The 57,527-nt window shown below is 61.2% G+C and carries 52 protein-coding genes (1 of these 52 running past the window's edge); 29 read left to right on the forward strand and 23 right to left on the reverse strand.

What is annotated here, in order from left to right; genetic code table 11:
• Positions 1 to 71: 71 nt before the first annotated feature.
• Together C1X29_RS06950 and rlmF are read left to right on the forward strand one after the other, a co-directional pair.
• Complete coding sequence (locus C1X29_RS06950; RefSeq protein WP_102717114.1) at positions 72 to 2,918, forward strand: valine--tRNA ligase; 2,847 nt, start codon at positions 72 to 74, stop codon at positions 2,916 to 2,918.
• A gap of 133 nt (positions 2,919 to 3,051) precedes the next feature.
• A complete protein-coding gene (gene rlmF / locus C1X29_RS06955) occupies positions 3,052 to 4,074 on the forward strand; it encodes a 23S rRNA (adenine(1618)-N(6))-methyltransferase RlmF (RefSeq protein WP_085747006.1) in 1,023 nt (340 codons plus the stop codon).
• A gap of 123 nt (positions 4,075 to 4,197) precedes the next feature.
• On the opposite strand, the gene C1X29_RS06960 is transcribed toward rlmF, so the two are convergent.
• Positions 4,198 to 4,479 (reverse strand): HU family DNA-binding protein, encoded by a 282-nt coding sequence (locus tag C1X29_RS06960; RefSeq protein ID WP_003221909.1) that lies wholly within the window; start codon positions 4,477 to 4,479, stop codon positions 4,198 to 4,200.
• Positions 4,480 to 4,875: 396 nt separating this feature from the next.
• Here C1X29_RS06960 and yejK point away from each other — a divergent pair, with 396 nt between their 5' ends.
• Together yejK and C1X29_RS06970 are read left to right on the forward strand one after the other, a co-directional pair.
• The gene (yejK, locus tag C1X29_RS06965) at positions 4,876 to 5,880 is read left to right on the forward strand and encodes a nucleoid-associated protein YejK (RefSeq protein WP_007957356.1); all 1,005 of its coding nucleotides are present in this window, start codon (positions 4,876 to 4,878) and stop codon (positions 5,878 to 5,880) included.
• Positions 5,880 to 6,230, forward strand: a complete 351-nt coding sequence (locus C1X29_RS06970) for a glutaredoxin family protein (protein WP_102717115.1) — start codon at positions 5,880 to 5,882, stop codon at positions 6,228 to 6,230. Before yejK ends, C1X29_RS06970 begins: the two co-directional genes overlap by 1 nt.
• 31 nt (positions 6,231 to 6,261) lie before the next feature.
• Here the strand turns inward: C1X29_RS06970 and C1X29_RS06975 are convergent, their stop codons facing one another.
• The 9 genes from C1X29_RS06975 to C1X29_RS07015 all read right to left on the reverse strand — a co-directional run bounded on the left by C1X29_RS06975 (position 6,262) and on the right by C1X29_RS07015 (position 14,646).
• Positions 6,262 to 7,197 carry a glutathione S-transferase family protein gene (locus C1X29_RS06975; protein ID WP_102717116.1) on the reverse strand — a complete coding sequence of 312 codons (936 nt, stop codon included), beginning with the start codon at positions 7,195 to 7,197 and terminating at the stop codon, positions 6,262 to 6,264.
• A gap of 279 nt (positions 7,198 to 7,476) precedes the next feature.
• Positions 7,477 to 7,779 carry a GIY-YIG nuclease family protein gene (locus C1X29_RS06980; RefSeq protein ID WP_102717117.1) on the reverse strand — a complete coding sequence of 101 codons (303 nt, stop codon included), beginning with the start codon at positions 7,777 to 7,779 and terminating at the stop codon, positions 7,477 to 7,479.
• 39 nt (positions 7,780 to 7,818) lie between these two features.
• Positions 7,819 to 8,292 carry a nuclear transport factor 2 family protein gene (locus tag C1X29_RS06985; RefSeq protein WP_102717118.1) on the reverse strand — a complete coding sequence of 158 codons (474 nt, stop codon included), beginning with the start codon at positions 8,290 to 8,292 and terminating at the stop codon, positions 7,819 to 7,821.
• A 100-nt stretch (positions 8,293 to 8,392) separates the two neighbouring features.
• Complete coding sequence (locus C1X29_RS06990) at positions 8,393 to 9,697, reverse strand: CynX/NimT family MFS transporter (RefSeq protein WP_102717119.1); 1,305 nt, start codon at positions 9,695 to 9,697, stop codon at positions 8,393 to 8,395.
• Entirely contained in the window at positions 9,687 to 10,346 is a 660-nt protein-coding gene (locus tag C1X29_RS06995; RefSeq protein ID WP_085747000.1) for a FadR/GntR family transcriptional regulator, read from the reverse strand. The genes C1X29_RS06990 and C1X29_RS06995 overlap by 11 nt, the downstream gene beginning before the upstream one ends.
• Positions 10,347 to 10,483: 137 nt before the next feature.
• Positions 10,484 to 11,248: an amino acid ABC transporter ATP-binding protein gene (locus C1X29_RS07000; RefSeq protein ID WP_007957337.1), complete on the reverse strand. Its 765-nt coding sequence runs from the start codon at positions 11,246 to 11,248 to the stop codon at positions 10,484 to 10,486.
• Positions 11,249 to 11,259: 11 nt separating this feature from the next.
• On the reverse strand, positions 11,260 to 12,357 hold the full coding sequence (locus C1X29_RS07005; RefSeq protein WP_007957335.1) for an amino acid ABC transporter permease: 1,098 nt from the start codon (positions 12,355 to 12,357) through the stop codon (positions 11,260 to 11,262).
• A gap of 10 nt (positions 12,358 to 12,367) precedes the next feature.
• Entirely contained in the window at positions 12,368 to 13,549 is a 1,182-nt protein-coding gene (locus tag C1X29_RS07010) for an amino acid ABC transporter permease (protein WP_011332572.1), read from the reverse strand.
• Between the two features lie 65 nt (positions 13,550 to 13,614).
• Positions 13,615 to 14,646 carry an amino acid ABC transporter substrate-binding protein gene (locus C1X29_RS07015; protein WP_007957332.1) on the reverse strand — a complete coding sequence of 344 codons (1,032 nt, stop codon included), beginning with the start codon at positions 14,644 to 14,646 and terminating at the stop codon, positions 13,615 to 13,617.
• 467 nt (positions 14,647 to 15,113) lie between these two features.
• On the opposite strand from C1X29_RS07015, the gene C1X29_RS07020 reads away from it, so the two are divergent.
• The 5 genes from C1X29_RS07020 (at position 15,114) to C1X29_RS07040 (ending at position 20,291) form a co-directional block, all read left to right on the forward strand.
• Positions 15,114 to 15,770, forward strand: coding sequence for an alpha/beta hydrolase (locus C1X29_RS07020; protein WP_085690612.1), 657 nt, complete (start codon positions 15,114 to 15,116; stop codon positions 15,768 to 15,770).
• Between the two features lie 96 nt (positions 15,771 to 15,866).
• Positions 15,867 to 17,345, forward strand: coding sequence for an ATP-dependent RNA helicase RhlB (rhlB, locus tag C1X29_RS07025; RefSeq protein ID WP_102717120.1), 1,479 nt, complete (start codon positions 15,867 to 15,869; stop codon positions 17,343 to 17,345).
• 124 nt (positions 17,346 to 17,469) lie between these two features.
• Positions 17,470 to 18,414 carry an ornithine cyclodeaminase family protein gene (locus C1X29_RS07030; RefSeq protein WP_085746995.1) on the forward strand — a complete coding sequence of 315 codons (945 nt, stop codon included), beginning with the start codon at positions 17,470 to 17,472 and terminating at the stop codon, positions 18,412 to 18,414.
• A gap of 14 nt (positions 18,415 to 18,428) precedes the next feature.
• Positions 18,429 to 19,556 (forward strand): FAD-binding oxidoreductase, encoded by a 1,128-nt coding sequence (locus tag C1X29_RS07035; protein WP_102717121.1) that lies wholly within the window; start codon positions 18,429 to 18,431, stop codon positions 19,554 to 19,556.
• Between the two features lie 93 nt (positions 19,557 to 19,649).
• Positions 19,650 to 20,291 carry a transcriptional regulator gene (locus C1X29_RS07040; protein ID WP_007957327.1) on the forward strand — a complete coding sequence of 214 codons (642 nt, stop codon included), beginning with the start codon at positions 19,650 to 19,652 and terminating at the stop codon, positions 20,289 to 20,291.
• A gap of 37 nt (positions 20,292 to 20,328) precedes the next feature.
• Here the strand turns inward: C1X29_RS07040 and C1X29_RS07045 are convergent, their stop codons facing one another.
• The 6 genes from C1X29_RS07045 to C1X29_RS07070 form a co-directional block, all read right to left on the reverse strand.
• Entirely contained in the window at positions 20,329 to 21,105 is a 777-nt protein-coding gene (locus C1X29_RS07045; protein WP_011332566.1) for an ABC transporter substrate-binding protein, read from the reverse strand.
• Positions 21,106 to 21,287: 182 nt separating this feature from the next.
• Complete coding sequence (gene moaE, locus C1X29_RS07050; RefSeq protein WP_102717122.1) at positions 21,288 to 21,740, reverse strand: molybdopterin synthase catalytic subunit MoaE; 453 nt, start codon at positions 21,738 to 21,740, stop codon at positions 21,288 to 21,290.
• Positions 21,741 to 21,743: 3 nt separating this feature from the next.
• On the reverse strand, positions 21,744 to 21,986 hold the full coding sequence (locus C1X29_RS07055) for a MoaD/ThiS family protein (RefSeq protein WP_085608143.1): 243 nt from the start codon (positions 21,984 to 21,986) through the stop codon (positions 21,744 to 21,746).
• Entirely contained in the window at positions 21,983 to 22,456 is a 474-nt protein-coding gene (moaC, locus tag C1X29_RS07060) for a cyclic pyranopterin monophosphate synthase MoaC (RefSeq protein ID WP_007957321.1), read from the reverse strand. The genes C1X29_RS07055 and moaC overlap by 4 nt, the downstream gene beginning before the upstream one ends.
• Positions 22,457 to 22,557: 101 nt before the next feature.
• Positions 22,558 to 23,952, reverse strand: coding sequence for a PhoH family protein (locus tag C1X29_RS07065; RefSeq protein WP_007957320.1), 1,395 nt, complete (start codon positions 23,950 to 23,952; stop codon positions 22,558 to 22,560).
• A 349-nt stretch (positions 23,953 to 24,301) separates the two neighbouring features.
• Entirely contained in the window at positions 24,302 to 25,426 is a 1,125-nt protein-coding gene (locus tag C1X29_RS07070) for a polysaccharide deacetylase family protein (protein ID WP_102717123.1), read from the reverse strand.
• Positions 25,427 to 25,564: 138 nt separating this feature from the next.
• Between C1X29_RS07070 and yaaA the strand changes: the two genes are divergently transcribed.
• The 15 genes from yaaA (at position 25,565) to C1X29_RS07145 (ending at position 44,902) form a co-directional block, all read left to right on the forward strand.
• Positions 25,565 to 26,344 carry a peroxide stress protein YaaA gene (yaaA, locus tag C1X29_RS07075; RefSeq protein WP_064382456.1) on the forward strand — a complete coding sequence of 260 codons (780 nt, stop codon included), beginning with the start codon at positions 25,565 to 25,567 and terminating at the stop codon, positions 26,342 to 26,344.
• A gap of 811 nt (positions 26,345 to 27,155) precedes the next feature.
• Complete coding sequence (locus C1X29_RS07080; RefSeq protein WP_011332560.1) at positions 27,156 to 28,472, forward strand: nucleotide sugar dehydrogenase; 1,317 nt, start codon at positions 27,156 to 27,158, stop codon at positions 28,470 to 28,472.
• An 83-nt stretch (positions 28,473 to 28,555) separates the two neighbouring features.
• Entirely contained in the window at positions 28,556 to 30,037 is a 1,482-nt protein-coding gene (gene alg8, locus C1X29_RS07085; RefSeq protein ID WP_163974069.1) for a mannuronan synthase, read from the forward strand.
• 35 nt (positions 30,038 to 30,072) lie between these two features.
• The gene (locus tag C1X29_RS07090) at positions 30,073 to 31,242 is read left to right on the forward strand and encodes an alginate biosynthesis protein Alg44 (RefSeq protein WP_102717124.1); all 1,170 of its coding nucleotides are present in this window, start codon (positions 30,073 to 30,075) and stop codon (positions 31,240 to 31,242) included.
• A gap of 9 nt (positions 31,243 to 31,251) precedes the next feature.
• Complete coding sequence (gene algK / locus C1X29_RS07095) at positions 31,252 to 32,658, forward strand: alginate biosynthesis TPR repeat lipoprotein AlgK (protein WP_102717125.1); 1,407 nt, start codon at positions 31,252 to 31,254, stop codon at positions 32,656 to 32,658.
• Positions 32,655 to 34,142 carry an alginate export family protein gene (locus C1X29_RS07100; RefSeq protein ID WP_102717126.1) on the forward strand — a complete coding sequence of 496 codons (1,488 nt, stop codon included), beginning with the start codon at positions 32,655 to 32,657 and terminating at the stop codon, positions 34,140 to 34,142. The genes algK and C1X29_RS07100 overlap by 4 nt, the downstream gene beginning before the upstream one ends.
• 26 nt (positions 34,143 to 34,168) lie before the next feature.
• On the forward strand, positions 34,169 to 35,740 hold the full coding sequence (gene algG / locus C1X29_RS07105; protein ID WP_102717171.1) for a mannuronan 5-epimerase AlgG: 1,572 nt from the start codon (positions 34,169 to 34,171) through the stop codon (positions 35,738 to 35,740).
• Between the two features lie 10 nt (positions 35,741 to 35,750).
• On the forward strand, positions 35,751 to 37,202 hold the full coding sequence (locus C1X29_RS07110) for an alginate O-acetyltransferase (RefSeq protein ID WP_102717127.1): 1,452 nt from the start codon (positions 35,751 to 35,753) through the stop codon (positions 37,200 to 37,202).
• An 8-nt stretch (positions 37,203 to 37,210) separates the two neighbouring features.
• On the forward strand, positions 37,211 to 38,335 hold the full coding sequence (locus C1X29_RS07115) for a mannuronate-specific alginate lyase (protein WP_102717128.1): 1,125 nt from the start codon (positions 37,211 to 37,213) through the stop codon (positions 38,333 to 38,335).
• 130 nt (positions 38,336 to 38,465) lie between these two features.
• The gene (locus C1X29_RS07120; RefSeq protein WP_102717129.1) at positions 38,466 to 40,031 is read left to right on the forward strand and encodes an MBOAT family protein; all 1,566 of its coding nucleotides are present in this window, start codon (positions 38,466 to 38,468) and stop codon (positions 40,029 to 40,031) included.
• A 10-nt stretch (positions 40,032 to 40,041) separates the two neighbouring features.
• Entirely contained in the window at positions 40,042 to 41,214 is a 1,173-nt protein-coding gene (locus tag C1X29_RS07125; protein WP_085746987.1) for an alginate O-acetyltransferase, read from the forward strand.
• Between the two features lie 15 nt (positions 41,215 to 41,229).
• Positions 41,230 to 41,886 carry an alginate O-acetyltransferase AlgF gene (locus C1X29_RS07130; protein ID WP_085608134.1) on the forward strand — a complete coding sequence of 219 codons (657 nt, stop codon included), beginning with the start codon at positions 41,230 to 41,232 and terminating at the stop codon, positions 41,884 to 41,886.
• Between the two features lie 102 nt (positions 41,887 to 41,988).
• Positions 41,989 to 43,440, forward strand: a complete 1,452-nt coding sequence (locus C1X29_RS07135; protein WP_011332549.1) for a mannose-1-phosphate guanylyltransferase/mannose-6-phosphate isomerase — start codon at positions 41,989 to 41,991, stop codon at positions 43,438 to 43,440.
• Positions 43,441 to 43,578: 138 nt separating this feature from the next.
• Positions 43,579 to 44,043 carry a hypothetical protein gene (locus C1X29_RS07140; RefSeq protein ID WP_007957299.1) on the forward strand — a complete coding sequence of 155 codons (465 nt, stop codon included), beginning with the start codon at positions 43,579 to 43,581 and terminating at the stop codon, positions 44,041 to 44,043.
• 34 nt (positions 44,044 to 44,077) lie between these two features.
• Positions 44,078 to 44,902: an SDR family oxidoreductase gene (locus tag C1X29_RS07145; RefSeq protein ID WP_102717130.1), complete on the forward strand. Its 825-nt coding sequence runs from the start codon at positions 44,078 to 44,080 to the stop codon at positions 44,900 to 44,902.
• Between the two features lie 132 nt (positions 44,903 to 45,034).
• Here the strand turns inward: C1X29_RS07145 and C1X29_RS07150 are convergent, their stop codons facing one another.
• Positions 45,035 to 45,916, reverse strand: a complete 882-nt coding sequence (locus tag C1X29_RS07150) for a LysR family transcriptional regulator (RefSeq protein WP_102717131.1) — start codon at positions 45,914 to 45,916, stop codon at positions 45,035 to 45,037.
• A 109-nt stretch (positions 45,917 to 46,025) separates the two neighbouring features.
• Here C1X29_RS07150 and C1X29_RS07155 point away from each other — a divergent pair, with 109 nt between their 5' ends.
• Together C1X29_RS07155 and C1X29_RS07160 are read left to right on the forward strand one after the other, a co-directional pair.
• Complete coding sequence (locus C1X29_RS07155) at positions 46,026 to 47,396, forward strand: MFS transporter (protein WP_102717132.1); 1,371 nt, start codon at positions 46,026 to 46,028, stop codon at positions 47,394 to 47,396.
• On the forward strand, positions 47,393 to 47,791 hold the full coding sequence (locus C1X29_RS07160; protein ID WP_085746983.1) for a DUF4440 domain-containing protein: 399 nt from the start codon (positions 47,393 to 47,395) through the stop codon (positions 47,789 to 47,791). The genes C1X29_RS07155 and C1X29_RS07160 overlap by 4 nt, the downstream gene beginning before the upstream one ends.
• Before the next feature lie 44 nt (positions 47,792 to 47,835).
• Here C1X29_RS07160 and C1X29_RS07165 read toward each other — a convergent pair whose 3' ends face one another.
• The 4 genes from C1X29_RS07165 to C1X29_RS07180 are packed head-to-tail and all read right to left on the reverse strand — an operon-like array spanning position 47,836 to position 52,621.
• Entirely contained in the window at positions 47,836 to 48,699 is an 864-nt protein-coding gene (locus tag C1X29_RS07165; RefSeq protein ID WP_102717133.1) for an HlyD family secretion protein, read from the reverse strand.
• Between the two features lie 17 nt (positions 48,700 to 48,716).
• Entirely contained in the window at positions 48,717 to 48,917 is a 201-nt protein-coding gene (locus tag C1X29_RS07170) for a DUF1656 domain-containing protein (RefSeq protein WP_003221811.1), read from the reverse strand.
• On the reverse strand, positions 48,907 to 51,099 hold the full coding sequence (locus tag C1X29_RS07175) for an FUSC family protein (protein WP_102686902.1): 2,193 nt from the start codon (positions 51,097 to 51,099) through the stop codon (positions 48,907 to 48,909). The genes C1X29_RS07170 and C1X29_RS07175 overlap by 11 nt, the downstream gene beginning before the upstream one ends.
• 10 nt (positions 51,100 to 51,109) lie before the next feature.
• A complete protein-coding gene (locus C1X29_RS07180) occupies positions 51,110 to 52,621 on the reverse strand; it encodes an efflux transporter outer membrane subunit (protein ID WP_102686901.1) in 1,512 nt (503 codons plus the stop codon).
• 182 nt (positions 52,622 to 52,803) lie between these two features.
• On the opposite strand from C1X29_RS07180, the gene C1X29_RS07185 reads away from it, so the two are divergent.
• A complete protein-coding gene (locus tag C1X29_RS07185; RefSeq protein WP_085608127.1) occupies positions 52,804 to 53,772 on the forward strand; it encodes a LysR family transcriptional regulator in 969 nt (322 codons plus the stop codon).
• A 605-nt stretch (positions 53,773 to 54,377) separates the two neighbouring features.
• A complete protein-coding gene (locus C1X29_RS07190; RefSeq protein ID WP_102686899.1) occupies positions 54,378 to 55,352 on the forward strand; it encodes a D-glycerate dehydrogenase in 975 nt (324 codons plus the stop codon).
• Between the two features lie 52 nt (positions 55,353 to 55,404).
• Here C1X29_RS07190 and C1X29_RS07195 read toward each other — a convergent pair whose 3' ends face one another.
• The gene (locus tag C1X29_RS07195) at positions 55,405 to 56,307 is read right to left on the reverse strand and encodes a DMT family transporter (RefSeq protein ID WP_102717134.1); all 903 of its coding nucleotides are present in this window, start codon (positions 56,305 to 56,307) and stop codon (positions 55,405 to 55,407) included.
• 139 nt (positions 56,308 to 56,446) lie between these two features.
• On the opposite strand from C1X29_RS07195, the gene C1X29_RS07200 reads away from it, so the two are divergent.
• Entirely contained in the window at positions 56,447 to 57,322 is an 876-nt protein-coding gene (locus C1X29_RS07200) for a helix-turn-helix domain-containing protein (RefSeq protein ID WP_102717135.1), read from the forward strand.
• Here C1X29_RS07200 and C1X29_RS07205 read toward each other — a convergent pair whose 3' ends face one another.
• Positions 57,323 to 57,527: the 3' portion of a TonB-dependent receptor gene (locus C1X29_RS07205; protein WP_102717136.1), read on the reverse strand. Its footprint extends 2,225 nt past the window's final position; only the last 205 of its 2,430 coding nucleotides appear in the window; its start codon lies off the right edge, out of view; its stop codon occupies positions 57,323 to 57,325.

Below are 57,527 nucleotides of genomic sequence, written 5' to 3' on the forward strand. Positions count from 1 at the left end.
CGCCCTGCGCCCCATGCCCCGCTATACTTCCCGGCTTTTCCTGAATAAATGCCAATAGGGTCCCGCCGCGCATGGATAAGACCTACCAGCCGCACGCCATTGAAACTTCCTGGTACAACACCTGGGAGTCCGAGAACTACTTCGCCCCGCAAGGCGCGGGCGACTCCTACACCATCATGATCCCGCCGCCGAACGTCACCGGCAGCCTGCACATGGGTCACGGTTTCAACAACGCGATCATGGACGCCCTGATCCGTTTCCGCCGCATGCAGGGTCGCAACACCCTGTGGCAGCCGGGCACCGACCACGCCGGTATCGCCACGCAGATGCTGGTGGAGCGTCAGCTTGAAGCCCAGGGCCAGAACCGCCACGATCTGGGCCGGGAAAAATTCCTCGAGAAAGTCTGGGAGTGGAAGGATCAGTCCGGCGGCAACATCAGCCGTCAGATCCGTCGCCTCGGCTCGTCCGTGGACTGGAGCCGCGAGCGCTTCACCATGGATGACGGCCTCTCGGAAGCCGTTAAAGAAGCCTTCGTGCGCCTGCACGAAGACGGTCTGATCTATCGCGGCAAGCGTCTGGTCAACTGGGACACCAAGCTGCACACGGCGATTTCCGACCTCGAAGTGGAAAACCACGACGAGAAAGGTTTCCTGTGGAACCTGAAATACCCGCTGGCCGACGGCGCGAAAACCGCTGAAGGCAACGATTTCCTGATCGTCGCGACCACCCGTCCGGAAACCATGCTCGGCGACTCCGCCGTCGCGGTGAACCCGAACGACGAGCGCTACAAAGCCCTGATCGGCAAATTTGTCGAGCTGCCGCTGGTCGGCCGCCGCATCCCGATCATCGCCGACGATTACTGCGATCCTGAATTCGGCACCGGCTGCGTGAAAATCACCCCGGCCCACGATTTCAACGACTACGAAGTCGGCAAGCGCCACAACCTGCCGCTGCTGAACATCTTCGACAAGAACGCCAACGTGCTGCCGGCAGCGCAAGTGTTCAACCTCGACGGCACGCTGAACGACAGCATCGACGGCAAGATTCCGGCCGAATACGCCGGTCTCGAGCGTTTCGAAGCGCGCAAGCAGATCGTTGCCGCATTCGACGCCGCCGGCCTGCTGGTGAGCGTCGACGACCACAACCTGAAAGTACCGAAAGGCGACCGCTCCGGCACCGTCATCGAGCCGTGGCTGACCGACCAGTGGTACGTTTCCACCAAGCCGCTGGCCGAGCCTGCGATTGCTGCCGTTGAAGACGGCCGTATCCAGTTCGTGCCGAAGCAGTACGAAAACATGTACTTCTCGTGGATGCGCGACATCCAGGACTGGTGCATCAGCCGTCAGCTGTGGTGGGGCCACCGGATTCCGGCCTGGTACGACGAGTCAGGGAAGGTCTACGTCGGTCGCGACGAAGCCGAAGTGCGCGCCAAGCACAACCTCGGTCCGGACGTTGCGCTGCAACAGGACAACGACGTTCTCGACACCTGGTTCAGTTCGGGCCTGTGGACCTTCTCCACCCTGGGCTGGCCGGAAAAGACCGAGTTCCTGAAGAAATTCCACTCCACCGACGTGCTGGTCACCGGCTTCGACATCATTTTCTTCTGGGTTGCCCGGATGATCATGCTGACGATGCACCTGATCAAGAACGAGGACGGCACGCCGCAGGTTCCGTTCAAGACTGTTTATGTGCACGGCTTGGTGCGTGATGGCCAGGGCCAGAAGATGTCCAAGTCCAAGGGCAACGTCCTGGACCCGCTGGACATCATCGACGGTATCGAGCTCGAAACCCTGGTGCAGAAACGCACTTCCGGTCTGATGCAGCCGAAACTGGCGAAGAAGATCGAGAAGCAGACCCGCGACGAGTTCGCCGACGGCATCGCCAGCTACGGCACCGACGCCCTGCGCTTCACCTTCTGCTCGCTGGCGTCCACCGGCCGCGACATCAAGTTCGACATGGGCCGCGTCGAAGGCTATCGCAACTTCTGCAACAAGATCTGGAACGCCGCGCGTTATGTTCTGGACAAGGGCGAAGACTGCGGCCAGAACGGCGAAGCCTGCGAGCTGTCGCTGGCGGACCGCTGGATCATCTCGCAACTGCAACGCACCGAAGCCGAAGTGACCCGTCAACTGGATCAGTTCCGTTTCGACCTGGCTGCGCAAGCGCTGTACGAGTTCATCTGGAACCAGTACTGCGACTGGTACCTGGAACTGTCCAAGCCAGTGCTGTGGGACGAAAACGCGCCGGTCGAGCGTCAGCGCGGCACTCGCCGCACGCTGGTTCGCGTACTGGAAGTGGCGCTGCGTCTGGCGCATCCGTTCATGCCGTTCATCACTGAAGAAATCTGGCAGCGCATTGCGCCGCTGGCCGGCATTCAGGGCAAGACGATCATGCTGCAAGCGTGGCCGGTGGCCAACGAAGAGCGCATCGATCCGGCGGCCGAAGACGACATCGAATGGCTCAAGGGCCTGATGCTCGGCACGCGTAACATCCGTGGCGAAATGAACATCGGCCCGGGCAAACCGCTGCCGATCTACCTGAAAAACGTCACCGCTGAAGACCAGCGCCGCCTGACCGAGAACGAAGCGCTGCTGAAGAAGCTGGCGCGTCTGGAATCGATCACCGTACTGGCCGCCGGCGAAGAAGCGCCGCTGTCCGCCACCGCGCTGGTTGGCGAGATGGAAGTGCTGGTGCCGATGGCCGGTCTGATCGACAAGAACGCCGAGCTGGCGCGTCTGGACAAGGAAATCCTGCGTCTGCAGGGCGAAGTCCAGCGGGTTGGCGGCAAGCTGTCCAATGCCGGTTTCGTTGACAAGGCCCCGGCCGAAGTCATCGAGAAGGAACGCGCCAAACTGGCCGAAGCCGAACAGGCTTTGGCCAAGCTGGCCGAGCAGCACGCGCGGATTGCCAGCCTGTAACGGCAAATCGCACTGAAAAAGGGAGGCCCGCAACGGCCTCCCTTTTTTGTGCCCGGCACTTTTCCGGCCAACAACACGGCTCCCTGTGGGACAATGGCCGCCACTTTCAGCCCTACCCGAATCGACCACGCCCATGAACGCCCCACGCACACCGAAACCTGCGCGCAAGAAGCCTGACTCCGCCACCCCGGCCAAGCCCGTGGCGCCGCGTAAAGAGGCCAGCCTGCACCCGCGCAATCGCCATCAGGGTCGTTACGACTTCCCGGCGCTGATCAAGACCACGCCGGAACTGGCGAAGTTCGTGATCACCAACCCGTACGGCAAGGAAAGCATCGACTTCGCCAGTCCCGATGCAGTGCGTGTGTTCAACCGGGCGTTGCTCAAATCGTTCTACGGCATCCAGCATTGGGACATCCCGGCCGATTATCTGTGCCCGCCGGTGCCGGGCCGCGCCGACTACATCCACTTCCTGGCTGACCTGCTGGCCAGCAACAACGACGGCGTGGTTCCGCGCGGCGCCATCGTCAACGTGCTGGATATCGGCATGGGCGCCAACTGCGTGTACCCGCTGATCGGTAACAGCGAATATCGCTGGCACTTCCTGGGCTCGGAGATCGATCCGACCGCCGTGGCTGCTGCCAGGGCCATCGTCCAGTCCAACGACTTGAACAAGGTCATCCAGCTGCGCCAGCAGGAAAACCGCAAGCACATCCTGATCGGCCTGCTGGAGCCCGGCGAGCGCTTTGACCTGACCATGTGCAACCCGCCGTTCCACGCGTCGATGGAAGAAGCCACCAAGGGCAGCGAGCGTAAATGGCGAGCCCTGGGCAAGGCCGATCCGAAACGCAAACTGCCGGTGCTGAACTTCGGCGGTCAGTCGGCCGAGCTGTGGTGTGAGGGCGGCGAAGCGCGTTTCGTGACGCAACTGATCGCCGAAAGTGCGAATTTTGCGCACAAGGTGTTGTGGTTCAGCACCCTGGTCTCGAAAGCTTCGAACCTGCCTGCCATCGAAACCGCACTGAAAAAGGCCGGCGCGCTGGAAAGCCAGGTGGTGGAAATGTCCCAGGGGCAGAAACAGAGTCGCTTCGTCGCCTGGACCTTCCAGACCAAGTCCGAACAGCAGATCTGGCGGCGCGAACGCTGGGTTCGCAAGTAAGACGTTTCAACCGGGGCGGCGCTTGAGCGCAAAGCAGCCGCCGCCACTGCTGAAACACAATCGGCAGGCACAAAAAAACCGTGCCCGGATCGCTCCGGTGCACGGTTTTTTTATCGCTGCGTCTTACTTGTTCACAGCGTCGGTCAGGCCTTTGGCCACAACCAGCTTGATCACTTTCTTGGCAGGGATTTCGATGGCAGCGCCAGTCGATGGGTTACGGCCAGTGCGGGCAGGACGCTCGGTCACTTTCAGCTTGCCGATACCTGGCAAGGTGATTTCGCCGCCGTTTTCCAGCTGATCGGCAACGATTTGGCCCAGTTGGTCCAGAGCGTTACGCGCGGTGGTTTTCGGCGCGTCGATAGCTTCAGCGATGTCGGCGATCAGTTGGTCTTTAGTAAGAGCCATGTAGTGTTCCTTCCCTATCAAATTCATATGGATTGCAGAGTGCAGTGTCAGCCATCGAGCCCGATCTTCTGGATCTGGCACCCTCGGCGATAACCACGACGAGTCGGGGTTATAGATGCCGAAATCAAGGTTTGGTTCGACCTGACAAAAGCTGAATGCATGCTTGTCGCGGTGACTTCGCACAAGACCGGGCAAAACTAGCACAGAGACAAGGAAATATCCGCCTCTAGCTAGCCAAATGGTCAGGTTTATTGCGCTAAATCGGTAAATAAATGCATAAGGGCCGTCGGGTGACCCGGATTTGCCCTTCACCCCGCGCCAAATCCAGTGGTTGCGGTACACTGAGCGCTTTTTCGGGGGAGCCCGCCCTCCTCCCTTCCACCAGCCGAGAAGCCTATGCCGATCCGTCATTGCATCGTCCATTTGATCGACAAAAAACCCGACGGCACACCCGCAGTCCTGCACGCCCGTGACTCCGAACTGGCTGAGTCCGCAGCCATCGAGAACATGCTCGCCGATCTCAACGAGAGCTATAACGCCAAACAGGGCAAAGCCTGGGGCCTGTTCCATCCGGAGTCCGGTGCGTTCCCGTTCAGCGGCTGGCTGAAGGAGTACATGGAAGGCGGCAAGGACTTCACCGCGTTCAGCAAAGTCGCGGTCGAACACCTGCAAAAGCTGATGGAAGAGTCGAACCTGTCGGTCGGCGGCCATGTGTTGTTCGCCCACTATCAGCAAGGCATGACCGATTACCTGGCCATCGCCCTGCTGCACCACAGCGAAGGCGTGGCGGTGACCGATCAACTGGACGTGACCCCGTCGCGCCACCTCGACCTCGGTCAACTGCACCTGGCGGCGCGGATCAACGTTTCAGAGTGGCAGAACAACAAGCAGTCCAAGCAGTACATCTCGTTCATCAAGGGCAAGAACGGCAAGAAGGTTTCGGAGTACTTCCGCGACTTCATCGGCTGCCAGGAAGGCGTCGATGGCCCGGGCGAAACCCGCACCCTGCTCAAGGCCTTCAGCGACTTCGTCGAGAGCGAAGACCTGCCGGAAGATTCCGCCCGCGAGAAGACCAAGACCCTGGTCGACTACGCCAGCAGCCAGGCCAAGCTTGGCGAACCCATGGGCCTGGAAGAACTCTCGGAGCTGATCGACGAAGAGCGCCCGAAAGCCTTCTACGATCACATCCGCAACAAGGATTACGGCCTGTCGCCGGAGATTCCGGCGGATAAACGCACGCTCAACCAGTTCCGCCGCTTCACCGGTCGCGCCGAAGGCCTGTCGATCAGCTTCGAAGCCCACCTGCTGGGCTCGAAGATCGAATACGACGAAGAGGCCGGGACGCTGGTCATCAAAGGCCTGCCGACCTCGCTCACCGATCAGTTGAAGCGTCGCAACTGATGCTCGGCAATATGCTGAAAAAGGTTCTGCTGGTTCTGCTGGTGGTCGTGGTCTATCAGAACTGGGGCAAGATCGAGCGGGTCTTCAACCCGTCGCAGATGGCGTCCGAGCAAGTCCGCGCCAACGCCCATGTCGTGCTGTACGCCACGAACTGGTGCGGCTACTGCAAGCAGACCAAGCGCTTTCTCGATCAGAAAGGCATTCCGTTCAAGGAATTCGATATCGAGAAGGATGCCGAGGCACGCAAGGCGTACGAAGCGCTGGGCGGACGCGGGATTCCGCTGATCGACGTCAATGGCACGTTGATTCGCGGGTTTGATCCGGACGAGATTCTCGCTGCACTGAAATGAACGAGGGAGCCAATCGGCTCCCTCAGTTGTTTCAGCGTTTCTCGATCCGGAAACCGAAACGCGGGAAGTGCACATGCACCAACCCGCCTCGCTCGTCTTCACGGCGCAGGATTAGCTCCTCGCGACCGGCAAACACCAGCTCACCGGCCACCGGATCTACACCGTAGTCTGTCGCTGCGACCAGCACCTGCTGACCTGCCACGAACCCGTTCGGATCAGTGAACTCTTCGCCCGGCAACGCCGCCGGCGTCGAGCTGCGCGCGATCTCCAGTGCCTCCTCCGAGCTCATCTCGCTGGCCGCGCCATGGCCAAAACCGAGCACACGCCCCAGCCAAGCCGAGACCGCCGGATAAGCATCCACCAAGGGCGCCGTCACGTGCGTGGCCTTGAGGAACCACAGCGGATGGGCCATGGCGAAGTCGGCAATCGACGGCTCGCCGAACAGGAAGTCACCGTCTTCGCGCTGCAACTGTTGCTCCAGACGCGCCATGAGTGTCGGCCAATTGTGCTTGGCCTGCTCCGCTGAAAGCTTGGTTGCGCTGCCACCACTGAACAGTCCGGCCCGATCGGCAAGGAACGCCTTGATCGCTTCCGGCGGCAATTTGCCGAAACGCACTGCCACCGATTCCGGCTGGAACACCAGGCTCACCGCGTGCTGGAACACCACCGAATCGGCCCAGGCGGCAAAACTGGCGGCAATCATTTCCTGACCTTCCGGGAAGAACGAAGGCTGAGCCTTCTCCTGCTCGAGGCGGCGGGCGATCAGCGCGGTGTCGCAATAGATGTCGGCGCCGATCTGAAGCACCGGAGTCTTGCGGTAGCCACCTGTCAGGGCGGTCAGGTCCGGTTTCGGCATCACCGGCGAGATGTGCACCGAGCGCCAGGACAAGCCCTTGAAACCCAACAGCAGCCGGGCCTTTTCGGCGAATGGAGAGGTCGGGTAATGATGCAGAATCAACTCGGACATGCTCGGCTCCGCCGCACAGAAAGTGAGCCAGCAGCTTAGCGCGCAATTCGTTCGCAGCCTACGGATCCGGCTGATGGGAACTGATCAGTCAGGTTGATAATGGGCGCAAAGGCGAATAGTCTTCAGCTGCGCCAGTGTATCCAGTGAGATGCAATAACCCCCGGCCGCAAACCGAGGTTTACAGAAAAAACCGCCTACAAGGGCGGTTTTTTTCTTGCCTGTCGTTTATACAACGTGCCGAATCTACGGAAGGGATATCTACAAAGTTCGAGGGCTTATTCAGTCCGGCCGATAAGACGCCACCAGACACTCCTTCGCACTCTTCCTGAGCTTCTTGATCAACCGCTCCTGGCGCAACGCATCACCCTTGTCGCGACAACGCTCGGTGTAGACCAGCGCCATCGCCGGGCTTGAGAGAAAGAACCGTGCGCCCTTGCCGCTCTGGTGCTTGGCGAAACGGCGCACGGGATCATCGCTGATCCCGCAGTACAGCGAACCGTTGGCGGCGCGTACGAGGTAGACGAACCAGGGCTTGCTCACTGGAACATCGGCATCGAGGGGATTTTCGCTGAGGCTGGTCACAGGGCAATTCAGGCGTAAGGAAAACAGGCCGCGATCTTATCAGCGACTCGCCTGAAATGCCTTCAACCCTTTCAGCGCCTGGGCGCGGACGGCGTTGCGTACCAGCGGCGTCCAGCCCAGCAGCAGGCCCTTGAAGCCCAGTGCCTGACGCGACCAGCGCCACAAATCGAAGTGGTCATGGTGTTCGCAGATCTTGCCGTCACGGAAGACGAAGCGTGCCTGAATGTCGTTGATCACGATGTTGCCGGTCTGGCTGAACAGGTAGGTCGCCACCCAGTGGGCGCCGCCGCTGCGCTCGTCGGCGCGGACGTTGTCGAAGGTCAGGGAGAAGTCCTTGGCCCGGGTGGTGAGCATGCGCCACATGTCGCCGGCATCGCGGCCGCGCAGCTCGCCGAAGGCCGGATCGCTGAACACCACGTCTTCGGTGTAGCAGGCGGCCATGGCCTCGGCATCGAGGCGCTGGAAAGCCTGGTAGAAACGGGTGATCAGGGCGCTGTGGGCTTCTTCACTCATGGGCAATCTCCAGGAAATGTACAGATTGCCAGCACGATAATCCGCAAACGCCTGAAACACTATCGGCATTCGCATTTCGAATACCGACAGTGTGTGCGCATCAGACCTTTTCGCTGACCACCTGCACGTACAGCGCACGTCCGGCACCGAGGCCGGCGAGGATCGCTCCCGCACCGATGATGCCGAAGATCCAGCCGACGGCGTTCCAGCCGCCGGTCCAGTCGTGCACCACGCCGACCGCGAACGGCCCCATGGACGCGAGGGTGTAGCCGAAGCCCTGGGACATGCTCGACAGGTTCGCCGCCACGTGAGAATCCCGCGAGCGCAGCACGATCAGGGTCAGCGCCAGGCTGAACGTACCGCCCTGCCCCAGGCCCAGCAGGATCGCCCAGCCCCACAGGCCTTCGATCGGCGCGTAGAGGCAACCGAAAAGGCCGCCTAGGGTCAGCGCCATCACCACCACGATCGCCAGCCGCTGATCCTTGCCGCGCGTGGCCAGCCACGGGGCCGCCAGGGAGCTGGCGAGCTGGATGATCACCGAACCGGACAGCACCAGGCCGGCCTGGGTCGGCGTCAGCCCGCGACCGATAAGGATCGACGGCAACCAGCCGAACACGATGTAGGCCAGCGACGATTGCAGGCCCATGTACAAGGTCACCTGCCAGGCCAGCGGATCACGCAACAGACCACGCACTCGATACGCGACATTGTGCGCGCCGTGCTTCTGGCCGATTTGCGGCAGCCAGAACACTGCCGCCACCAGCGCCGGAATCACCCAGAAACCCAGGCCCATGGCCCAGCTGTGGTCGAAGTGCTCGCTCAGCGGCACGCTGGAGCCCGCCGCCATCGCCGCGCCCAGACACAGAGCCATGGTGTAGACACCGGTCATGGTGCCGGCATGCTTGGCGAAGTCACGCTTGACGATGCCCGGCAGCAACACGCCGATGATGCCGATGCTCGCGCCGCCCAGCACGCTGCCGGCGAACAGACCGATTTCACCGAAATTGCTGCGCAGGATGATGCCGCCGGCCAGTGTCAGAAGAATTCCCAAGACCACCCGCTCGGCACCGAAACGCCGCGCAAGTATCGGGGCCAGCGGAGCGAACAGACCGAGGCAAAGCACCGGCAACGTCGTCAATAAACCCGCTTGAGCGGCGGACAAACCGAGGCTTTTCGACACCTCACTGAGCAACGGCGCCATGCTCGACAGCGCCGGACGAAGGTTCAACGCCACCAGAATCAGCCCCAGCAGCAACAGCCACGGGCGCCGTACCGGCGGATGGCTTTGCTGCACCTGTTCGTCATCGGCTTCGGCATCGATCAACAACTCTTCGAGCTCGGCCTTGCGAACGGGTGCTGTGGAGACTTCTGGGCGGGACATGGTTTTCTCGGTTTCAAGGTTCATTGATCAGTTGCCTCGACAGGGCTTTTGCTCGCTCCGGGTCGCGTTGCTCGACGGCCTCCAGCAAGGCGACGTGCAAATCGAAGACTTCCTGTCGACGGGGGACGATGTTCAGGGTCTGGCGCAATTGCGCGCCAACGATGCTGGAAAAATAGCGATACAGCTCGCTGAGGGTCGGGTTGTGCGCGGCATCCACCAGACGGCGGTGGAAGACCAGATCGCAGCGGATGTAACTGTCGAGGTCGCCGTGGTAGTGGCTGCCGGCGACACCCAGCGCCTCGCGCAACGCGACGAGGTCTTCATCGGTCCGGCGCAAGGCCGCCAGGCCGATGGCCTCGACTTCAAGGATGTGCCGGGTTTCCCGGGCCTGGTCCAGCGAGCATTTGGACAGCGCTTTGAGCGTGTCCATCGGATCGACCACCGCCCGCAGGTAACTGCCGTCACCTTGACGGATCTCGATCAACCCGGAAAACGCCAACACCCGCATCGCCTCGCGCACGGTGTTGCGGCTGATGCCGAGCTCGGCGCACAGCTCGGGCTCGGTCGGCAAACGCTGACCGACCTGCCACGTGCCATCGGTGATGCGTTGTCGCAATTGATCCAGGGCCTGATCGACTAGGGATCGTTTTATCAATAATGAGTTTTCTGACATGAAATTCGCCCTGTCATCCAATCATGGGATGAATTTGCTGACAGGGTAGTCAGATTGTTCAGCCGGGGCAACCGACAAAATCCGGGCAAAAATAAACCCGGAACTCAGTCCGGGTTTATTTCAACGCCCGATCAGGATCAATGCAGGATCTGACTCAGGAACAGCTTCGTCCGATCATTCTGTGGATTGTCGAAGAAGTCGTTCGGTGCCGCCTGTTCAACGATTTCGCCCTTGTCCATGAAGATCACGCGGTTGGCCACGGTGCGGGCGAAGCCCATTTCGTGGGTCACGCAGAGCATGGTCATGCCGTCTTCGGCCAGGCCGATCATGGTGTCGAGTACCTCTTTCACCATCTCCGGGTCGAGTGCCGAGGTCGGTTCGTCGAACAGCATGATTTTCGGTTTCATGCACAGCGCGCGGGCGATCGCCACACGCTGTTGCTGACCGCCGGACAGTTGCCCCGGGTACTTGTGCGCCTGTTCCGGAATGCGTACGCGTTCCAGGTAATGCATGGCGATTTCCTCGGCCTTGCGCTTGGGCATCTTGCGCACCCACATCGGCGCCAGGGTGCAGTTCTGCAGGATGGTCAGGTGCGGAAACAGGTTGAAGTGCTGAAATACCATGCCGACTTCACGGCGAATCGCTTCGATCTGCTTGAGGTCGTTGGTCAGTTCCACGCCATCGACCACGATGCGGCCCTGCTGGTGCTCTTCCAGACGGTTGAGGCAGCGGATGGTGGTGGACTTGCCGGAACCCGACGGGCCGCACAGCACGATACGCTCGCCCTGACGCACGTTGAGGTTGATGTCTTTCAGCACGTGGAACTGGCCGTACCACTTGTTCACGCCCTGCATCTGAATGATGCCTTCAGGGCCCACTGGCTTTTTGATTGCTTCGCTCATCGAAAAAACTCCTAACGCTTGTGGCCAGTGTCGAGCTTGCGTTCCAGGTGCATGGAATAGCGCGACATGCCAAAACAGAAAATCCAGAACACCAGGGCGGCGAACACGTAGCCTTCGGTGGCCATGCCCAGCCATTTCGGATCGGCAGCGGCTTGCTTGACGCTGTTGAGCAGGTCAAAGAGGCCGATGATGATCACCAGGCTGGTGTCCTTGAACAGCGCGATGAAGGTGTTGACGATGCCGGGAATCACCAGCTTCAGGGCTTGCGGCAGAATCACCAGGCCCATGGCGCGCCAGTAACCGAGGCCCATCGCGGCCGCGGCTTCGTACTGACCTTTGGGGATCGCTTGCAGACCGCCGCGCACCACCTCGGCGACGTACGCCGACTGGAACAGGATCACGCCGATCAGCGCCCGCAGCAGCTTGTCGAAGTTCATGCCTTCGGGCAGGAACAGCGGCAGCATCACCGAGGACATGAACAGCACCGTGATCAACGGCACGCCGCGCCAGAACTCGATGAAGGTCACGCAGACCACTCGGATCGCCGGCATGTTCGAGCGCCGGCCCAGCGCCAGGACAATCCCCAGCGGCAACGCACCGGCGATGCCGACAGTCGCGATCACCAGGGTCAGCATCAGACCGCCCCACTGGCTGGTCGCCACGGTGTCGAGGCCGAAGACGCCGCCATGCAGCAGACACCAGGCAACGATCGGGTAGACCACCAGGAAGCTCAGGCCGTATACCGCCTTGTGCGCCACGCGCTTGATGAACAGTGGTGCCACGCCGATGACCGCCAGCCACACGGTCAGGTCCACGCGCCAGCGCAGTTCCGGCGGGTAGTAGCCGTACATGAACTGGCCGAAACGCTGCTGGATGAAGACCCAGCAGGCGCCGTCCTTGGTGCAGTCGGCGCGGGTGGTGCCGACCCAGTTGGCATCGATGATCGCCCAGCTGAGGATCGGCGGAATCACCAGGTAGATCAGGTAGAACGCGAACAGGGTCAGCAGGGTGTTGAGCCAGCTGGAGAACATGTTCGCGCGGATCCACGCCATCGGGCCGAAGACCTTGGCCGGCGGTGGCATGTCGGGTTTGAAAGTATGAGTACTCATGCGCTATTCCTTACCGCTCGATCAGCGCGATGCGCTTGTTGTACCAGTTCATCAGCAGGGAAATGCTGATACTGATCGCCAGGTACACGCTCATGGTGATGGCAATGACTTCGATCGCCTGACCGGTCTGGTTCAGCACGGTGCCGGCGAACAGCGAAACCATTTCCGGATAACCGATACCGGCCGCCAGCGAGGAGTTCTTCGCCAGGTTCAGGTATTGGCTGGTCAGCGGCGGGATGATGACCCGCAGCGCTTGCGGAATGATCACCTTGCGCAGGGTCGGGCCGTTGCGCAGGCCGAGCGAATGCGCCGCCTCGGTCTGGCCATGGCTGACCGACTTGATGCCCGAACGCACGATCTCGGCGATGAACGCTGCGGTGTACACCGTCAACGCCAGGGTCAAGGCCAGCAGTTCCGGAATCAGCACCCAGCCACCGACGAAGTTGAAGCCTTGCAGCTTCGGCATTTCCCAGTGCACGGGGGCACCGAAGATCAGCGCGCACAGCGCCGGGATCACCAGGAACAGCGCCAGGCCGGCCCAGAACTTGTGGAACGGCTCGCCGGTGGCTTCAAAGCGCTTGTTGGCCCAGCGGCTCATCAGCACGATGGCGACGATGGCCACCACGATGCTGACCACGAACGCCCAGAAGCCGTCGGCCATTTGCGCGGCCGGCATGTTCAGGCCACGGCTGCTGACGAAGAAGGTATCGCCGAAGTTGTGGCTGTTGCGCGGCCCCGGCATGGTCAGGAACACCGCGAAGTACCAGAACAGGATCTGCAGCAGTGGCGGGATGTTACGGAAAACCTCCACGTACACCGTTGCCAGTTTGGAAATGATCCAGTTCTTCGACAGGCGCGCGACGCCGACGATGAAGCCGAGGATCGTGGCCAGGATCACACCAATGAAAGTCACCAGCAGCGTGTTGAGCAGGCCGATGACAAACACCCGGGCATAACTGTCCGCTTCGGTGTAGGAGATCAGGTGTTGAGCGATGCCGAACCCGGCACTGCGCTCCAGAAAGTCGAACCCCGAAGTGATACCCCGGTGTTGCAGGTTGGTCTGGGTGTTATCGAACAGATACCAGCCCAGGGAGACCACCGCCACGATGGTGATGATCTGAAATACCCACGCACGCACTCGTGGATCGCTGAGGCTGAGCCTCTGCTTTGGTGCGCCGATTGAATTTTGCATGAAGTGCCCCGGAAATAATGGAACAGAACGTCACCCGGCAGTTGGCCTGCCGGGTGACAGAACCATCAGCGCACTGGTGGTGCGTATTGAATGCCGCCGTTGTTCCACAGCGCGTTCAGGCCGCGGTCGATTTCCAGCGGAGTGCTCTTGCCGAGGTTTTTCTCGAAGATTTCGCCGTAGTTGCCGACTTGCTTGACGATCTGTACGACCCAGTCCTTCGGCAGTTTCAGGTCTTTGCCGTATTCGCCGTCTGCGCCGAGCATACGAGCGACATCCGGGTTCTTGGTGGCTTTGGCTTCCGCTTCGACGTTCTTCGAAGAGATGCCCGCTTCTTCGGTGTTCAGCAGCGCGTAGCCAACCCAACGCACGATGGCCAGCCACTCGTCGTCGCCGTTACGCACGACCGGGCCCAGTGGTTCCTTGGAAATGGTTTCCGGCAGAACCACGTAGTCCTTCGGCGAAGCCAGCTTGCTGCGCTGGGCGAACAGCTGGGACTTGTCGGAGGTCAGCACGTCGCAACGACCGGATTCCAGCGACTTGGCGCTTTCATCGGAGGTGTCGAAAGTGATCGGGGTGTATTTCAGACCGTTGCCGCGGAAGTAGTCGGAAACGTTCAGCTCGGTGGTGGTACCGGCCTGGATGCAGATGGTTGCACCGTCCAGCTCTTTGGCACTTTTCACGCCCAGCTTGTTGTTTACCAGGAAGCCGATGCCGTCATAGTAGGTAATGAAGCCCGGGAATTTCAGCCCCATGCCCGCGTCACGGGAGCTGGTCATGGTGGTGTTGCGCGACAGGATGTCGATCTCGCCCGACTGCAGCGCGGTGAAACGCTCCTTGGCGTTCAACTGACTGAACTTGACCTTGGTCGCGTCGCCGAACACGGCAGCCGCCACAGCGCGGCAGACGTCAGCATCGATACCCACGATCTTGCCGGTGGAATCCGGAACCGAGAAGCCTGGCAAGCCATCACTGACGCCGCACTGCACGAATCCTTTCTTCTTCACTGCATCCAGGGTTGCACCCGCCTGAGCGAACCCGCTGACACCCAGTACTGCAGCAGCAGTCACGATCGCCAGAGTGGATTTCAACATCTTCATTCAAACCTCCAGTTTTGCTCTTGTTGTGTCGGAGCTTGAGTCCAGTCGCACCCTTTTGAGGCGTTGTTGACCCGTGTTGGCTTTTTTTGGGGTCAACCGACGCAGGACCTTCGCTATGAGTCTAGTAGGAGAAAATCCACATCATGGACAACTCACTTCTCACCAGTCGGCCGAACGGGCGGTAGCCCTTTCACGTTCGCTAAGCCCGTTGCGGCCATTGGCGAACATCCATCACCGGATTCTTTGCTATCCCGTCGCCAGGCGTTCACTGATAGTGTTACCGCCAGGCGCGAGATCGATTGCACGACTACCTCATAGCAAAGCCCGTACCACACCGGCTGCTGAAGCGATTGAGTGACAGGTCAATAGCAAAACTTGCAGCCTTGCGACATCTTCTTAACGGATCAACCGGGCGCGCACGCAAATCACGCACTCAATGAGAGCGCCCGCACACAATTGGAGCAGCCATGACCGAGCCCTTGATTCTTCAGCCCGTTAAGCCCGCAGACGCCTGCGTGATCTGGCTGCACGGCCTCGGCGCCGACCGCTACGACTTTCTGCCGGTGGCCGAAGCGCTTCAGGAAAGCCTGCTGAGCACGCGTTTCGTCCTGCCCCAGGCGCCGACCCGTCCGGTGACAATAAATGGCGGATATGCCATGCCGAGCTGGTACGACATCAAAGCCATGAGCCCGGCCCGGGCAATCGACCGCGATGAGCTGGAAGCGTCCGCCGACCGCATCATCGAATTGATCGAAGAACAGCGAAGCAGCGGAATAGACGCCTCGCGGATTTTCCTCGCCGGGTTCTCCCAGGGTGGCGCCGTGGTCTATCACACCGCGTTTCTGAAATGGCAGGGGCCGTTGGGCGGGGTGCTGGCATTATCGACATACGCGCCGACGTTCAGCGATGAACTGGAGTTGTCCGCCAGCCAGCAGCGGATTCCGGTGCTGTCGCTGCACGGCCAGTTCGACAACGTGGTGCAGAACTCGATGGGACGCACGGCTTATGAGTATCTCAAGGCCCATGGTGTCACCGTGACATGGCAGGAATACCCAATGGAGCACGAAGTGTTACCCGAAGAAATTCGCGACATCGGCACATGGTTGAGCGAACGCCTGCGCTGACAATTGCGACAGGGGTCGCCCTTTGATCATCCCACTACGCCGCGCCCGTTTCTTGCATTACACTGGCCGGCGTACATTCCTTAACCAATTGATGAGATGACCGTGCTCAAAGCACTCAAGAAAATGTTCGGTAAAAGCGAGGCTGAGCAGCTCGCGCCAGTCCCCACTGCGCCGTCGCACGCCCCCGGTCATCGCAGCGATGCCAGCCAGGCCGACCGCCAGACGCCCGCCACGACGCCCAAACGCGAACCGAAACCCGCTCCAGCTGCCGCGCCCGCCACCGAGCCGGCCCGCAGCGAAGCACCAAAACCGGCCAGACCACGTCGCGAACCCAAGCCCAAGGCGCCGGTGATTCCCTGGAAACTCGAAGACTTCGTCGTCGAGCCACAGGAAGGCAAGACCCGCTTCCACGATTTCAAGCTCGCCCCGGAACTGATGCACGCCATCCACGACCTGGGTTTCCCGTATTGCACGCCGATCCAGGCTCAGGTGCTGGGTTACACCCTCGCCGGCAAAGACGCCATCGGCCGCGCCCAGACCGGCACCGGCAAGACCGCCGCGTTCCTGATCTCGATCATCACCCAGCTGTTGCAGACCCCGCCGCCGAAAGAGCGCTACATGGGCGAGCCACGGGCGCTGATCATCGCGCCGACCCGCGAGCTGGTGGTGCAGATCGCCAAGGACGCCGCCGACCTGACCAAGTACACCGGCCTCAACGTCATGACGTTCGTCGGCGGCATGGATTTCGACAAGCAGCTCAAGCACCTCGAAGCGCGCCATTGCGACATCCTCGTCGCGACCCCGGGCCGCCTGCTCGACTTCAACCAGCGCGGTGACGTACATCTGGACATGGTCGAAGTGATGGTGCTCGACGAAGCCGACCGCATGCTCGACATGGGCTTCATCCCGCAGGTTCGTCAGATCATTCGCCAGACCCCGCCGAAAAGCGAACGTCAGACCCTGCTGTTCTCCGCGACCTTCACCGATGACGTGATGAACCTCGCCAAGCAGTGGACCACCGATCCTGCGATTGTCGAAATCGAGGTCACCAACGTGGCCAACGAAAACGTCGAACAGCACATCTACGCGGTGGCCGGTGCCGACAAATACAAACTGCTCTTCAACCTGGTCAACGACAACGGTTGGGAGCGGGTGATCGTGTTCGCCAACCGCAAGGACGAAGTGCGCCGTATCGAGGAACGCCTGGTGCGTGACGGCATCAACGCCGCGCAGCTGTCCGGCGACGTGCCGCAGCACAAGCGGATCAAGACGCTCGAAGGCTTCCGCGAAGGCAAGATCCGGGTACTGGTCGCCACCGACGTGGCCGGTCGCGGTATCCACATCGACGGCATCAGCCACGTGATCAACTTCACCCTGCCGGAAGTCCCGGACGACTACGTGCACCGCATCGGTCGTACCGGTCGTGCTGGCGCCGACGGTGTGTCGATCAGCTTTGCCGGTGAAGACGACTCCTATCAGTTGCCGTCCATCGAAGAAAAACTCGGTCGCAAGATCAGCTGTGAAACGCCGCCGACCCATCTGTTGCGGGCGGTTGAGCGCAAGCGTCCACAGTAAGCGACGCCATAAAGAGAAGCGCAGCCGGCAACGGACTGCGCTTTTTTTTCACCCGGATATTGTTCAACAAAACTAAAAGTCCATAATGGACAAATTAGTTTAGAAACAGTCTCCGGAGTCTGACATGTCCAGTACGCCTTACGTGATCGACCAAACCCAGGCCCGCGAGCTGTTGGCCCGGATCGATGTGCCGCAGATCCTGCGCAAGCTGTTCCGCGATCTGGCGGCCGGGCATGCGGTGCAACCGGCGCAGCAACTGGTGGAATTCCCTCAGGGTGCCGGGGACTTCATCAACTATCTGGGCGTGCTGGCGGAAGACGGCGTGTACGGGGTCAAGACTTCGCCTTACATCGTTCGCGAACAAGGCCCGCTGGTGACCGCGTGGACACTGCTAATGTCGATGCAGACCGGTCAACCGCTGCTGCTCTGCGATGCCGGCGAACTGACGACTGCCCGCACAGCTGCGACCACCGCCGTGGCGGTCGATGCCCTCGCCCCGTTAAAGGCCGCGCGCCTGGCAATCATTGGTAGTGGCAAGGTCGCCCAGGCGCACCTGCATTACGTCAAAGCGTTGCGCGACTGGCAGAGCATCAGTGTGTACTCGCCGACCTTGAGCGAAGACCCGGCCACCGCCCGCCAACTGCAAGCCCTCGATCCACGGGTGAACATCGCCGACAGCCGCGAAACCGCCATCGCCGAAGCCGACGTGATCATGCTCTGCACCTCGTCCGCAGGCCCCGTGATCGACCCGGCAACCTTGAGCAAACCGGCGCTGATCACCTCGATCAGCACCAACGCACCGCGCGCCCACGAAGTGCCGCCGCAAAGCCTCAACGACATGCAGGTGTTCTGCGACTATCGTCTGACCACCCCGGGCTCGGCCGGCGAGATGCTGATCGCCCGCGAACAACATGGCTGGGACAACAACGCGATCCTCGGTGACCTGGCGGATCTGCTCAGCGAAAAAGTGCAGCGTCCCGATTACAACCGTCACGTGTTTTTCCGCTCCATCGGTCTGGGCCTCGAAGACATCGCCCTGGCCAACGCCGTCTATCAATTGCAGCGCTGACACCGGAGATTTTCATGAGTCATGCAGATTTCATCATCATCGGCGGCGGGATTGCCGGCGCGTCCACCGGTTTCTGGCTGTCGCAGCACGGCAAGGTCGTGGTGCTGGAGCGCGAGTCGCACCCGGCCTATCACTCCACCGGGCGTTCGGCTGCGCTCTTCACCGCCGCTTATGGCACTGCGCAGGTCCGGGCGCTGACCCTGGCCAGCCGCGAATTCTTCGACCATCCGCCCAGCGGCTTCTGCGAGCACCCGCTGCTGACCCCGCGCGGGGAAATGACCGTGGACTTCACCGGTGACGTCGCCGAGCTGAACAATCAATACCTCAGCGCCAAAGCCACGGTGCCGGAGATGCAGTTGCTCAGCGCGGATGAAGCCTGCGCGCGGCTGCCGATCCTGCGCCGGGAAAAAGTCCATGGCGCGATCTACGACCCGACCGCCAGCGACATCGACACCGACGCCCTGCATCAGGGTTATCTGCGCGGCATCCGTCGCAACAACGGCCAGGTGCAGACCGATTGCGAAGTGCTCGGACTGAGCCGGGACGCCGACGGCATCTGGCATGTGCAGACCAACGGCCAGACCTTCAGCGCGCCCATCGTGATCAACGCAGCAGGCGCCTGGGCCGACAAGATCGGTGCCCTCGCCGGCGCCAAGCCGCTGGGCCTGCAACCGAAACGCCGCGCGGCGTTCATCTTCGCCGGCCCGGAAGGCGTGGACATTCATCACTGGCCGATGCTGGTCAGCCTCGACGAATCCTTCTACATGAAGCCCGACGCCGGGATGTTCCTCGGCTCCCCGGCCAACGCCGACCCGGTGGAGCCCCACGACGTGCAGCCGGAAGAACTGGACATCGCCATGGGCATTTACCAGATCGAGGAAGCGACGACCCTGACCATCCGCCGCCCGACCCGCACCTGGGCCGGCCTGCGCAGTTTCGTCACCGATGGCGATTTGCTGTCCGGCTTCGATCCTCAGGTGCCGGGGCTGTTCTGGGTCGCGGCCCAGGGTGGCTACGGCATCCAGACTTCGCCGGCGATGGGCATGGCCAGCGCGGCACTGGTACGTGACGAATCGTTGCCCGACCATCTCAAGCAATTCGGCCTGACCGCCGCCATGCTCGCCCCTGCCCGCCTGGCCTGACCGTCCGCCCGGATGACGCGCCCGACGGATTGCGGCACACTCGCAACGCCCCCGGATCACGGGGGCGTTGACGTTGCCTGGAGCTCCACAGTTATGACCGCCCCCGAACACACGCCCGAGCTGCATGACGCCGCGCTGGACAACTACCACGCCATCGCCGACGCCATTGCCACGCTGTTCTTTCCCCACGCCGAAGTGGTGCTGCACGACCTGCGCACGCAGAAGGTCGACTACATCGCCAACAACCTGTCGAAACGGGTGATCGGCGATGAATCGTCGCTGGAAGACATGCTCAGCGACGACGTCAGCGAACGGAACATCGGTCCGTACGAAAAGCTCAACTGGGACGGCCAGAAGATTCGCAGCCTGAGCACCGTGCTGCGCGACAGCGAAGGTCATCCGCTGGCGGTGCTGTGCATCAATCTGAATATTTCGCTGTTCGAAAATGCCAAGGCTGCGCTGGACCTGTTCCTCTCGCCGAGCAAACTGATCCCGCAACCGGACTCGCTGTTTCGCGATGACTGGCAGGAGCGCATCAACACTTTCCTGCACGCCTGGCTACGCGAGCGGCAACTGAGCCTGAATTTGCTGACCCGCGATCACAAACGCGAACTGGTGCTGGCGCTGCACGCCGAGGGAGCGTTCAAGGGCAAGAGCGCCTCGAACTATGTAGCCAATGTACTGAACATGGGGCGGGCGACGGTGTACAAGCACTTGAAGGAATTGAAGGGCTGAAACCGTGCAGCCTGCGAAGGCTGCACGGTCTTCAGACTCAGTCGCCGTAGATGTCCGACTTGAAGTACTTCTCGGAAATTTTCTGATACTCGCCACTCGCGCGAATGCCGTCGATGGCAGTGTTCAACTGGCTGACCAGTTCGGTGTTGCCCTTGCGCACCGCAATCCCCGCGCCCTCGCCCACGTATTTCGGATCCTTCAGCTCAGGCCCGACGAAGGCGTAACCCTTGCCGCGCGGCATCGACAGGAAGTCGGTCAGCGGGATGGTGTCGGCGAAAATCGCATCGAGACGCCCGGCCGCCAGGTCCATGTAGATTTCTTCGTTGTTGCCGTAGCGCTTGACGTTGATGCCCTTGGGCTCGAACACCTCGGTGGCGTAACGGTCGGTGGTAGTCGCACGCTGCACGCCGACGGTCTTGCCCTTGAGGCTGGCGTACTGGTCATCGACGCTCGCGCCTTCCTTCATCACCAGCCGCGACGAGGTGAAATAGTACTTGTGGGTGAAGTCCACCGACTTCTTGCGGTCTTCATTGATGGTCATGGACGACAGCGCCATGTCGATTTTCTTCACTTTCAGGGAAGGAATGAGACCGTCGAACTCGCCCTCGACCCACACGCACTTGACCTGCATCTGCGCGCACAGGGCATTGCCGATGTCGTAGTCGAAACCGACGATTTCACCCTTGTCGGTCTTCGAGGCGAAGGGCGGATACGCCGCTTCGATACCGATGCGCAGGGTTTTCTCGGCGGCGAACGCGCTGCTGCACGCCAACAGGCTCAGCGCCAGACCGGTGATGAGGGGGAATTTCTTCATGTTCGTTCTCTCGCGGGTTGTTGTTGGTTTGGCAAGACAGAAGAAAAAGCTGAAACGGGGAAAAGACCTTTTTTGTACTTGTAAATCCATACTGGACTTTTACGTACAAACCGTCAATTGGACAAACACCATCGGCGTCAGCCGATGGTCGAGAGTCGAGGGAGATAGGCTGGGGAGAGGAGTTACTGCTTCCAGCGATCCGCCGCCGCATGATCGCTGTCGCGACCTTCGACCCAGCGCGGGCCGTCGCTGGTGTTTTCTTTCTTCCAGAACGGTGCGCGGGTTTTCAGGTAATCCATGACGAAGGCGCAGGCGTCGAACGCCGCCTGGCGGTGGGCGCTGGCGGCGGCGACGAACACGATCGGCTCACCCGGTTCCAGCGCGCCGATGCGGTGCAGCACTTCCAGCTTCAACAGCGGCCAGCGCTGCTCGGCTTCAACGGCGATCTTGCCGAGGGCCTTTTCGGTCATGCCCGGATAGTGTTCGAGGAACATCCCGGCGACATCCAGGCCGTCGTTGAAGTCGCGCACGTAGCCGACAAAGCTCACCACCGCGCCGACCCCGACATTGGCCGCGTGCATCGCGTTGACTTCAGCGCCGGGATCGAACGGCTCGGACTGCACCCGAATGCCCATGTCTCAGCCTCCGGTCACGGTAGGGAAAAACGCTACTTCGTCGCCATCGACCACCGGTTCGTCGAGCTGGCAGAGGTCTTCGTTGCGCGCGCACATCAGGTTCTGTTCGCTCAGCACCTCGGCGCCCTCACGCTGCGCCAGCAACGCACGAACGTCATCGACGGTGGCGAAATCACCTTCGACCTTCACCGAATCCACGCCCAGCGCCTCGCGGTAACGGGCAAAAAACTTCACAGTCAGGTTCATGGCTGCTCCGCCTGGAAATGCCCGCTCTTGCCGCCAACCTTTTCCAGCAGACGTACGCTTTCGATGGTCATGCCACGATCCACGGCCTTGCACATGTCGTAGATGGTCAGGGCGGCGACGCTGGCGGCGGTCAGCGCTTCCATCTCGACGCCAGTCTGCCCGGACAATTTGCAGCGAGCCACGATGCGCACCGCGTCATCGCCTTCGGCACTGAGTTCGACCTTGACGCCGGTCAGCATCAACGGATGGCACAGGGGAATCAGGTCACTGGTTTTCTTCGCCGCCTGAATGCCGGCAATGCGCGCCACGGCGAACACGTCGCCCTTGGGATGGCCACCGCTGACGATCATCTGCAGGGTGTCGGGCAGCATGCGCACCAGCGCTTGGGCCGTCGCTTCACGGAACGTCACGGCTTTTTCGGTGACGTCGACCATGTTGGCGCGACCTTGGGAATCGAGATGAGTCAGCACGGGATTACTCCTGATCAGGAGCGTCGATTGTAAACCTGGGGGTCAGAATTGCGCACATAAAAAACCGGGCGACTTTGCAGTCGCCCGGTTCGGTTTGACGGTTACAGATGCGATTCGGCGTATTCGGCCAGGATCGAGCGAGGCACCCCTTGCAGGGTAATGTGCACACCGTTGGGGAAATCCTTGAAGCGTTCGGTCAGGTAAGTCAGCCCGGAACTGGTCGCGGACAGGTAAGGGGTGTCGATCTGTGCCAGGTTGCCCAGGCACACCACTTTGGAACCGGCGCCGGCCCGGGTGATGATGGTTTTCATCTGGTGCGGCGTGAGGTTCTGGCATTCGTCGATCAGGATCAGGCTCTGCTGGAAGCTGCGACCGCGAATGTAGTTGAGCGATTTGAACTGCAACGGCACTTTGCTGAGGATGTAGTCGACGCTGCCATGGGTGTTTTCGTCATCCATGTGCAAGGCTTCGAGGTTGTCGGTGATGGCGCCCAGCCACGGCTCCATTTTTTCCGCCTCGGTGCCGGGCAGGAAGCCGATTTCCTGGTCCAGGCCCTGCACGCTGCGGGTGGCGATGATGCGGCGATAGCGCTTGCTGACCATGGTCTGCTCGATCGCCGCGGCCAGCGCCAGAATGGTTTTACCCGAGCCGGCGGCGCCGGACAGGTTGACCAGGTGAATATCCGGATCCAGCAGCGCGTACAGCGCCAGGCTCTGGTAGATGTCCCGTGGCTTGAGGCCCCAGGCTTCCTGGTGCAACAGCGGTTCCTGGTGCAGGTCGAGGATCAGCAGCTTGTCTTCTTCGATCTCCTTGATCCAGCCGACGAAGCCCTGCTCATCGATGATGAACTCGTTGATGTGCACGGCAGGCAGGTTGTCGATCAGCTGTACCTGATGCCAGGTGCGGCCGTGGTCCTGACGGGTTTCGACCTTGCTCACGCGGTCCCAGAAGGAGCCGGTCATGTTGTGATAGCCGTTGGGCAGCAGGGACACGTCGTCGACAAGCTGGTCGGTGCTGTAGTCCTCGGCGTCGATCCCGCAGGCGCGCGCCTTGAGGCGCATGTTGATGTCTTTGGTAACGAGCACCACCGGTTTTTTCGGGTCGCGGGTATGCAGGTCGATCAGCTGGTTGATGATTTTGTTGTCGTTCAGATGCTCGGGCAGAATCAGGTTCGATTCGGCCTGCTTGCTCATCAGAATTGACAGCAAGCCCTTCGGGCCGCCCTTGCCGCGCTGGATCGGCACGCCCTGTTCGACATCATCGGGTGAAGCATCGCCCAGGGTCTTGTCGATCAGCCGGATAGCCTGACGGCATTCGGCGGCCACGCTGTGATGCCCGCTCTTGAGCTTGTCCAGCTCTTCAAGCACGGTCATCGGGATCGCGACGTGGTGTTCTTCGAAATTCAGCAGGGCGTTTGGATCGTGAATCAGTACGTTGGTATCGAGTACATAAAGGATTGGCTGGTTGGAGGAAGGGCTACGTCCGTGATCATCCATACTCGGTCACCTTTGTGGGAGCCATTCGACGCAATACCTCGGCGGTGCTGCGCCTCGAAGTGACTGCCGAATCCACCTGCACAGCTTTTGTCGGGATAGCAGGTGAACCGCACACAAAATGGGTCTTGGAAGACGCCACCTGTGTTGCAGGTTTCGGCGGTCTGACTTCGTAATACTCCAAAACCCGTGACAGAAAAAAGCACTTTGACGCTTTTTTGAAGTTTATTTTGCAAAGTGACGAAAAGCCCTTGGCGGACCGCCCTGCCCCCGTTAGAGTCGGAAGTCCGCCTGCATCGAATTCTGCAAAAAATTCACCCCAAGCCCAATGTTTCCGGGCTCTTGCCGTTTTTCAGCGAAACGCGTCCTGACAGTCTTCCCAGCCGATGCCGCTTTGCGCGGTTTGCGCGATCAGCCACGGCAACGCAGTCTTCACCGCATCCTGCTTCATGTTGAAATTGATCACCCCGTGCCGCCACAGCAGCATCAGGGTCAGCACCCGCTGCGCGCTCGGAGCGCCCTTGAGCTTGCCGGCGCCATCCTGGGCATCGATGTCCCACAGCGCCACTTGCAGGCCCTGACTGTTGAAGAAACTGCGGGCATCGCTGCGACGTTGGCCTTCCGGTGGACGGAACAGCGGCACGTAGTTCTCCGGCAACTTGTTCTTGACCAGATCGGCACTGCGCCGCACCGAATCCTGCCAGTCCTGCCAGTGGCTGTGAGAGCGGAACTCCCAGCCCTGCACGCCGACGCACTGCTGCGAAAAGGCCGCTTGCAGGCTGCTGACGGAACGGTCAGCCAGCCGCGCCTGAACATCCTTGCCCAACATGAAGAACGTGCCGCTCAGATTCGACTTGCGCAAGTACTCGGCGAGCCAGTCGGTGTTGTCCGGTTGCAGGTTGGCGGCGCTGTCGAAACTCAGCAGAAACAGGCGGTCGTGCATGTCGTCGCCGTTGCGCTCGTAGTCTCCGAAATGATCGAGTTCGCTGCTGGTCTGCGGCGAGAGCGCCGCCTTGCGCATCAGTTCATCGAGGTATTGCAGGTGGAAGATCCGGCTCGGCTCGGCCCATTTGGTGTAATAGCTTTCGTCGCTGACCACGAATTTGGCGGCCTGTTCGCGCAGGGTCGGCAGGTCTTCGACGAGGAAGCAGAACGAGGCATCCTGATCGCAGCTTTGCTGGGCAAAGTTGTAGTTGGCGAGCAGACGCTGCCACAGGCGCTCGCGCAGGCTGTTGATTGCATCCAGATTGACCGTGCGCAGCCCCAGACGCTGGGCGAGCGCCGCTTCGTCCAGGGCTTCGGTGCCGAGCAGGCCTCGGGCGAACATCAGGATTTCCGCCCGCGAGGCGACATCAAACAGGGTCGGATTGTCGAGTTTTTCCGGCCAGGTGCTGCGATCCAGCGTCGCGATATCGCCCGGCGCCGCAACGGCACCGACGCTCAACAGCCACGCGGTGAAAAAAAGAACAATGCGCAAAGGGTGTCTCCATAACAAAACCCGCGCCGCACTATAGCCGATCCGGCTCGTAAACCGCCGATCACCTATGGACGCGATAGCTGGAGTCATCCGCCCCAACCCCCTAGAATCGCCCCCACGATTAAAGGAGACGACTTCATGCTGATGGTGATTTCCCCCGCCAAGACCCTCGATTACGAAACACCGCCGGCGACCCAGCGCTTCACCCAGCCGCAATACCTCGACCATTCCCAGGAACTGATCCAGCAACTGCGCGAGCTGAGCCCGGCGCAGATCAGCGAACTGATGCACGTGTCCGACAAGATCGGCGGCCTTAACGCCGCGCGTTTCGGCAGCTGGACACCGGCGTTCACCCCGGAAAACGCCAAACAGGCACTGCTGGCCTTCAAGGGCGACGTCTACACCGGGCTTGATGCCCAGTCGTTCAGCGAAGCCGACTTCGATTACGCGCAACAGCACCTGCGCATGCTCTCCGGCCTTTACGGCCTGCTGCGGCCGCTCGACCTGATGCAGCCGTATCGCCTGGAAATGGGCACCAAACTGGCCAACGCCCGTGGCAAGGACTTGTACGCCTTCTGGGGCACGCGCATCAGCGAATGGCTGAATGAAGCGCTGGCCGACCAGGGCGACGACGTGCTGCTGAACCTGGCGTCCAACGAATACTTCTCGGCGGTCAAACGCACAGCCTTGAATGCGCGGATCATCAACACCGAATTCAAGGACCTGAAAAACGGCCAGTACAAGATCATCAGCTTCTACGCCAAGAAAGCCCGGGGCCTGATGAGCCGCTTCGTGATCCAGGAAAAAATCAACGATCCGGCCCTGCTCAAGCAGTTCGATGTGCAGGGTTATCGCTACAGCGCCGAGCAATCGAAACCGGATAATCTGGTGTTTCTACGCGATCACGCCCCCGAATAAAGCATGCCTAATGCACGACTCTTTATATGAAGAGTCGTGCAGCTCGCACGATGTCAAAAAACCCCCGCCACATTTCGCCATTTTACTGGCGCCAGAAAAACATCCCTGTCTTTTCTAAGATTAGTTTCACTCGACACTGATCATTTTTTTCAGTAGTGGCACCTAAATTTTTTCACCGTAGTGGCACAAAACTATCTAACGTGATTTTTCGCCTGTTATTAAAGGTCGAAAACGAAACTGCTATCAAATTGATACTGGTGCCATCTCTGACAATATTTCAAGAAATTTCAGATTTCGCGATGAGCGGACAGGAACTTCGTCCGAATGCATAGCTCATACCACCGGTAACGATTCTCGCCGAGTTTGTACGAGATAACTTACGCGGAGCAGATAGCCATGTAACCAAGTTGTCACAGCAACTTGCCTAGATGACTAACTAGTCTCAAAGCAGACGATGGACAGGAGATACGCACCATTAATATCCCCTACAAAGGCCATGGCCGCGCCCTTATAAACGTGCTCACCTGAGCACCCAACCGCTTGATTTACGGGACTTTCATCCTGACATCGAGCGCGCAAGACGATTGCACAAGAGTCTTCTCCAAAGAAGATCGGCTGCATAACAGGGCACGTCATAACAACAAGGCCTGGTTGCGCACATCTTGAGTGCACTTATTTAGACACTCGGAACTTAAGTATGCCTGCACACGGCATTGTGGCGCCTGTATGCCGCACTTTCGAGTGCACTAATGAACGCTGAACACCATTAACTCCGGCCCTCTAAGGCCTGATATATACAGAGGTAATTGCGATGCGCATCAGCATATTTGGTTTGGGTTACGTTGGCGCAGTATGTGCCGGTTGCCTGTCTGCTCGGGGCCACGACGTAGTGGGCGTCGATGTTGCCAAAGACAAGATCGACATGATCAACGCTGGCAAATCTCCCATTGTCGAACCGGGCCTGGGCGAGTTGCTGGCACAAGGTATTCAGACCGGTCGTCTGCGCGGCACGACCAACTTCGCCGAAGCGATTCGCGACACCGACCTGTCGATGATCTGCGTCGGTACGCCGAGCAAAAAGAACGGCGACCTGGAACTGAACTACATCGAAGCGGTATGCCGCGAGATCGGTTTTGTCCTGCGTGAAAAGTCCACCCGCCACACCATCGTGGTGCGCAGCACCGTATTGCCGGGCACCGTGGCAAACGTTGTCATCCCGATCCTCGAAGACTGCTCCGGCAAGAAAGCCGGCGTTGATTTCGGTGTCGCCGTGAACCCTGAGTTCCTGCGTGAATCCACCGCGATCGCCGACTACGACCTGCCACCGATGACCGTCATCGGCGAGTTCGACAAGGCGTCGGGTGACGTTCTGCAATCGCTGTACGAAGAACTCGACGCACCGATCATCCGCAAGGACATCGCCGTTGCCGAGATGATCAAGTACACCTGCAACGTCTGGCACGCCACCAAAGTGACCTTCGCCAACGAGATCGGCAACATCGCCAAAGCCGTGGGCGTCGATGGCCGCGAAGTGATGGACGTGGTCTGCCAGGACAAGACCCTCAACCTGTCCCAGTACTACATGCGCCCGGGCTTCGCCTTCGGCGGTTCGTGCCTGCCGAAAGATGTGCGCGCCCTGACCTACCGCGCCGGTTCCCTGGACGTCGAAGCGCCGCTGCTCAACTCGCTGATGCGCAGCAACGAATCGCAAGTGCAGAACGCCTTCGACATCGTTGAAAGCCACGACAAACGCAAAGTCGCCCTGCTCGGCCTGAGCTTCAAGGCCGGCACCGACGACCTGCGCGAAAGTCCGCTGGTGGAACTGGCCGAGATGCTGATCGGCAAGGGCTACGACCTGAGCATCTACGACAGCAACGTCCAGTACGCCCGTGTCCACGGCGCAAACAAGGACTACATCGAGTCGAAGATCCCGCACGTATCGTCCCTGCTCAATTCGGACTTCGATTCGGTGATCGACAACTCCGACGTGATCATCCTCGGCAACCGCGACGAGAAGTTCCGCGCCCTCGCCGAAGAAGCGCCGCAGGGCAAGCAGGTGATCGACCTGGTGGGCTTCATGTCCAAGGCCACCAGCGCCGGTAGCCGTACCGAAGGGATCTGCTGGTAACGCAGCAGCAAGCCTCGAGCTTCAGGCCGCACGCCGTGAATCGGCGGGCGGCTTGAAGCCCCCATCACCTTCGGATGACGGTCATGTCCAAGCTCAAACATTTTTTTCTGCAATCCGCCGGCTGGCTTTTGTTTCTGAGCCTGCTGATGGGCCTGGCCCTGATGCTGCCCACGTCCACATTCGACTCCGAGTCGAAGGACTTCATTTTCCTGATTGGCGCCGTAGGTATCTGGCGCTACTCGATGGGTGCCACGCACTTTGTGCGCGGCATGATTTTTCTCTACATCGTCTACCCGCACCTGCGCCGCAAGGTTCGCAAGCTGGGTAAGGCGGCGGACCCGTCCCATGTGTTTCTGATGGTCACCAGTTTTCGCATCGACGCGTTGACCACCGCGCAGGTTTACAGCTCGGTGATCCGCGAAGCCATCGACTGCGAACTGCCAACCACCGTGGTCTGCTCCATCGTCGAAATGTCCGATGAGCTGCTGGTCAAGGCACTGTGGGCGCGGATGAATCCGCCAGACCGCGTGAAACTCGACTTCGTACGCATTCCCGGCACCGGCAAACGCGATGGCCTGGCCTATGGTTTCCGCGCGATCTCCCGTCACCTGCCGGACGACCGCGCCGTGGTGGCCGTGATCGATGGCGACACCGTGCTCGGCGAAGGCGTAGTGCGCAAAACCGTGCCGTGGTTCCAGATGTTCGGCAACGTCGGCGGCCTGACCACCAACGAGTTCTGCGAAGTGCGCGGCGGCTACATCATGAGCGAATGGCACAAGCTGCGTTTCGCCCAGCGCCACATCAACATGTGCTCGATGGCCCTGTCCAAGCGTGTGCTGACCATGACCGGCCGCATGTCGGTGTTCCGCGCCACCGTGGTCACCAATCCGGAATTCATCGCCGACGTCGAAAGCGACTCGCTGCAACACTGGCGCCTGGGCCGATTCAAGTTCTTGACCGGCGACGACAAGTCGAGCTGGTTCAGCCTGATGCGCCTGGGCTACGACACCTTCTACGTGCCGGATGCCGCGATCAATACCGTTGAACACCCGCCGGAAAAGAGCTTCATCAAGGCCAGCCGCAAACTGATGTTCCGCTGGTACGGCAACAACCTGCGGCAGAACTCCCGGGCGCTGGGCCTGGGTGTGAAACGCCTCGGCGCCTTCACCTCGGTGGTGCTGTTCGACCAGCGCGTATCGATGTGGACATCCTTGCTCGGCCTGACCGTGGCAATCATCGCCAGCTTCAAGTACGGCACCGCGTTCATCCTGGTTTACCTGCTGTGGATCGGCATCACCCGTCTGATTCTGACGCTGCTGCTGTCCTGCTCCGGCCACCGGATCGGCCCGGCTTACCCGGCAATTCTCTATTACAACCAGATCGTCGGTGCGCTGGTGAAGATCTACGTGTTCTTCCGCCTCGACCAACAATCCTGGACTCGCCAACCCACTTCCCTGACCCGTGATCTCGCCAGCTTTCAACGTTGGTTCAACACCTGGTCGTCTCGGACCATGACCTTCTCCGCCGGCAGCATTTTCGTCGCCGTGCTGCTGATGATGGTCTGACCTGCCCCTATTGAATTAACAAGGAAATCGCCCCCATGAATACCGCCGTCAACGCCAACGTAGTGCATGAATCCGAAGCCCAGCGCCAGCACGCCCGTGTGAAAATCCCGGCCAAGCTGCGTTTCTTCGGCCCCGACCGGACTCCGGTTGAAGCGCGGGTCCTCGACCTGTCCGCCGGTGGTCTGGCGTTCAACGCCGGACAACTGCCGCTGACCGTCGGCGAGGTGTACAAGGCGCGTCTGCAGTTCGTCATCGACAACCTCGGCCTGGCCATGGACGTTGAACTGCAAGTGCGCTCCTTCGACCGCCAGACGGGTCGTGCTGGCTGCCAGTTCCAGAACCTTGAACCGCAGGACATTTCGACCCTGCGTCACCTGATCACTTCGCACCTGGCCGGCGACATCGTCAGCATCGGTGAAGTGCTGGCAACCCTGCAGCGCGACAACTTCACCAAGGCGCGCAAGGTCAAGGACGGCGACTCCGGCATGACCCCGTTCGGTCGCCTGAAAGCCGTGACCTTCAGCGCCGGTATCTTCGCGGTCGGCCTGGTGGCGGCGGGTTTCATTTTCAAATCGGTGTACAGCATGTACTTCGTCAGCCATGCGCAGGCCGGTCTGGTCAGCGTGCCGGGGATGAACATCACCATGCCGCGCGACGGCACCGTGCAAAGCCTGGTGAAGTCCGACGGCGTCGCCGCAAAAGGCGCACCGCTGGCGACGTTCAGCACCAGCATGCTCGACGTACTCAAGGGCCATCTGGAAGAAGATCAACTGTCGCCAGCCAAGGTTGAAGAACTGTTCGGCAAGCAGATGACCGGCACCCTGACCTCCCCTTGCGATTGCACCGTAGCCCAGCAACTGGTGGCCGACGGTCAGTACGCGAGCAAGGGCGACGTGATCTTCCAGCTGGTGCCGCGCAACACCCAGGCCACCGTCGATGCGCGCTTCTCCTATCGCCAGTTCGGCGACGTGCGTCCGGGCACCCCGGTGAGTTTCCAGATCGCCGGCGAAGACAAGACCCGCACCGGCAAGATCGTCAGCAGCACTAGCCTGAAAAGCGCTGACCTGTCCTCCGACATCCGTGTGCAAATCCAGCCTGACGAGCCGCTGGACAGCCGCTTTGCTGGCCGCCCGGTGGAAGTCAACAGCGACCGTGGTCCGAACCTGAACTGGCTGATCGACAAAGCCATGGCTGCCGGTCTTTAAGTCGAGGACATGCCCGTGACGAGCCCTATCAGAATCCTGCCGGTCCCGCTGACCCTGGCCATGGCAATCGCCCTGGCCGGTTGCGCCGGCCTGCCCGACCAGCGTCTGGCCAACGAAGCGCTCAAGCGCGGTGACACCGCGACCGCCGCGCAGAACTACCGTGCGCTGGCCGACCTGGGTTACAGCGAAGCCCAGGTGGGCCTCGCCGATATTCAGGTCGACAGCCGCGACCCGGAACAGATGAAACAGGCCGAAGCCACCTACCGCGCCGCCGCCAGTGTTTCGCCGCGTGCCCAGGCCCGACTCGGCCGCTTGCTGGTGGCCAAGCCTGGCTCCACCGAAGCCGAACATCAGGAAGCCGAAAGCCTGCTGAAGAAAGCCGCCGCCAGTGGCGAAGGCAACACGCTGATCCCGCTCGCGATGCTGTACCTGCAATTCCCGCACAGCTTCCCGAACATCAACGCCCAGCAGCAGATCGATCAATGGCGCAAATCCGGTTACCCGGAAGCCGGTCTCGCCCAGGTGCTGCTGTATCGCACCCAGGGCACTTACGACCAGCATCTGGATGACGTGGAAAAAATCTGCAAGGCCGCGCTCAACACCACCGACATCTGCTACGTCGAGCTGGCCACGGTCTATCAGAAACGTGGCGCGCCGGAGCAACAGGCCGAACTGATCAAACAACTGCAGGCCGGTTACAGCCGCGGCACCGTCAGTGCTCAACGGGTGGATTCCGTGGCCCGTGTGCTGGCCGATTCGACCCTGGGCAAGACCGACGAAAAAACCGCGCAGTCGCTGCTTGAGCCGATCGCTCCGGGTTATCCGGCCTCGTGGGTCACCCTCGCGCAGCTGCTGTATGACTTCCCGGAACTGGGCGACATCGACCAGATGATGAAGTACCTGGACAACGGCCGCGCCGCCGACCAGCCGCGCGCCGAACTGCTGCTGGGCAAGCTCTACTACGAAGGCAAACTGGTCCCGGCCGACGCGAAAGTCGCCGAGGAACATTTCCAGAAAGCCGTTGGCCGCGAAGTCGCCGCCGATTACTACCTCGGCCAGATCTACCGCCGTGGCTACCTGGGCAAGGTCTATCCGCAGAAGGCCCTCGACCATCTGCTGACCGCTGCGCGCAACGGCCAGAACAGCGCCGACTTCGCCATCGCCCAGCTGTTTTCCCAAGGCAAGGGCACCAAGCCCGACCCAGTCAACGCCTACGTGTTCAGCCAGTTGGCCAAAGCGCAAAACACCCCGCAAGCCGATGAGCTGGCGACCACCCTCGCCGCCCAACTGCCGCCCGAGCGCCTGGCCGAAGCCCAGCGCCTGCTGCAACAGGAACAGGCGACCCGTGGCGCCCTGAACCAGAACACGCTGCAACTGCACGCCCTGCAAGAAGAAGACGGCGAGGAAAAACCATGAAATTGAATCCCTTTGTGAAGGCCGGCATTGGCCTCACGTTCGCGCTGATCTGGTCTTGCCCGACCCTGGCCGCGATGACTGAATCGAAGAACTTCGGCCTCGAAGTGAAAATCACCGGCCAGTCCGAAGACGACCGCGACCTTGGCACCGCCAGCGGCGGCGACGTCAACGGCCTCGGCCTCGACCTGCGTCCGTGGGTCTACGGCGAAAGCGGCGCGTGGAGCGCCTATGCCATGGGCCAGGCCGTGACCTCGACCGACATCATCGAGACCGACACCCTGCAGCAGTCCGACAGCGAAGGCACCCAGACCACCGACAACGGCGACCGCAAGACCAAGAAAAACTACCTGGCGATGCGCGAGTTCTGGGTCGGCTACAGCGGCCTGACGCCCTACCCCGGCGAGATCCTCAAGTTCGGTCGCCAGCGTCTGCGCAACGACGACGGCCAGTGGCGCGACACCAACATCGAAGCGCTGAACTGGACCTTCGACACCACCCTGTTGCGGGCCAACGCCGGTGTCGCCGAACGCTTCAGCGAATACCGCACCGACTTGAAAGAGCTGGCGCCGAAAGACAAGGATCGCCTGCACGCCTACGCCGATGCTGCTTACCAATGGACGCCGGGCAACTGGGTCGGCATTCGCGGCCACCACACCCATGACGACGGCAAGCTCGACTATCCGGAGCCAGGCGTGGCCGGCGATTCGCTGGACAAGAAAGAAAACGGCGACATCAGCTGGCTCGGCCTGACCGCCGACAGCGACGCCTACAACTGGCGCAACACCAACACCGTCAACTACTGGGGCAGCATCACCGGCATGAGCGGCGACCGCGACACGGTCAACGCCCTCAACGCCGATGGCACGCGCCCGGCGCAAGCCAAGCGCAGTGACAACGTCGACGGCTGGGCGACCGACATCGGTGTGCGTCTGCGCCTCGATCCGCAATGGCAGGTCGGTGCGGCGTACGCCCGTGCCAGCGCCGATTACGAACAGAACGGCCTGGAAAGTAACCGCTCGAACTACACCGGTACTCGCTCGCGGGTTCACCGTTTCGGCGAGGCCTTCCGTGGCGAAATGAACAACATGCAGACCGCCACCCTGTTCGGTTCGTGGATGCTCAACGACCAGTACGACGCCAGCCTGATCTACCACAAGTTCTGGCGCGTGGACGGCAACAAGCCGGTGGGCAGCAACGGCATCAACGCCGTGGAAAACAACACCGACGACGTCACCGGCGCGATCCTCTCCAGCACCTCGCTGCCACTGCAGGACGGCAACAAGGATCTGGGCCAGGAAATGGATCTGGTGGTCACCAAGTACTTCAAGCAAGGCTTGCTGCCGGCAGCGCTGAGCCAGTCGATCGACGAGCCGTCGGCGCTGGTACGTTTCCGTGGCGGTGTGTTCAAGCCGGGTGATGCCTACGGCAGCCAAGTTGATTCGTACATGCACCGCGCGTTCATCGACGTGATCTGGCGCTTCTGATGCTGACCGCCAAGGGAGTGCCCGACATGAACAGTGCCCGCAAAGGCTCAATCAGCCTGCTGGCCGGCGCGATGCTGCTGGCCTCGGCCGGCGCCTTCGCCAGTGTGGAACCAGCCAAGCCGGTGACCACTGCCAAGGAGCTGCAACAGGCCAAGACCTACACCGTCAGCAGCGCGCCGACCGAAGCGCTGGAACTGGCCAAGCCGAAATTGCCCGACCTCTCCGGCTACACCGCCGAAGCCGCCGCCGCGAAAATCGTGCGCAGCAAACCGGGCAAGATCAGTGTGCGCCGGATGATGCAGGAAGACGCCCTGAAGGACTTCATCGGCGGCGACAACAAGATGGCCGAATGGGTGGTGCGTCAGCACGGCATCCCGCAGGCGATCTTCGTCGACGACGGCTACATGAACCTGAAAGAGCTGGCGCAGAAGCTGCCGAAGCAGTACTTCAGCGAAACCTCGCCGGGCGTGTATCTGGCGAAGTTGCCGATCGTGGTCGGCCGCAAAGGCATCCTCGAAATCGACGGCCAGACCCAGGAATTGCGCCTGTCCCAGGAGGCCGGTTCGTTCCTGGTCAACGACGGTCAGCTGTTCGTGCGTGACACCAAGGTCACCGGCTGGCGCGAGAAGGAAAACGGCCCGGCGACCTTCCGTTCGCCGAAGGAGTTCCGTCCGTTCCTGCTGGCCTGGGGCGGCACCGAGACCTACATCGTCAACAGCAAGATGGCCAGCTTCGGCTACGCCAACAGTAAGTCCTACGGCGTGAGTATTTCCCAGTACACGCCGAACATGGCCAAGGTGCTCAAGCGTCCCGAGCCGACTGGCTGGATCGTCGGCTCCGAGTTCTCGGACATGTGGTACGGCTTCTACTGCTACGAGACCCGCGACTTCGTGGTCAAGGGCAACACCTACAAGGACAACATCGTCTACGGCATCGACCCGCACGACCGCTCCCACGGTCTGATCATTGCCGAGAACACGGTGTACGGCACGAAGAAGAAGCACGGGATCATCATTTCCCGCGAGGTCAACGACAGCTTCATCTTCAACAACAAAAGCTACGACAACCACCTCTCGGGCCTGGTGATCGACCGTAACAGCGTCAACAACATCATTGCCTACAACGAGATCTACAAGAACCACACCGACGGCATCACCCTCTACGAGTCCGCCGACAACCTGCTGTGGGGCAACAAGGTCATCAGCAACAAGCGCCACGGCATCCGCATTCGTAACAGCGTGAACATCCGCCTCTACGAAAACGTCGCCATGGCCAACGGCCTGACCGGCGTCTACGGGCACATCAAGGACCTGACCGACACCGACCGTGACATCAAGCTCGACCCGTTCGACGCCCAGGTCTCGCTGATCGTGGTCGGCGGTGAACTGGCGGCCAATGGCAGCGGCCCACTGTCGATCGATTCGCCGTTGAGTGTCGAGCTGTATCGCGTGTCGATGCTGGCGCCGACCAAATCCAGCGGCATCAGCTTCAACGGCATCCTCGGCGAGCGCCAGGATGAAATTCTCGACCTGCTGGTGCGCCAGCAGAAAGCCGTGCTGATCGACCCTGTCGAACGCCAGACCGAATTGCAGGACTGAGGATAATTTTATGCACCCACACCTGATCAAATTACTCAGCCTGTCGGCCCTGACCGTGGGCATTCTGGCGGCCAGCAACGGCGCCCGCGCAGATGAAGTCCAGCCGCCGAAATTCACGGCCGAGCCTTGCTGCAGCCTGTGCCCGGCCGCCCACGACGCGAAGAACTACACCACTCGCTACCAGCAGAACTTCACCACTCTGGTGCAGGCGCAGGGCGACTGGTTGTTCCGGACCCAGGAAGACCTGCGCACCGAGTTCAACACCACCCCGGCCGGCTACAAACGCCTGCAACAGCTGCACGATGCGTTCAAGGCCAAAGGCGTCGAACTGGTGATCGTCTACCAGCCGACCCGAGGTCTGGTGAACCGCAACAAGCTCAACCCGGCAGAAAAAGCCGCGTTCGATTACGAGAAAGCGCTGGGCAACTACAAGACCATGCTCGGCCGTTTCGCCAAGATGGGCTACGTGGTGCCAGACCTGTCGCCGCTGACCAACGAATCGCTGCCGGACACCCTGCCCGCCCACGATTTCTACTTCCGTGGCGACCAGCACTGGACGCCATACGGTGCGCAGCGCACGGCGAAAATCGTCGCCGAAAAGGTCAAGCAGATTCCGGCCTTCGCCGACATTCCCAAGCGTGAGTTCGAAACCAAACGCTCCGGGCGCATGGGCAAGACCGGCACCCTGCACAACATGGCCGGGCAACTGTGCGGCACCAGTTACGCGATCCAGTACATGGACCAGTTCACCACCGAGCCAAAAGGCGAAGCGGGCGACGGCGACCTGTTCGGTGATTCCGGCAATCCGCAGATCACCCTCGTGGGTACGTCGCACAGCGGCAAGAACTACAACTTCGCCGGCTTCCTTGAAGAAGCCATCGGCGCCGACATTCTCAACGTCGCCTTCCCCGGCGGCGGTCTGGAAGGTTCGATGTTGCAGTACCTGGGCAGCGACGAATTCCAGAAGACGCCGCCGAAAATCCTTATCTGGGAATTCTCGCCGCTGTACCGCCTCGACCAGGAAACCATCTATCGCCAGATGATGTCCCTGCTCGACAACGGCTGCGAAGGCAAAGAGGCGCAAATGTCCGCCAGCACCACGCTCAAGCCGGGCGGCAAACAAGAACTGCTGGTCAACAGCAAGAACCTGAACCTGCAGAACAGCAGCCATCAGGTCGACATCCGCTTCGCCGACACCTCGGTGAAAACCCTGCAAGCCACCCTCTGGTACATGAACGGTCGCCACGAGGACGTCAAGATCGAGAAACCGGAAACCTCCGACACCGACGGTCGTTTCGCCTTTGAGTTGCGCACGGACGAAGACTGGGCCTCGCAAAACCTGCTGGCGGTCGAAGTCCAGGGCCCGGAAGCGGGCACCGCGCCACAGAAAGTCGAAGCGAAAATCTGCAAACGCAACGTATTCCCGGGCGCTGGGCAACAAACCGCTCAGGTCGGGCAATGAGGTCTGCTATGCGAAATCCGAAACTGAAAACTCTTTTGGCGCCGACACTGCTCGGGCTGGCGATCTTCGCCGGCACCGCGCAGGCCGCCGCGCCGCTGCGTCCTCCTCAGGGCTACTTTGCGCCTGTGGATAAATTCAAGACCGGCGACAAGAGCGAAGGCTGCGATGCAATGCCGGCGCCCTACACCGGGCCACTGCAATTTCGCAGCAAATACGAAGGCTCGGACAAGGCCCGCGCGACGCTGAACGTGCAGTCGGAAAAAGCCTTTCGCGACACCACCAAAGACATCACCACCCTGGAGCGCGGCACCGCCAAACGGGTGATGCAGTTCATGCGCGACGGTCGTCCGGAACAGCTCGATTGCACGCTGAATTGGTTGACTGCCTGGGCCAAGGCCGATGCGTTGATGTCGAAGGATTTCAACCACACCGGCAAGTCGATGCGCAAATGGGCGCTGGGCAGCATGGCCTCTTCGTACATTCGCCTGAAGTTCTCCGACTCCCATCCGCTGGCCCAGCACCAGCAGGAAGCCCAGGTGATCGAAGCCTGGTTCAGCAAAATGGCCGATCAGGTGGTCAGCGACTGGGACAACCTGCCGCTGGAAAAAACCAACAACCACTCGTACTGGGCCGCGTGGTCGGTGATGGCGACGTCGGTCGCGACCAACCGCCGCGACCTGTTCGATTGGGCAGTCAAGGAATACAAGGTCGGCGTCAATCAAGTCGATGCCGACGGTTTCCTGCCGAACGAACTCAAGCGCCAGCAACGCGCCCTCGCCTATCACAACTACGCCCTGCCGCCGCTGGCGATGATCGCCAGTTTCGCCCAGGTCAACGGTGTGGATCTGCGTCAGGAAAACAACGGCGCGCTGAAACGTCTGGGTGACCGGGTGCTGGCCGGGGTGAAAGACCCGGATCAGTTCGAGAAGAAGAACGGCAAAGAGCAGGACATGACCGACCTGAAACAGGACATGAAATTCGCCTGGCTTGAGCCGTTCTGCACCCTCTACACCTGTTCGCCGGATGTGATCGAGAAGAAGCACGGCATGCAGCCGTTCAAGACCTTCCGACTGGGTGGCGACCTGACCAAGGTCTACGACCCTTCGCACGAGAAAGGTAACAAGGGCAGTTAGTCGCTGATCGGCTGATCGTTCCCACGCAGAGCGTGGGAACGATCGCAGGACTGTTTCACCCCTCCAACACCACGGGGGGTTTGGGGGGGCTTTGGCCCTTGACTGTTGGTTCAAACATGGAGAGATCGGGATGGTATTTTCATCCAACGTGTTCCTGTTTCTGTTCTTGCCGATCTTTCTCGGCTTGTACTACCTGAGCGGGCAACGCTATCGCAACCTGCTGCTGCTGATCGCCAGCTACGTGTTCTACGCGTGGTGGCGGGTGGACTTCCTGGCGCTGTTCGCCGGCGTCACCCTGTGGAACTACTGGATCGGCCTGAAAGTCGGCGCCGCCGGCGTGCGCACCAAACCGGCCCAGCGCTGGCTGTTGCTCGGTGTGGCGGTGGACCTGTGCATCCTCGGCTACTTCAAGTACGCCAACTTCGGCGTCGACAGCATCAACGCGATCATGACCTCGATGGGGCTTGAGCCGTTCATCCTCACCCACGTACTGTTGCCGATCGGTATCTCGTTCTACATCTTCGAGTCGATCAGCTACATCATCGACGTCTACCGCGGCGACACTCCGGCCACCCGCAACCTGATCGACTTTGCAGCGTTCGTGGCGATCTTCCCGCACCTGATCGCCGGCCCCGTGCTGCGTTTCCGTGACCTGGCCGATCAGTTCAACAACCGCACCCACACCCTCGACAAGTTCTCCGAGGGCTGCACGCGGTTCATGCAGGGTTTCATCAAGAAGGTGTTCATCGCCGACACCCTCGCCGTGGTGGCCGACCATTGCTTCGCCCTGCAAAACCCGACCACGGGCGATGCCTGGCTCGGCGCGCTGGCCTACACCGCACAGCTGTATTTCGACTTCTCCGGTTACAGCGACATGGCCATCGGCCTGGGCCTGATGATGGGTTTCCGCTTCATGGAAAACTTCAAGCAGCCGTACATCAGCCAGTCGATCACCGAGTTCTGGCGCCGCTGGCACATCAGCCTGTCGACCTGGCTGCGCGACTACCTCTACATCACCCTCGGCGGCAACCGTAAAGGCACGCTGATGACCTATCGCAACCTGTTTCTGACCATGCTGCTCGGTGGTCTGTGGCACGGCGCGAACATCACCTACATCGTCTGGGGTGCATGGCACGGCATGTGGCTGGCGATCGAAAAAGCGCTGGGCCTGAACACTTCGCCGCGCAGCCTCAATCCGATTCGCTGGGCGCTGACCTTCCTGCTGGTGGTCATGGGCTGGGTGATCTTCCGTGCCGAAAACCTGCACGTTGCCGGCCGCATGTACGGCGCGATGTTCAGCTTCGGCGACTGGTCGCTGTCGGAACTCAATCAGGCCAGCCTCACCGGTCTGCAAGTCGCGACCCTGGTTGTGGCTTACGTGACTCTGGCGTTTTTCGGCCTGCGCGATCTGTACACCAATCAGCCGCCTGCCAAGAGCAAACCTGAGGTCAACGTCGAGGCCAATGGCCCGGCCACAGCGACTCCGGGAATGATCAAGGCAGCCCCGGGCGAAAACCCGGCGAGCATCCACGAGCCTGGCTACACCGTCGGCGTCGAAGCCCAGGTGCAACCGGCCTACTGGACCGCGGACTGGTCGCGCTACGTAATGCGCGGGCTGATCCTGCTGCTGTTCATCGCCTCGATTCTCAAACTCTCGGCGCAAAGCTTCTCGCCGTTCCTTTACTTCCAGTTCTGAGGGATCTGACATGACCCGCTCATTACGCATTTTCTACATCGCGCTGTTTCTGGTGACCCTGCTGGTGCTCGGTCTGTGGTCGGTGCGCAGCTTCTTCGGCTTCAGCACCAACGCCGATGCGACGGTGCTCAACGGTCGCTGGACCAAAGCCGTGGAAACCCACTACGACGACGAATTCCCGATCAAGCGTCTGGGCACCAACCTCTGGGCCGCGCTGGATTTCAAACTGTTCAACGAAGGTCGTCCGGGCGTGGTGCTCGGCCGCGATCAGTGGTTGTACAGCGATGAGGAATTCAACCCGATCGTCAACGAAGAGCTGAACCTGCAAGGCAACTATGCGCTGGTCGAAGGTGTGCGCCAGACCCTGAAAGAGAAAGGCGTAAAACTGGTGATGGCGATCGTGCCGGCCAAGGCTCGCCTGTACCCGGAACACCTGGGTGAAGTGAAACCGGCAAGCATCCACGCCAACCTTTATCAGGACTTCCACGCCCGTGTCGCGGCGGACAAGATCCTCGCCCCCGACCTGCTCGGCCCGCTGCAAGCGGCCAAGCAGAACGGTCAGCAAGTGTTCCTGCGCACTGACACCCACTGGACCCCGGAAGGCGCGGAAATCGCCGCCAACACCCTGGCCAGGACCATCGCCGACAAGTTCCCGCTCAGCGGCGAGCCGCAGCGTTTCGTCACCACCCCGGCGGAGAAGGTCACACACAAGGGCGACCTGCGTCTGTTCCTGCCGCTGGATCCGCTGTTCGAAAACCTGATGCCGGCCAAGGAACCGCTGCAAAAGCGCAACACCGTGGCCGTCGAGCAACCTGCCGGGGACGACGCCCTGTTCGCCAACAGCGAAGTGCCGGTGGCCCTGATCGGCACCAGCTACAGCGCAAACCCGAACTGGAACTTCGTCGGTGCGCTCAAGCAAGCGCTGCACAGCGACGTGGTCAATTACGCCGAAGATGGCCACGGCCCGATCCTGCCGATGCTCAGCTACCTGAAAAGCGATGACTTCAAGAACAGCCCGCCACAGGTGCTGATCTGGGAGTTTCCTGAACGATATCTGCCTGTGAACAACGAAATCGGCGACGCCGACCCGCAGTGGGTCGCAGAGCTCAAACAAGCCGGCGCGCGCCAACAAAACGTAGCCATCAACACTAAATCCGAGACGCCCGATCGGGCGCAAAACTGAAAGAGAGGTAACACCATGACTTTCACTACAACTCCTCGTCGTCTCGCCAAACGCTTCGCTCTGGTTGCGGGTCTGAGCGTGCTGTCGGTCCAGGCCTTCGCCGGTGGCGACGCTGCGCTGTACGGCCCGACTGCACCGAAAGGCTCGACCTTCGTGCGCGTCTACAACGCCAGCAACGCTGAAGTCAGCGCCACCGTCGGCAGCACCAATCTGAGCGACGTCGCGCCGCTGGCCAGCAGCGACTTCAGCTTCATGCCGGGCGGCGACTACAGCGCCAAGGTCGGCAGCCAGACCCTGCCGGTGAAACTCGCCGGTGACCATTACTACACCCTGGTCAACAACGCTTCCGGCGCGCCGCAACTGATCGAAGAACCACCGTTCAAGAACAAGCAGAAATCCCTGGTGCGCGTGCAGAACCTCAGCGACAAACCGCTGACCCTGAAGACCGCCGACGGCAAGACCGACGTGGTGCCGAACGTGGCCGCCAAGGGCCGTGGCGAGCGTGAAATCAACCCGGTGAAAGTCAGCCTGGCGCTGTACGAAGGTGACAAGAAAGTCGGCGACGTGAAACCGGTCGCCCTGGAGCGCGGTGAAGCAGCCGTGCTGTACGTCACCGGCAACGGCAGCAACCTGTCGCCAGTCTGGGTGAAACGCCCGGTGTCGACTCGCTAATCGCTCGAGCTATCAGCTACAAGCCTCAAGCTGCAAGTGAAGTGCTTCTAACTCGCCGCTTGCAGCTTGCAGCTCCCAACTGCATTTTTAGGAGTAAACAATATGATTCCGGTGATCTTGTCAGGTGGTAGCGGCTCACGTCTTTGGCCGCTTTCGCGCAAGCAGTTTCCCAAGCAGTTCCTCGCCCTGACCGGCGAACACACACTGTTCCAGCAAACCCTCGAGCGTCTGGTGTTCGAAGGCATGGACACCCCGATCGTGGTCTGCAACAAGGATCACCGCTTCATCGTCAACGAGCAGTTGGCCAGCCGCAATCTGGAATGCCAGCGGATCCTGATGGAACCGTTCGGTCGCAACACCGCGCCGGCCGTGGCGCTGACCGCGATGATGCTGGTCAATGAAGGTCGCGACGAACTGATGCTGGTACTGCCGGCCGACCACGTTCTGGAAGACCAGAAAGCCCTGCAACGCGCCCTGGCCCTGGCCACCGTCGCCGCCGAAAACGGCGAGATGGTGCTGTTCGGCGTACCGGCCACCAAACCGGAAACCGGTTACGGCTACATCAAGTCCACCGGCGATTCGCTGCTGCCGGAAGGCGTCAGCCGCGTCTCGCACTTCGTGGAAAAACCCGACGTCAAACGCGCCACCGAGTACGTCGAATCCGGCGGTTACTACTGGAACAGCGGCATGTTCCTGTTCCGCGCCAGCCGCTTTCTCGAAGAGCTGAAAAAGCACGATCCGGACATCTACGACACCTGCCTGCTGACCCTCGAACGCAGCCAGCAGGATGCCGACACCGTCACCCTGGACGAAGCCACCTTCGCCTGCTGCCCGGACAACTCCATCGACTATTCCGTGATGGAAAAAACCCAGCGCGCCTGCGTGGTGCCGCTGACTGCCGGCTGGAGCGATGTTGGCTGCTGGTCGTCGCTGTGGGAGGTCAACGAAAAGGACGCCAACGGCAACGTCAGCAAGGGCGACGTGGTGATCCAGGACAGCAAGAACTGCATGATCCACGGCAACGGCAAACTGGTGTCGGTGATCGGTCTGGAAAACATCGTGGTGGTCGAAACCAAGGACGCCATGATGATCGCCCACAAGGACAAGGTCCAAGGCGTCAAGCAGATGGTCAACACCCTCAACGCCCAAGGCCGTAGCGAAACCCAGAACCACTGCGAGGTGTACCGTCCGTGGGGCTCGTACGACTCGGTGGACATGGGTGGCCGCTTCCAGGTCAAGCACATCTCGGTCAAGCCGGGCGCGTGCCTGTCGCTGCAGATGCACCACCACCGCGCCGAACACTGGATCGTGGTCAGCGGCACCGCCGAAGTGACCTGCGACGAGAACGTGTTTCTGCTCACTGAAAACCAGTCGACCTACATCCCGATCGCCTCGGTGCATCGCCTGCGCAACCCGGGCAAGATCCCGCTGGAAATCATCGAAGTGCAGTCGGGCTCGTACCTGGGCGAAGACGATATCGAGCGCTTCGAAGATATCTACGGTCGCTCTACCCCGATCGAACGCGGCGTGTCGGTGAAAACCATCGCGCAGTAAGCGTTCCGTAAAACAAGAAGTCCCCGTCCAGCCCGCTGCGTCCCCTATCCGCAGCGGGTTGGGCGGGGGCTTTTTTTTTCGCCAACCGCCTCCAGGCTTAGGTAGGATGAACCTTCCCTGCCCACGAGGTTTCGCGACATGTTCATCGGCGTCTTGCTGGTCATCACCTGGCTGATCCTGCTGTTGCGCTACCCGGCCAAGGCCTTGCCGGTGTCCATGGCCGCCGCCGTTGGCCTCGGGTTGGTGGCGATGTGGGTGGTGTGGCTGGACAACCGCGAGGTCAAGCAACTGGCGCGCCTGGAACTGCGCATCGTCTATGCCCCCGAACACTGCCCCGCCGACCGCCCGCTGCTGCTCAAGATGAACAACGGCAACGACGTGCCGCTGACCGAACTGCGCTGGCGCATCGCGGCGTACGCGCCGGGCGACACCGTGAACCTGGCCGACAATCAATACGCCGCCCCGCGCTATCGCGGCCCCGGCGAATTGCAGCCCGGCGGCAATTGGGAAGACTGCCTGCCGATGCCGCCGTTGCGCCCCGGTTATCGCCCGCAAACCCTGGAGTTTCGCGCCGAGCGATTGCAGGGTAGTTTCTCCGACTGATCCCTCCCCTCACACTTTGCACAAGGAATGCGCCATGCCCGTTGCGTTGATTACCGGTTGTTCCAGCGGCATCGGCCGCGCCCTCGCCGATGCCTTCAAAGGCGCCGGCTACGAGGTCTGGGCCAGTGCGCGCAAGGCTGAAGATGTCGCGACACTCGGTGCGGCCGGGTTCACGGCGGTGCAGCTCGACGTCAATGACAGCGCAGCGCTGGAACAACTCGCCGAACGGATCAACCAGCAACATGGCGGCCTCGATGTGCTGATCAACAACGCCGGTTACGGCGCCATGGGGCCGCTGCTCGACGGCGGCGTTCCGGCCATGCAGCGCCAGTTCGAAACCAACGTGTTTTCGATAGTCGGCGTGACCCGCGCGCTGTTCCCGGTACTGCGCCGGGCCAAGGGCCTGGTGGTGAATGTCGGCAGCGTCTCCGGGGTTCTGGTCACGCCATTTGCCGGCGCCTATTGCGCGTCGAAAGCGGCGGTACACGCGTTGAGTGATGCGTTGCGCATGGAGCTGGCGCCGTTCGGAATTCGCGTGATGGAAGTGCAGCCGGGGGCAATTCAATCGAGCTTCGCCAAGAATGCCGGGCATGAAGCCGAACAACTGATCAACGAACAATCACCGTGGTTTCCGTTGCGCGAAGGTATTCGGGCACGGGCCAAGGCCTCGCAGGACAAACCGACCCCGGCCAGCGAATTTGCTGCCGAGCTGCTCAAGGCTGTGCAGCAGAGCAAGCCGCCACGCCTGATCCGCATCGGCAATGGCAGCCGGGCGTTGCCGCTGCTGGCGACGTTGCTGCCGAAAGGGTTGCTGGAATCGACGTTGATGAAGCGCTTCGGCTTGCGCGGGCAACTCTGAAACCGCGTCAGCCCCATCGCGGGCAAGCCCGCTCCCACAGGTTTTCGTGTCGTACTGGATATCTGAGTGCCCCGCTAAACTTGTGGGAGCGTGGCTTGCCCGCGATGGCGCCAGTGCAGACACCGCAGAGCTTCACCCCCAGCCCTTCATGAAATCAATGAACGCCCGCACCTTCAACGGCAGGTGCCGGGTGTCCGGGTACAACGCGTATACCCCTTGCTGGGCGAAGCGGTAATCCGGCAGCAAACGCTGTAACCGACCGGCGTCGAGGTCTTCCTGAATCAGCCACTGCGGCAGAATCGCGACGCCTTGCCCAGTCAGTGCAAAGGCACGCAGGGTCGCGGAGTTGTCGGCAACAATGGCAGTGGTTCCCGGTTTTGGCTGATAGATATGCTCGGTGCAGGCCGGGTCGCTGACCGTCATTTCCGGCACTCGCCCATGCCCGAGCGTCGGCATCGACTCCAGCACCGCCAGCGTATCGACCGGCACAAATCGCTCGACCAGCCCCGGCGCCGCCACTGCAAACACCTCGAACGTCGACAGCTGCACCGCCCGCAGATTGGAGTCGTGCATGCGGCCCAGACGAATTGCCATGTCAAAGCGTTCGGATATCAGATCGGCATGGGTCGAGGACGTGGACAGGTGAATGTTCAGTTGCGGTTGCTGCTGTCGAAACACCTCCAGCGCCGGCACCACCTGAGCCAGCGCGAACTCCACGGTCGTGGTGATGCGCAGGGTGCCCTTGAGTTGCGAGTGCTCCGAACGCGCTTCCTCGATTGCCAACCGTGCTTCGTCCAGCGTGCGCAGACAGCGTCGGTAAAAACGTTCGCCGGCATCGGTCAGGGCCAGTTGCCGGGTGTTGCGGGTGAGCAAGGTGACGCCCAACTCTTCTTCCAGCCGTTTGAGGTTGAAGCTCACCACCGCCCGCGTTTGTCCCAGCGTATCGGCGGCTGCGGTCAGCGAGCCGGCCTCGACCACGGCTTTGAAGGTATCGAATCGATCCAGGCTGACCATGTTCGCAGCGCTCCCCGTCAAAATAATTTTGACAAACTAGCAGCCAAACCAGCGTATTTCTATTGCCGCCAGCGCCCTACCCTGCACGCCTCATCACAGGGAAGCTGCAATGGCCTATCGCTCGAAAGTCGCGCTGGTGTATCTGTTGGGGTTCGCCCTCGACCTGCTGAACATGTTCGCCGCGAGCATCGCCTACCCGGACATCGCGGCGCAGTTGCACGCCTCGGTGACGCAACTGGCCTGGATCACCAACGCCTACATGCTCGGGCTGACGCTGATCATTCCGATGAGCGTGTGGCTGGCTGCACGGGTGGGCGAGCGGCGGCTGATCCTTGGTTCGTTGCTGGTGTTCGGGATTGCCTCCGGGCTTATCGCTCAGGCGGGGTCGATTGAAAGCCTGATCGGCTGGCGACTGCTGCAAGGGTTGGGTGGCGGGTTGCTGCTTCCGGTTGGTCAGGCGCTGGCCTATCGGGAGTTTCCGGCGACACAACGTGCACACTTCACTGGCGTGGTTTTGCTGGTAGCCCTGATGGTGCCGGCCCTGTCGCCGGCGGCTGGAGGTCTGATCGTCGAGGCGCTGTCGTGGCGCTGGATTTTCTACCTGAACATGCCGGTGGCGCTTTTCGCTTTCGGTCTTGGCCTGCTCTGGTTGAAAGCGGATCAGACAGCGAGTGAGCGCCCGACACTGGACGCCCGCGGTCTGCTGCTGGCCGTGTCTGCGTTGAGTCTGTTGTTGATTGCGGTGAGTCTGGCGAGTGAATCCGCTACCCGACATCTCTCGATGGGTGTCCTGCTGCTCAGTGCCATAACCTTTTGGATCTACCTGCGCGATGGCTGGAACAAACCGGGTGCAGTCCTTGATCTGCAACTGATCAGGAACCCGTCATTGCGCCTGGCGATGCTGATCTATCTGTTCGTGCCCGGCATCTTTACCGGCACCAACATGATCGCCGTGTTGTACCTGCACGACCTCGGTTTCGGTGCAGCACAAACCGGGGCGCTGATGCTGTCCTGGGCGACGGCTTCGGGCGTGGCGATCATGCTGGGTAAACGCAGCTTCAACCGGATCGGCCCCAAGCCATTGCTGATCGCCGGCATGCTGCTGCAATGCCTTGGCATCGTCGTGCTGATGCAGATCAACCACCCTCTTAGCGGCCCATTGATCCTCGCCTATGCCCTGATGGGGTTGGGCGGCAGTCTGTGCAGCGTCACCGCGCAGACCCTGGCGTTTGTCGGTATCACGCCGGAAAAAATGGGCCACTCCAGTGCCCTGTGGAATATCAATCGGCAACTCGGTTTCTGCCTCGGCGCGGCGCTGCTCAGCTCAATGTTGGGCGCGTTGGGGGCCAACGGTTTCAAATACTGCTTTCTCGCCGCTGCACTGCTCACGCTGTTGCCGATGGCCGCCGTGCTGCGTTTCGACTCGACAAAATTACTCGCCCTTCTGCGCTCATCTCACCTTCAGGAAAAATCCACATGACTGACTACGCCGACTATTTTGACGAAGTGATCCAGGCCCATGAGGCCATCGAACGATGGTTTGCCGTGGAGGAAGAAGAGGCCGCACTGGAGCGATTGCTGACGCGGTTTTCGCCCCGGTTTTCCATGATGACGCCACTGGGGCGAGTGCTGGATTTCGAGGCCTTGCGTGCGCTGTTTCAAATGGCCGGCGGCAAGAAGAGCGGGTTCAGGATCGAGCTCGACGAGCTTCGCGGGATTGCCTTGCATGAAGGCGGCGCGACGGTGAGTTATCGCGAACAGCAGACCGATGCGAGCGGGTTGCACACGGATCGACGTTCAACCGTGGTGTTTGAAAAAACCGAATCCGGGCGGGTGATCTGGCGGCATCTGCACGAGACGTTTTGCCAGGGCTGACACCGTCCGGTTATGGCGAGGGAGCCTGCTCCCTCGCCAACGGATTACTCGACAGCGTCCTGCTTCACAACAACGGTGCAGGTAATCCCCGCCGCCAGCAGCACACCTTCCGGCACTTCATCGATGTGTATCCGCACCGGCACTCGCTGGGCCAGACGCACCCAGTTGAAGGTCGGGTTCACATCGGCGATCAGCTCGCGGCTTTCCGGGTTGTCGCGGTCGTAGATGCCGCGGGAAATACTTTCCACGTGGCCCTTCAGGACTTCGCCACTCATCAGCTGCATGTCAGCTTTGTCGCCGACCCGCACGTGGGGCAGTTTGGTTTCTTCGAAGAAGCCATAGACCCAGAAAGAGTTCATGTCGACCACGGCCATTTTCGCTTCGCCGATGCGCGCGTAGTCGCCGCGATGGACGTTGAGGTTGGTCACGTAGCCGTCCACCGCCGCACGTACCTCGGTGCGTTTGAGGTTGAGTTCGGCGGCTTCCAGTTGCGCCTGGGCCTGTTGGTAATCGGCGAGTGCGGAGTCGGCGATGTTGCTGGCGTCGTCGCGGTTTTCCTTGGAGATCACCAACGCGTCCATGTCGGCGCGGCGATGGGCGTTGACCTTGCGCATCTCCCACGTGGCCTTGCGCGAAGCCACCAGCGACTGCGCCTGTTTCACCGCCAGGCGGTAGTGCTCGGGGTCGATCTGCATCAGCAGATCACCTTTCTTCACCAACTGGTTGTCGCGTACCGGCACGTCGACCACTTCACCGGTGACGTCGGCCGCGACGTTGATGATGTCGGCGCGCACCCGGCCGTCGCGGGTCCACGGCGTGTTCATGTAGTGCTCCCACAACGTGCGGCCGATCCACAATGCCAGGGCCAGCACCAGCAGGGTCGCGAGCAGGCTGAAAAACTTTTTCATCGGGACAATTCTCAGACTCAACGGTAGACAGTCAGCGCCATGGCGCCGAACAGACAGGTAAACAGGCTCAGGCGCAGCAGCGCCGGGTGCCAGAAGAAGCGGTACAGATCGAACCCCGAAAGGAACCGGTCCAGCGCCCAGGCCAATGCCGCAGCGACGAAAAACATCAGGGTCATGGTCGGCATGTACACACCGTGGAAGGCGATTTCACGAGGCATGGGCAAGTCCTTCGGGCTTGGCGATGGCGTAGGCAGCGAGTGGCGATTGCGGGTCGAGCAGCGAGGTGCGGATGAAGTGCAAATAACTCTTCACCCGACGCAGCGCCGAGGTATCAAAGTGCGGTGCGAACGGCTCGTCAGTGGCGGCAACCCGGCTGATCGCGTGATCGACCGCGACCAGCGCGCGTTCCAGATTGCTCGAATTCGGTTGCAGGAACAGCCGCACCAGCGAGCGGCCCATGACCCGGATCGCCTGACGCCATGGCTGGGATTCGGCATACGCCGGATGCACCGGCAGGATCGCCTGTTCCTTGCGCAACTCGATGATCGCGTGGCCGACTTCAAGCACCACGAACATCCAGCGCAGCAGGTTTTTCTGCACCAGCGGCTGACCGGCCGCGAGGCCGTAAGCCTGATGCATCAAATCGCGCGTGCGGCTTTCGAAACTCGACGCCAGCCCCTTGAGTTTGCCGCTGATCGCGTACACCACTTGCCCGCGCAGGTCCTGCTCCAGGCGCTGCCACAACCAGCGGCTGTTCGGCGGCAGGATGATCGCGCCCGCCGCGGCGCAAACCAGCATGCCCATGACCATGGCGATGTAGTCATTGATGAAGGTGTAGGGGTTGTAGATCGTCAGGTTGTCCGGCACGGAACCGGTGCTGAAAAAGATCAACAGGCCAAGACCGACACCAGCGTATTGCGGCCGCGAAGCGAGGAACGAGCCGAGCACGATCACCGGCGCGAGCATCACGCACAGCAGCGGAAAACCGTCGATCCACGGGAAGATGAAAAACATCTCGACGAAGCCGATCAACGCCCCGAGGAACGTGCCGCAGGCCATCTGGAAGGCCATGCGTTTCGGGTTCGGCGTGGCGGCCGACAGGCCCACAGTAGCGGCGGCGATCAGGGTCATGGTCGCGCCACTCGGCCACGCCGTGGCGACCCAGTAACTGCCGAGCACGACCAGAATGAATGCGGCACGAATCCCCGAAGCTGCCGCCGCCCACCAACTGGTCTGCGGGGTGAACGGCTCGTCCCAGCGCTCGCGTTCGTGGCTGTGATCAGCCAGCGAAGCGTGGGTCTGTGCATAACTGTGCAGGTCATCGACGAAGCGATAGAGCAGCTCGTATGCGGTGTGGAAATCCAGTTGTTCGGCGTCGCTCGGCTCGCTCTCCTGGAAGATCGCCCGCAGGCTGCGCACCCGCGCCGGCAAGCCTTCCTTGTAGGCCGCGAGCGCCAGTACAAGACGCGCCGCATCCGGACTGGTCAGGGCGCGGCCGCTAAAGCCGTCCAGCACTTCGGCCAAATCCTGCAGGCCCGGTTTGATCGCTGCTTCCACATGGTCGGCGCCGTTGCGGCGCAGGCGCTCGAGCAACTGGTGCAGGGCGTTGAACCGGGTGGTAATGCCCATGAACTCGCTGTTCAGGCGACTGAGGCGACCGTTGCGCCGGCGCATGTGCGGGTCTTCGAACACGGTCACGCTGCGCAGCCCTTCCAGCCCCACTGCTTCGGCGATGAAGCGCACGTTGCTGGCCTCGAACGACTCCGGTTTGCTGCGCCCGCGCAGGCCATCGGTGACGAACAGGGCGAACACACCGAAGCGCTGATACAAGGCGTTGCGCATCGCCGCGCTGGCGGTTTGCGGCAGGATCGCGGCGCTGACCAGGGTCGAGCAGAGAATCCCCAGCGAGATTTCCAGCACTCGCCACACCGCCGCCATGAACGCGCCGTCAGGATGGGCGAGCGCCGGCAGGCCGACCATCGCCGCCGTGTACCCGGCCAGCACAAAACCGTAGGCGCGGAAGTTGCGGCAGCGGGCGGCGCCGGCCGAGCAGATGCCGACCCAGATCGCCAGCGAACCGAGGAACAGTTCGGTGTTCTGGGCGAACAGCGAAATCAGCGTGACCATCATCGCCGACCCGGCCAGAGTGCCGAGGAAGCGATAGAAACTCTTGGCGAACACCTGACCGCTTTGCGGCTGCATGACGATGAACACGGTGATCATCGCCGTGCGCGGTTGCGGCAATTCCAGGCGCATCGCCAGCCACAGGGTCAGGAACGCGGCAATCAACACCTTGAAGATGTAGACCCAGGTCACGCCATCGCTGCGCGCCCAGTCGAAGAAACCCCGGCGCCATTCCAGGGAGTAGAGCCAGCGCAAAGGTGCGGGCAAGGGAGTCATTAAGTCTTGCTCAGTGGTCGAGGGCTTGAAGAAGGGCCGGGGTTTTCGGTGCAGCGGTCTGTTCGGCTGTCGGCACGTCTTTACCCGCACCAAGGCCACCACCCAATGCCGTCACCAGTTCCGCATGGGCGCTCAAGCGCGCCGCCTGCACCTGCTGCTCGACCTGCTGCTGTTTGAACAGCAGGGTCTGGGCGTTAAGCACGTTGAGGTAATCGGTGAGGCCGCGCTGGTAAGCGATCATCGCGATGTCGTAAGTCTTCTGCGCGATGGCCACCGATTCGGCGGCGAACGTCTGCTGCTTGTCCATCGACTCGCGGCGGATCAACTGGTCCGAGATGTTCTTCAGCGCATTGACCAGGGTCTGGTTGTAATGCGCGACGGCGATGTCATAACCCGCCGAGGCTTCGCCCAGTTCGGCACGCAGTCGCCCGCCGTCGAAGATCGGCAGCGAGATCGCCGGCCCGACGTTGTAGTTGAGCTTCTTGCCGGTCAGGAACTCCAGCGCCCCGCCGCCGGTGGCCATGTAGCCGAGACTGCCGACCAGATCGACGTTGGGGTAGAACCCGGCATGCGCGACCTCGATCCCGCGCGCCTGCGCCGCCACTTGCCAGCGACTGGCGACCACGTCGGGACGCTGGCCGAGCAGTTCAGCAGGCAATGCCGACGGCAGTTTCAACGCCGCGCCGAGGGACAGGGTCGGACGCTGCAACTGCGCACCGGCGCCCGGGCCTTTGCCGGCCAGTGCCGCGATCTGGTTGCGGCTCAGAGCGATCTCTTCGTCCAGTGCATCCAGTTGCCGATGGGTTTCCGGCAGCGGGGTTTCGGCCTGGCTGACTTCAAAGTGCGTACCAATTCCGCCGTTCAGGCGTTTCTGCGCCAGCTCGAGAATCTGCTGTTGCTGCTTGAGCGTCGCCGCCACGATGTCGCGCTGGGCGTAATGCAGCGACAGCTCGATGTAGGCGCGCACGATGTTGTTCTGCAATTCGAGCTGCGCCTGACGCGCCTCGGCCGCGCTCATGTGCGCCAGATCGACGGCCCGCTCGGTGCTGTTGCTTTCACGCCCCCAGAGGTCGAGGGCATAACTGAAACCCAGCGCCGCGTTGTTGTCCCAGGTGGTGCTGTTGGCCAGCTCACCGGGACCGTAGAACTGGTCGGTCGGCCAGTTGTGGCGCTTGAGGGTCGACTCGCCATTGATCTGCAACGACTCGGCGGCTTCGGCGACACCGGCCAGTGACCGGGCCTGACGCACGCGCGCGGCGGCCATGGCCAGGGTCGGGCTGCCTTGCACGGCAAGGTCGATCCAGCGATTGAGTTGCGGGTCACCGTAGACTTGCCACCATTGGGCGGTGGGCCAGTTTGCGTCACGGGCGGCGTGGGCGATGGCCTCGTCGGTGGCCAGTTCATTGGCCTCCAGAGCCTTGCCCTGCGGGGCAATTCCTCCGGTTCCAATGCAGCCGCCGAGACCTAACGAAAGAGCCAGAACACTGAGCGGCAAAAGCGCTCTGTTGATGCGACGCGGCACTGCTGCGAATTCCTGAGGTGGGAGATGTTTCGAGGTGGGCGCAATTCTAGGGGGGTGCCATGACGGCGATAAGCTGGGAATCCTGTGAATCTTTGTTACCGTTAACGAGATAATCCCTTGGTCGGGGGTCTCAGCCCCTGAAACTTCGTGTCACAATTTGCCATCTCCCTTGAGAGCACCCCATGGACACTTTGCAAAACATGCGCGCCTTCAGTTGTGTAGCCGAAGCCGGCAGCTTCACCGCCGCCGCCGTGCAACTCGACACCACCACCGCCAACGTCTCGCGCGCGGTCTCCAACCTTGAGGCCCACCTGCAAACCCGCTTGCTCAACCGCACGACCCGCCGGATCGCCCTCACCGAAGCCGGCAAGCGCTACCTGCTGCGCTGCGAGCAGATCCTCGCCTACGTCGAAGAGGCCGAAGCCGAAGCCAGCGAAGCCCACGCCCGCCCGGCCGGACAGTTGAAAGTGCACACCATGACCGGTATCGGCCAGCACTTCGTGATCGACGCCATTGCCCGCTACCGCAAGACCCACCCCGACGTGACCTTCGACCTGACCATGGCCAACCGCGTGCCGGACCTGCTCGACGAAGGCTACGACGTGTCCATCGTCCTCGCCCGCGAACTGCCGGACTCGGGCTTCGTCTCGCAACGCCTGGGCATCACCTACAGCATCGTCTGCGCCTCCCCGGCCTACGTAAAAGCCAACGGCTGTGCACAAAAACCCAGCGACCTGCTGAACCACGCCTGCCTGCGCCTGGTGAGCCCGGTGATCCCCCTGGAAAAATGGGCCTTCGACGGCCCTGACGGCCAGGAAATGGTCACCATCAACAGCTCCCCCTTCCTGGTGAACTCCGCCGACGCGATGAAAAGCGCGATCACCAGTGGCATGGGTGTCGGTGTTTTGCCGGTGTACGCCGCGATTGAAGGCTTGCGCAATGGCTCGCTGGTGCGGGTCATGCCCAACTACCGCTCGCAGGAACTGAACCTGTATGCGATCTACCCGTCGCGGCAGTATCTGGATGCGAAGATCAAGACCTGGGTTGAATACCTGCGTGGATCGTTGCCGGAGATATTGGCGGGGCATCAGGCGGAGTTGGCGGCTTATGAGATGAGTGGGAGTCTGGCGGGGGTGCGGGTGGCGAATTGAGTTGGCCGGTCTGAAAAATGGGGGAATACGGAGGGCGCCAACCCCTCACCCTAGCCCTCTCCCAAGGGAGAGGGGACCGACCGAGTTGTTTGGGAGAAGTACGCCGATATGACACACCGAGGTGAATTCGGGTTTTAAAAAAGCACACATTCCGTCTCTGCTTTGGCTTCCCACCACTCAACACGATGAGCGTTAGCTCGAGTACCGCTTTTGACGTGCCGGCCCCATCGGAAGGCTGAGTGGAGGGATTTATCCGGGGGTGGGAGCGCAGCGACCGTGCGGCGCAGCCGCATGCATCGAGAGGAGGTGCAGCGAAGCAAACCGTAGGCGATGCCCCCGGATGAATCCCGGAACGAAGGAACACCGAGCCACAGCGAGGTGCCGAACGCCGGGGCCAAGCCTTTTGCTTACTTTTTGCTGGGCCGGCATTCCGGCGTTTGAAAAAGTGAGCCGCTGTAAGAGCGGAACCGCCAGCCGCAACACCCGAAAAAACGGATATACACCCAAACCCCAAAAGCCTGATCGGCCCAGAGGCCGCCAAGACAACCCCAAACAGAAAATGTTAGCTTGCTTGGCAATAAAGCCCCGAAGCCGAGCCCATAGCGATGAAAAAAACAGTTTTGGCCTTCAGCCGCATCACCCCCCCCATGATCGAACGCCTGCAACAGGACTTCGACGTCATCGTCCCCAACCCGAAAAACGGCGACATCAACGCCCAGTTCAACGAAGCCCTGCCCCACGCCCACGGCCTGATCGGCGTCGGTCGCAAACTCGGCAAGGCCCAACTGGAAAACGCCGCGAAGCTTGAAGTGGTCTCCAGCGTCTCCGTCGGCTACGACAACTACGACCTCGCCTACTTCAACGAACGCGGGATCATGCTCACCAACACCCCGGACGTCCTCACCGAAAGCACCGCTGACCTGGCCTTCGCCCTCATCATGAGCAGCGCCCGCCGCGTCGCCGAACTGGACGCCTGGACCAAGGCCGGCCAATGGCAGGCCAGCGTCGGCGCACCACTGTTCGGTTGCGACGTACACGGCAAGACCCTGGGCATTGTCGGCATGGGCAACATCGGCGCCGCCGTCGCACGTCGCGGACGCTTCGGCTTCAACATGCCGATTATCTACAGTGGCAACAGCCGCAAGACCGAACTGGAACAGGAACTCGGCGCGCAGTTCCGCAGCCTTGACCAACTGCTGGCCGAAGCCGATTTCGTCTGCCTGGTGGTGCCGCTCAGCGACAAGACCCGCCACCTGATCAGCCATCGTGAACTGGCACTGATGAAGCCGGACGCGATTCTGGTGAACATCTCCCGTGGCCCGGTGGTCGACGAGCCGGCACTGATCGAAGCCCTGCAAAACAACCGCATTCGCGGCGCCGGCCTCGACGTCTACGAGAAAGAACCGCTGGCCGAATCGCCGCTGTTCCAGCTGAAAAATGCCGTGACCTTGCCGCACATCGGCTCGGCGACGAATGAAACCCGCGAAGCCATGGCCAACCGCGCACTGGCCAATTTGCGCAGCGCCCTGCTCGGCGATCGCCCGCAGGATCTGGTCAATCCGCAGGTCTGGAAAGGCTGACAAAAAAAGGGGCAGACGTCGCCAAACGTCTGCCCTTTTACTGCCAGAACACTCAGGCCAGTTTGCCGTGACTCGGCATTACCGGCGCCTTGGGTTTGCGGAACACCAGCACATTGCCCAGCATCACCAGCACCAGTCCGGCCAGTGCCGGCGCCGTCCATTGGTAGCCTTCGGCAAACGCCGAAACATTCAAAGCCACCACCGGGAACAGTACCGTGCAATAGGCTGCGCGTTCAGGCCCCATGCGACCGACCAACGTCAAGTACGCGGTGAAGCCGATCACCGACCCCGGAATCACCAGATACAACAATGCGCCGATGTAGCGCGACGTCCATTCCATCTCGAACGGAATGCCGTTGACCAGGCACCACACCGACAGCATCGCCGCGCCGTAGGCCATGCCCCAGGCATTGGTCGTCAGCGGCTTGAGACCGGCCCTCTGTTGCAGGCTCGAGAGCATGTTGCCCGCCGAGAAACACAAGGTGCCGCAAAGTGCCAAACCAAGGCCGAGCAGGGTTTGCGGACTGGCGTGATGCCCGGCCAGCTCCGGCCAGAACAACAGCCCCAGACCAAACAACCCCAGCGCTCCGCCCATCAACACATTGCGCGCAATGCGCTGGCCGAAGAACACCCGCGCATTCAGCGCGTTCCACAAGGTCGCGGTGGAAAACACCACCGCCACCAGACCGCTGGGAATCCATTGGCTGGCGGTCAGGAAACACATGAAGTTGACGCAGAACAGGCACAAGCCCTGCGCGACACAGATCAAATGCCCGCGCCGGTTCATCGGTTGCAGGCGACGGCTGAGCAGCAACAGCGCAAACAACACCAGCGCCGCGAGACCGAAGCGATAGACGATCGACACCGGAATCGCCACCACGCCCAGTTGCCACTTCAGGGCAATCCAGGTGGTGCCCCAGATCAGCACGGTCAACAAATACAACGACAGGTTCATGGCAGACACTCCTCGATTGGGTTTCAGTGTCCGCCCGCGCCCTCGCCCCTCGCTTGCATAAACTTGCGCTTTTGTCGGGCCACAGGCTGGCAGCGCGAAATCTACGGAGTAGGATGCAAGGCGTTGAAGAGAACCGATCATGGCCGCCATCGATACCCTGCAAGTCTTTCAAGCCCTCAACAATTCGCCCAATGCACGCCTTGTGCACAGCGCCGAGTTGGGTGATGGCTTGTCTGCAGCTTTGTGGACCAATCACCACGACGCCCAGGAATACAAAGCGCCGAGCCATCACACCCTCTCCTGCTACATCGCCGGCGGCACCGGCACGTTCCGCCGTGGCGCCCCCGGAAACAAAGGCAGTCCGGACAAGTTGTGCATCCTGCCAGCCGACCACGAGTCGGGGTGGGTGATCAATGGCGACATTCGCCTGGCCCACCTGTATTTCAGCGCCGAACAATTTGCCTTGGGTTGCGTCACGCTGCTGGATCGCGAGCCCCGGGAAATGCAGCTGCGCGAACAGACTTTTCTGGAAGATCCGCAACAGGCCCGACGGTTTCGCCAGTTACTCACTCTCAATTGGGACGAGCCTGGCGAGCGTCTGCTGACCAGCAGCCTGGCCCACGAACTGATCAGTCAAACCCTGTTGAGCCAGGTGGGCGTACGCCACGGCTTGCGTCTCAAGGGTGGGCTGGCGCCGCATCAGCGCCGGCAACTGGTGGAATTCATCGACAGCCAACTGGCCGAGCCGATCAGCCTCGGGCAACTGGCGGGATTGTGTGCGTTGTCGGAATACCACTTTGCGCGGATGTTCCGGGTGAGCTTCGGCCTGCCGCCGCATCAGTATGTGCTGGCGCGGCGCTTGAGCCGGGCGCGGGAGTTGTTGCGCGAGACGACGTTGCCGTTGGGCGAGATTGCCCTGGCGTGCGGATTTGCCAGTGCCAGCCACTTCACCAATCGCTTCCGTCAGGTGCTGGGGGGAACGCCCGGCGAATATCGCCAGGCGTTTTTGCGCTGATCAGAACTCCAGCGTGCTCGACAACGAAATCTGCCGCGAGTCACCCATCGACACGAAGAACCGGCTCGCCGCCGAAGTGTAGTAAGTGCGGTCGAACAGGTTCTTCACGTTGAGCTGGAACTTGACCTTCTGCCCTTCAACCTTGGTGTCGTAAGTGGCGAACGCATCGGCCACGGTGTAGCTCGGCAGCTCGAAATCATTCACC

It is taken from the genome of Pseudomonas sp. GW456-12-10-14-LB2 (assembly GCF_002884345.1).
GTDB classification, from domain to species: Bacteria; Pseudomonadota; Gammaproteobacteria; order Pseudomonadales; family Pseudomonadaceae; genus Aquipseudomonas; species Aquipseudomonas paraglycinae.

Coding starts and splice junctions, on each gene's coding strand:
- rlmF (WP_085747006.1), top strand. CDS start 3,052: ATGAACGCCCCACGCACACCGAAACCTGCGCGCAAGAAGCCTGACTCC.
- yejK (WP_007957356.1), top strand. CDS start 4,876: ATGCCGATCCGTCATTGCATCGTCCATTTGATCGACAAAAAACCCGAC.
- C1X29_RS07005 (WP_007957335.1), bottom strand. CDS start 12,357: ATGAGTACTCATACTTTCAAACCCGACATGCCACCGCCGGCCAAGGTC.
- C1X29_RS07155 (WP_102717132.1), top strand. CDS start 46,026: ATGGCCTATCGCTCGAAAGTCGCGCTGGTGTATCTGTTGGGGTTCGCC.
- C1X29_RS07160 (WP_085746983.1), top strand. CDS start 47,393: ATGACTGACTACGCCGACTATTTTGACGAAGTGATCCAGGCCCATGAG.
- C1X29_RS07185 (WP_085608127.1), top strand. CDS start 52,804: ATGGACACTTTGCAAAACATGCGCGCCTTCAGTTGTGTAGCCGAAGCC.
- C1X29_RS07110 (WP_102717127.1), top strand. CDS start 35,751: ATGCACCCACACCTGATCAAATTACTCAGCCTGTCGGCCCTGACCGTG.
- C1X29_RS07030 (WP_085746995.1), top strand. CDS start 17,470: ATGTCCAGTACGCCTTACGTGATCGACCAAACCCAGGCCCGCGAGCTG.
- rhlB (WP_102717120.1), top strand. CDS start 15,867: ATGACCGTGCTCAAAGCACTCAAGAAAATGTTCGGTAAAAGCGAGGCT.
- C1X29_RS06960 (WP_003221909.1), bottom strand. CDS start 4,479: ATGGCTCTTACTAAAGACCAACTGATCGCCGACATCGCTGAAGCTATC.
- C1X29_RS07120 (WP_102717129.1), top strand. CDS start 38,466: ATGGTATTTTCATCCAACGTGTTCCTGTTTCTGTTCTTGCCGATCTTT.
- C1X29_RS07100 (WP_102717126.1), top strand. CDS start 32,655: ATGAAATTGAATCCCTTTGTGAAGGCCGGCATTGGCCTCACGTTCGCG.
- alg8 (WP_163974069.1), top strand. CDS start 28,556: ATGTCCAAGCTCAAACATTTTTTTCTGCAATCCGCCGGCTGGCTTTTG.
- C1X29_RS07040 (WP_007957327.1), top strand. CDS start 19,650: ATGACCGCCCCCGAACACACGCCCGAGCTGCATGACGCCGCGCTGGAC.
- C1X29_RS07020 (WP_085690612.1), top strand. CDS start 15,114: ATGACCGAGCCCTTGATTCTTCAGCCCGTTAAGCCCGCAGACGCCTGC.
- C1X29_RS06995 (WP_085747000.1), bottom strand. CDS start 10,346: ATGTCAGAAAACTCATTATTGATAAAACGATCCCTAGTCGATCAGGCC.
- C1X29_RS07045 (WP_011332566.1), bottom strand. CDS start 21,105: ATGAAGAAATTCCCCCTCATCACCGGTCTGGCGCTGAGCCTGTTGGCG.
- C1X29_RS07015 (WP_007957332.1), bottom strand. CDS start 14,646: ATGAAGATGTTGAAATCCACTCTGGCGATCGTGACTGCTGCTGCAGTA.
- C1X29_RS07010 (WP_011332572.1), bottom strand. CDS start 13,549: ATGCAAAATTCAATCGGCGCACCAAAGCAGAGGCTCAGCCTCAGCGAT.
- C1X29_RS07090 (WP_102717124.1), top strand. CDS start 30,073: ATGAATACCGCCGTCAACGCCAACGTAGTGCATGAATCCGAAGCCCAG.
- C1X29_RS07080 (WP_011332560.1), top strand. CDS start 27,156: ATGCGCATCAGCATATTTGGTTTGGGTTACGTTGGCGCAGTATGTGCC.
- moaE (WP_102717122.1), bottom strand. CDS start 21,740: ATGGGCATTCGGGTGCAGTCCGAGCCGTTCGATCCCGGCGCTGAAGTC.
- C1X29_RS07135 (WP_011332549.1), top strand. CDS start 41,989: ATGATTCCGGTGATCTTGTCAGGTGGTAGCGGCTCACGTCTTTGGCCG.
- algK (WP_102717125.1), top strand. CDS start 31,252: ATGCCCGTGACGAGCCCTATCAGAATCCTGCCGGTCCCGCTGACCCTG.
- C1X29_RS07200 (WP_102717135.1), top strand. CDS start 56,447: ATGGCCGCCATCGATACCCTGCAAGTCTTTCAAGCCCTCAACAATTCG.
- C1X29_RS07000 (WP_007957337.1), bottom strand. CDS start 11,248: ATGAGCGAAGCAATCAAAAAGCCAGTGGGCCCTGAAGGCATCATTCAG.
- C1X29_RS07145 (WP_102717130.1), top strand. CDS start 44,078: ATGCCCGTTGCGTTGATTACCGGTTGTTCCAGCGGCATCGGCCGCGCC.
- C1X29_RS07125 (WP_085746987.1), top strand. CDS start 40,042: ATGACCCGCTCATTACGCATTTTCTACATCGCGCTGTTTCTGGTGACC.
- C1X29_RS07035 (WP_102717121.1), top strand. CDS start 18,429: ATGAGTCATGCAGATTTCATCATCATCGGCGGCGGGATTGCCGGCGCG.
- C1X29_RS06970 (WP_102717115.1), top strand. CDS start 5,880: ATGCTCGGCAATATGCTGAAAAAGGTTCTGCTGGTTCTGCTGGTGGTC.
- C1X29_RS07165 (WP_102717133.1), bottom strand. CDS start 48,699: ATGAAAAAGTTTTTCAGCCTGCTCGCGACCCTGCTGGTGCTGGCCCTG.
- C1X29_RS07140 (WP_007957299.1), top strand. CDS start 43,579: ATGTTCATCGGCGTCTTGCTGGTCATCACCTGGCTGATCCTGCTGTTG.
- C1X29_RS07190 (WP_102686899.1), top strand. CDS start 54,378: ATGAAAAAAACAGTTTTGGCCTTCAGCCGCATCACCCCCCCCATGATC.
- yaaA (WP_064382456.1), top strand. CDS start 25,565: ATGCTGATGGTGATTTCCCCCGCCAAGACCCTCGATTACGAAACACCG.
- C1X29_RS06950 (WP_102717114.1), top strand. CDS start 72: ATGGATAAGACCTACCAGCCGCACGCCATTGAAACTTCCTGGTACAAC.
- C1X29_RS06985 (WP_102717118.1), bottom strand. CDS start 8,292: ATGAGTGAAGAAGCCCACAGCGCCCTGATCACCCGTTTCTACCAGGCT.
- C1X29_RS06990 (WP_102717119.1), bottom strand. CDS start 9,697: ATGAACCTTGAAACCGAGAAAACCATGTCCCGCCCAGAAGTCTCCACA.
- C1X29_RS07130 (WP_085608134.1), top strand. CDS start 41,230: ATGACTTTCACTACAACTCCTCGTCGTCTCGCCAAACGCTTCGCTCTG.
- C1X29_RS07175 (WP_102686902.1), bottom strand. CDS start 51,099: ATGACTCCCTTGCCCGCACCTTTGCGCTGGCTCTACTCCCTGGAATGG.
- C1X29_RS07115 (WP_102717128.1), top strand. CDS start 37,211: ATGCGAAATCCGAAACTGAAAACTCTTTTGGCGCCGACACTGCTCGGG.
- C1X29_RS07170 (WP_003221811.1), bottom strand. CDS start 48,917: ATGCCTCGTGAAATCGCCTTCCACGGTGTGTACATGCCGACCATGACC.
- C1X29_RS07055 (WP_085608143.1), bottom strand. CDS start 21,986: ATGAACCTGACTGTGAAGTTTTTTGCCCGTTACCGCGAGGCGCTGGGC.
- C1X29_RS06975 (WP_102717116.1), bottom strand. CDS start 7,197: ATGTCCGAGTTGATTCTGCATCATTACCCGACCTCTCCATTCGCCGAA.
- C1X29_RS07195 (WP_102717134.1), bottom strand. CDS start 56,307: ATGAACCTGTCGTTGTATTTGTTGACCGTGCTGATCTGGGGCACCACC.
- C1X29_RS07065 (WP_007957320.1), bottom strand. CDS start 23,952: ATGGATGATCACGGACGTAGCCCTTCCTCCAACCAGCCAATCCTTTAT.
- C1X29_RS07150 (WP_102717131.1), bottom strand. CDS start 45,916: ATGGTCAGCCTGGATCGATTCGATACCTTCAAAGCCGTGGTCGAGGCC.
- algG (WP_102717171.1), top strand. CDS start 34,169: ATGAACAGTGCCCGCAAAGGCTCAATCAGCCTGCTGGCCGGCGCGATG.